The sequence below is a fragment of the Fluoribacter dumoffii NY 23 genome, from assembly GCF_000236165.1.
In the GTDB taxonomy this organism is placed as follows: domain Bacteria; phylum Pseudomonadota; class Gammaproteobacteria; order Legionellales; family Legionellaceae; genus Legionella; species Legionella dumoffii.
Genome location: NZ_CM001373.1, coordinates 3,134,054 through 3,187,193, shown reverse-complemented (window position 1 = coordinate 3,187,193; position 53,140 = coordinate 3,134,054). Strand labels below are relative to the sequence as shown.

Sequence of the window (53,140 nt, the reverse complement as noted above, 5' to 3'; positions counted from 1 at the left end):
GAGTTACTTCAGATGAACTGAATCAATACCTGGGGTAGGACACCTGCCCCGAAATAAATACAAAATAGTGTGTCCTCTTTATTTACCTCGTGCATGATTCGGGTATAATATGCCCAATTGATCATGTCAAACCAGTTTTCCTGGCGACCATAGCGGTTTGGAACCACCTGACTCCATCTCGAACTCAGAAGTGAAACGAACCCGCGCCAATGATAGTGTGAGGTCTCCTCATGTGAAAGTAGGTCATCGCCAGGGTTTTATTCTTAAAAGCGGCTCTTTAGCCGCTTTTTTTCTTTGTATAATAAACGTCAAAAATGGAACATATACTCAGCCTGGAAGAGAATCAGATTTTGCCAAAATAGTTAAATAACGTATTTATCTCCTGTCTCTTTCCCTAGGCTCGTATAATTGATTTTTATTAGACTTTAGTTTAAGTTAATTTTATTTAGGATAGGTTGTAGTTTATGTTAGTCCAACGAATTTTGGATTTTATCAAAACACTTGAAAAGGAAAGCGCACCGATTCCGTGTGATAAAGTACTCTATGAATGTCTTTCAGAGCGCTTTTCTAAAAAATCCCCTGAGCTCGAGTTGAATAGAGAAGATCTCTTCTTTCTTCTTTGGTGTTATAAATGTCGGTGGGAAGCAATATTTGATAAAGATGATGATTATACCCGTAACCCCTCCTCTATTAATCTCCAGTGGATAAATTTAGCAAGAGAGCTTGCTCCGTTAGTCGACTTGAATTACTTAAAGATATTAATTCCTACTTTAACTAACGACAAGGATTTAAACGATTTTAGCTCTCTGAATGAAACAGTGAATCTGTTTAATTTTTATTTGGGACACGGTGGTAAAACTTTATATCGCAAATGGAGTTTTTGTAAGCACCTGGAACATTGGAATTTTACTTTATCCACTTATAGAGGGGATAAAAGATTAAGTGTTGTCACAATAGATGAATTGGCTCGTTTAAAATTATGCAAAGTTACGCATCGGGAAGTGAGTGTTAATGAGGAAGTCTTTAGCAATTTCTGGGATCTTCTGCGCAAAAAAGTTTTTGTTAATTTAAGCGCCCAGGGGCGTATGCCAATAGGCTTATTGCCGCATTTACTCGAGTTGATTGAACGGTTTTATTATTTAAAAGCGAACAAATCTGATTTTTCGATTTTTAAAAATGAAATAAAAAATTTTTTCAATCGTTTGTATGGTTATGATTTAGCAGATGTAAATTATTTATATGGTTCTAAAATTGATTATAAAGATAATGAGAACTACTTGCTTGATCTTTTTATCACTCTATATACTGCAAATGATTATCAAGAACTGAATTATGAAATTGAAACATTAAGTAAATGGCTATTTCGTGTTAACCCCGATTTAGTAGCCGCATGTACAGAGTTAGAATCTGTTTATAGGGAACTGCAGACAGAAGCAGAAGAAAAGGAGGCTCCCTTTATCCAGTCCGATGCTTTTGTGAATTGTTGCAAATTACTGGTTTCATTACTCACTACTCAATTTGAATTTGCTTTTTTCTTCTCGGGACAAACCTACAGTTTATGGGATAAAAAAAATAATGTATTTCCCGAAGCCTGCGGAATTTTTACGGTTTTATTGCCGGCGATAGCGGCAAATAAGCCTAAAGCTTTGGAAAGTGCGTATGCAGATATTATAAAAAATATTGTTATTCCTGCAAAAAAAGATAAGAGTTGGTGGACGTGGTTATCACGATGTGAATCCACAACTAAGTGGTTAGAGCGTGTTGAAAATTGTAAGTTAAATGAAGTTGGTGTTTATTGGTTTGAGCCCGAGTTATTATTTGATGCACTGCTGCTTTTTGATACCAATAATCCCTCGGTAAAAAAGCAGATTAGCCTGTTTCTTGATGACATAATTCATACTTATGCCCAAAATCAAAATGATCTCATGAAGCAACTCCGGGTTAACATTTTATTTACCGAGTTTTTAAATGGCTTAAGCGAGCATCATCGCACTCATTTACTGAGATTAATTAGAATATGCAGTCCACAAGAGGCAAAATCGAAATTTCTCATTAATTGTACCTATCACATCAATGATCATATCGCCCAGTTATGTCGGAGAGCAGAAACATCTCCAATTCATTTTTTCCCGTCCGCCCATAGAATGGAGCCCCCTAAATTTAATTTGACTGAAGATATCAAGGATGTTGAAAAAATGATGGTTGAGTATAAAACTCAATTGCCCAAGCTTCAGCTTGAAGGAGCGCTGACACTGAAAATTTGCAACTACTTATTAGACATAAGCCATCCTATTTTAAGTGTAAAACAAAAAGAGACAGCTAAAACCGGAGGCAGACCTATTCTCGATTATATAGGCCAGTACTCCTAAACGATCTCCTGGTGGTTATTGCAGTTGGGAACTAGTTTATTTTGTATATTGCGCACAGAGTTTAATAAAATTTTCATATCTTTTTTCCGCGATGAGACCCTCATTTTTTGCTTTGATGATGGCACAATGCGGAGTATCTTTATGAGTACAATTACGGAACTTGCACAGCGAAAGATAGGGCTTGAACTCCGGATAGCCCTGCGCTATTTCGGAGGCATCGATATGCCATAAGCTAAACTCCCTTACTCCGGGTGAGTCAATTAGCGCCCCTCCGCTGGGTAAATGATAATAGCGAGAGTTGCTGGTAGTGTGTCTTCCTAATTCAGATATCTCCGACAGTTCATTTATGGAGATATTTTGCTCATGCGGCAAGATATTGGAGATAAGTGAAGATTTGCCAACCCCTGATTGGCCTACAAAAACACTCACTTGATGATTTAATTTCTCTTTCAGTTGTTGCAAGCTGGCAGGATTGCTTTTACTTGCCTGCAGGACTGGATAAGGAAGACTTCCGTAATCCATGAGTAATTGGGTTTTAAGGGACTCACAGGGTAAGTCAGTTTTATTGAGTAGAATGACCGCATGTAAGTGCAGCGTTTCTGCCATCACCAAATAGCTGTCGAGTAAGGGCCAGGATATTTCGGGTTTGGGTGCGATAACAATAATGAGTTGGCTGATATTGGCAGCTACAGGTTTTAATATGCCTGAACTCGTGGGTTTTGCCAAGACACTACTCCGCGGGTATAGGCTGACCACTACCCCCTGGTTTTTTCCTTCCATTTGCCAAATTACCCTGTCGCCGGCAACTAATGTTTCCAGGTTTGGCCTCATAGAACAGCGTAAGAGATGCCCTTCGTTGTCTTCAATTTCAACATGCCTGCTAAAACGGGTAATGACTAAACCCTCAGCAAGTGCATCATGATTTTTTTTACTTTCATGATAATTTTGTTGGATTTTTTCTATACGGGCAGATTGTTGCTTGCTAATACGTCTTTTACTCATAGTTCAAATCTGTAATATAATCATTCTCAAAATGTTCTTGGCCCTCTGAATGACAGAGCCAAATAATCATACAGTATGAAGGTAAATCAAATCTAATGAAAGTCTATTTGGTTGGTGGCGCGGTTCGTGATCACTTATTGCATCTCCCAGTAAAGGAGCGGGATTGGGTAGTTGTAGGTTCTACTCCCGAAAATTTACTTGCAAAAGGATTTAAAAAAGTTGGGCGTGATTTCCCTGTTTTTTTACATCCCGAGACCGGAGAAGAATATGCCTTGGCGCGCACCGAAAGGAAATCAGCTCCCGGATACTATGGTTTCGCTTGCGATTTCAGTAATACAGTAACTTTAGATGAAGATTTGGCACGTCGTGATTTAACAATTAATGCAATGGCAATGGATGAACAGGGGAGCCTTATCGATCCTTATCATGGGAAAAGTGATTTGGAAGCCAAGATACTTCGCCATGTATCCCCTGCTTTCACAGAAGATCCGGTGCGTGTATTGCGTGTTGCCCGTTTTGCTGCACGGTTTCATCACTTAGGTTTTAAGCTGGCGGATGAAACCCGTTCCTTAATGTATACCATGGTGCAGCAGGGTGAATTGACTCATTTGGTTGCTGAACGAGTATGGCAAGAATGGCAAAAAAGCCTGGAGGAAAAGAGCCCGGAACAGTTTATTATTACCTTACGTTCCTGTGATGCATTACGGGCGATTTTACCTGAGATTGACCGTTTATTTGGGGTTCCGAATCCTTATCGCTACCATCATGAAGTGGATAGCGGGGTTCATACCTTATTAGTTTTACAGGCTGCAGCGGGCTTGAGTAACGATCCAGTCATCCGTTTTGCCGCTTTGGTACATGACCTAGGTAAAGCTTTATCACCAATTCATAATTGGCCTAGTCATCATGGACATGAAGAACGCGGGGTTGCCATTATTGAGGCCTTGTGTTCCCGTTTGCGTATTCCCAATGATTATCGTGCACTGGCAACGATGACGTCACGATTTCATTTAAATATTCACCGTTTGTTTGAGTTACAAGCCAGTACGATTGTAAAACTTTTAGAACGAGCTGATGCATTTCGACGTCCTAACCTCTTTTATAATATGTTGATTGCCTGTCAATCAGATGCAGAAGGGTGCGGACGAAAGATTGATTATCGGCAAGGTAAATTATGGAGTTATTTACTTGCTGAATGTGCTAAAGTGAACAGCAAAGAGCTCATTAATGAAGGTTATAGAGGCGAAGCGATCAAAAGTGCATTGCATCAAAGACGGGTGGCTTGTGTTGAACTAATCTTAAATTCCTGGAAAAAAAAATGAAAAATAATCAAAATTTAATTTGGATAGATTTGGAAATGACAGGACTTGATCCTGAGAGAGACAGAATTATTGAGCTTGCTACTGTGGTAACTGATCCTCATTTAAATATAATTGCTGAGGGCCCCGTTTTTGCTATTTCGCAACCTAAAACTCTACTGGACTCCATGGATTCCTGGAATACAAAACAGCATGGTCAATCCGGTCTGGTTAAACGGGTTTTGGACAGTCAAACCAGTGAACAACAGGCAGAGCAGTTGACGATAAATTTTTTAAAACAGTATTTGGATAAAGGTAAGTCGCCAATGTGCGGTAATAGTGTGTGCCAGGATAGGAGATTTTTATATAAATACATGCCGGATCTGGCGGCATTTTTCCATTACCGGAATTTGGATGTAAGCACATTAAAGGAGTTAGCAATACGTTGGCGGCCTGAATTATTAAATGGAGTGGTTAAAGAATCAAAACACCTGGCTTTGGACGATATTAAAGATTCAATTGCTGAATTAGTTTATTATCGTCACCATTTTATAAATTTAGTGGATGTAAGCAAATGATAGAGAGAGAGCGATTAGAATTACCTGATGGGGCTGACAAGCTGTTACTGCATTCCTGTTGTGCACCCTGTTCTGGTGAGGTGATGGAGGCGCTTATCAGTTCAGAAATTGATTTCACCATATTTTTTTATAATCCGAACATCCATCCTGTTCAGGAATATGAAATCAGAAAAAACGAAAATATTAATTTTGCAGAAAAACACCATATACCTTTTATTGATGCGGATTATGATAAAGATAATTGGTTTGCCCGCGCTAAGGGTTTGGAATGGGAGCCTGAGCGTGGAAAGCGTTGTACAATGTGTTTCGACATGCGTTTTGAACGCACCGCCTTATATGCTCACGAACATGGGTTCCCGGTAATTAGCAGTTCCTTGGGAATTTCGCGTTGGAAGGATATGAACCAAATTAATGATTGCGGTATTCGCGCTGCAAACAAATATCCCAATCTGCAATATTGGACCTATAATTGGCGAAAAAACGGTGGTTCAGAACGGATGTATGAGATAGCCAAGCGCGAAGGATTTTATAAGCAGGAATATTGCGGTTGTGTTTATTCATTACGTGATACAAATGCCTGGCGGAAACAAAAAGAACGGAACCGTATAAAAATTGGAATTAATTATTATTCCGGAGAGCAAAAAGATGAAGGAGCGTTATGAGTATGCATTCACATGGTGATTCACCTCACCACCATGGCCACCACCATGCGGCACCAGTTACCTATGATAAAGCGTTTATCATCTCCATAATCGCTAATGGCCTTTTTGTGATCTTGCAAATTGTCTTTTCCTATTTATCCAACTCTACCAGCTTATTAGCTGATGCATTTCATAATTTAGGGGATGTTCTCGGATTGATTTTAGCTTGGATTGCCGCGGTACTGATGAAGCGTGCGCCGACCAGAAAGTCTACCTACGGGTTAAAAAAAATCTCCATTCTCTCTGCCCTGGCAAATGGAATTTTATTGGTTTTCACATGCGGAATTATTGCAACCGATGCTGTATATAAGTTGTTTTCGCCATCACCAGTTCAGGCCACATCGGTAATGATAATTGCAGGTATTGGCATAGTCATTAACTTTGCTACTGCATTTTTGTTCTCGCGGAATTCTGAGGATTTGAATATTCGCGGTGCCTATTTGCATTTATTTTATGATGCTTTAGTTTCTGTTGGGGTGGTCCTATCTGCTGCATTATTGTATTGGACTGGTTGGTTATGGATTGATCCAGTAGTCGGTTTGCTCATTTCATTAATTATTCTTAAAGGAACCTGGTCTTTATTTGCAGGAAGTTTCAGACTTATTATCGATGGGGTTCCAGAAAATATCTCCTGGACAGCAGTTAGTGAGTTTTTATTAAATAAACCGGGAGTAAAGGGATTCCATGATTTGCATATTTGGGCGCTCAGTACCCAGGAAAATGCTATGTCCGTCCATTTATACATGCCTGATGGGGAACTTTCTGATGAAATAAGAGCAGAATGGGTTGAACAATTACGTCATGAATTTAATATTCAGCATGTGACCATTCAGATAGAAAAAACCCAGACGAATTGTAATGATGCATGCCATCATCCAAAATATTTATAGAATCAATCAAAAAGTGGATGGTGCCAACGGTAAAGTACTTTTGTCTTTGCCTGCAATGAAGTTGGCGCCAACCCGAGGCAAGTAGGTTCAGCCCACCTATTAATCCTGAACGAGACTGGTGATTAACTCCAAACCTCGTTTATAGCTTATACACGCCATAGCTTCTTCTCCAAGTTTCTCATGCAGTTGTCCTTGGGTTTCGTAGGCTAGGGCAGTCGGTTCAATTTCAATTGACTTTTCAAGGTAATATTTAGCTTTTCCCCATAATTTCAGTTGATTACAGATTTGGCCTAAACAAAGATAAAGAGCGGCTGAGTGGGGATTTTTTTTCAGTAATCCTTCGGCAAAAGTAAGCTGTTTTTCATCCGCGGGAAGTAAACTATAAAGTCCAATTAATTGAGGATTAGGGTTTTTACGCAATGCCCGTCTTAATAAATCATTTGCTACGGGATAATCCGCATTTTTTATTAAGAATCGGGCATATTCCGCGATAATATTGGGCTCATCCGCCAAAGCTTTTGGCAGGGATTGAAAAAACGTAGTGATTGCTTTCGTTTGGTTTTGTTTTATCAGATCAATAAATCTCTGTAAATATGCATTATGCTGCAATAATTCGAATTCCTGCGGAGGAACGACCTGATATTTTTTTAAGTCAGGCAATATAGAAATAAGTTGGGGCCAATCCTTTACTTCCTGATAAAGTTGCATGATGAGCTTTAGAACATAAGGATGGCGTGGGGCTATGTCATGCAAATGTTTTAATGTAGCAAGAGCTTGCTCCCATTGATGATTTGCAAGTTGCAATTCCGCCTGCGTCAACTCAACCGCAATTTTGGCTTCAGGCATGGATTGCTGTGCTTCACGCAAATAATCATCGCGTAATTGATTGTCCCCCATTTTTTGGGCTGCCCGCGCGGCTGTTAAATAATTAAGTAATGGGGTATCGGTGTTAGGCAAGGCCTGAATCAAATGATTTTTTGCTTTTAACCAATATCCTTCGCTGTATTCAATTAACCCCTTGCGAGTAATGGCTTGTGCTTTTTGGGACAGACGTTTGGAGTGCCACTGGGTTAATGTCCTTGGAGTCCTGGAAATTTTCTGAAGTAAACGCAGAATAAAATACAGGGCAATAAATAAGATAATGAGGCTAAACGCAGCAACCCAAACGGTAGTTTCAACAGTCCAGTGATTGATTGCAATGAGCACGTAGCCAGGATCTTTATTGAGTTGGATCCCTAAGGCTACAGCTCCCATTAAAATTATAAAAGCAAAAAGAAGGCGGAGCATTATGGGTTTCCTCCTGGTTCACTAGTCTTGCTACTCGCGTTATCTAACGGTTGATTCGTCGAAGCACCCTTTTTGTCAATCAACTCATTAAGCAGCGGCAAAGCGGTCCCCACGGTGGGTCTTTTTTGAATTATATTCATTTGTTGTAACTCAGTCAGTTTTTTAATTAAAGCCGCAGTGTTAGGGGTATTTTCATTAAAATTCTGTTTAAGACTGTTAATTGCCTGTTTCAGAACCAGTTGATAAACGAATGGTTCATTGTTTAGAACAGCCCATTGCGCTTCCTGAATGTTCAGGTGAAGTTTCTCTTTTAGCAGGGCTTCCAATAAAGGAGACATAAGCGGTTTAATCTCTTCACTGTGACGACGAATGATTACTAGTTTTTCCAGAACATTCATACTGCTTTCTATATGCGTACGCCAGGAGGATTTATTTGGAGAGGTGGTTGGGCTTTCTGGTGAGGGTCTGTTTTCATTAACAGGCAAAGGAATGCCTAAATTGTTGATGCTGTTTTGAGCGGCATCCAGTTGACTTAGCAAGCCCGCGACATCTACGGGAGGTAATGCTTGCATTTGAGCAATATCTTTAGCTATGGCCTGCCGTATAGTGAAAACTTTAGAGTCGTTTAATTGTTTCAAGAGCTGATCTGCTTGCTCTAACAAGGCTATTGTTGAGTCAACCCCATTACTCCAGTGAGCGTTGATTTGCGCTAATTCAAGATAATATCGTGCTTTTAGAAGCAGCCAATCCTGATTTTGATAGAACTTTTGGTTCAATGCATTTTGAACCTGTTTATCGAGCTGTTCCAATTTATCTTGTAAATGGGTTTGAAATTCTTCAGTATTACTTGTTTTTGAATTTATTTGTTCTTGGGTTTGATCTTGTTTATGTGCGAATTGCTGCAATTGGGTAGTGAGCTCTGTTTGGGTTTTATTAAGTTGATTGTGCAATTGTTGGTTGAGAGCAATGGCATATGCAGCGACTCCTAAAGCGATTAAGGCAACAATAAAAGCAAATAAAGGTACTATGTAGTTATTCCGGGTAACAGCAGAATTATTTTGGGGGGGTGTTTTTTCAACTGGCGTGGCAGGAGGTACTTTTTTTGTTTTTTTTACTTGTGCTTCGCTGTCGCTTGTCATAAGTTAATCCTTGTCTACGTAGTCAAACAATGTATTCATCACCCGGCCAGGGTGGCATACCCTAATATTTTTTATACCCAATGAAAAAGCCACTTGAGCCAACCGTTCGCTAATCATTAACCATTTTTTGTTACGGAGCCAATTATGGGCTTCCTTATCAAACAACTTAAAAATATTATGAAGAGACAGTTCGCTTGTTAACAGTATAATGTCCACTAAATCATCGCGCCATAGCGATTCAACCCATTGAGGGTTAATTTGCGGAATCACGCGTTTATATACTTTCAGGACGACCAGGTTGGCTCCTTTTTGCGTCAATTGCTCCTCGATGAGTTCTCTGCCTCCCTCTCCCTTAAATAGTAGCACGTTTTGTTTTTCAGGTTGTTGAAATGTTTTTAATGCTAATAAATGTTCACTGTCAGGTATCTCAGGAATTTCACTCACTTGGATACCAAATTTCTCGATCGCAGCGGCAGTTCCTTGCCCAATGGCAATGACCTGGATGGAAGAAGGCCAATCAAGATGTTTCTGCAATAATTGGGTAAAACAAAAATGAACTGCGTTAGCACTAATAAAAATAGCTTTATCTACTGTTTTTAAATTGGGTAGTAAATGAATCCAGTCATTGGGCATCGCCTCGATTTCTATAGTCGGTAGTTCAATTACGTTTCCCCCAGCCGCGCGGATGCTTTGGCTTAGCTCGTGAGCCTGACTTTGTGGGCGAGTGTTTAAAATGCATAACCCGTTCAGTGAATCTTTCATTTTGGGACTGATGCAAGAAGACTTGCTGCACCTTGGGACAGCAAGGATTGCGCGCAATGGTCAGCCATACTTAGTGCCTGCTCTAAGGGTCCCAGTTGCATGCTCTGGATGAGTTGGGCACCATCTAGGGTTAAAATTTTTGCTCTTAGGGAAAGCTGATTGCCCTCTGTGGGGGTACAAAACACTGCCAGCGGCACATGACAATTGCCGCCAAGAAGTGCATTAACTCTTCGTTCCGCATTTACACAAATAGATGATATGGGATCATTGAGCTCTGCAAGTAGCTCCCGGATTTCCTGATCATCATTTCTGCATTCAAGTGCCAGAGCTCCTTGACCGCACGCCGGGAGCATGATTTGCTCGGATAATTGTTCGCTGATGATATCGGTAAATCCCATGCGTTCAAGGCCTGCTGCAGCAAGGATGATTGCCTGATATTCGCCGGTTTTGAGTTTTTCAAGCCGGGTATGGATATTGCCGCGTAATGACTTTACACCTAAATCGGGCCTGTAGGCCAATAGCTGAGATTGACGTCGCAAACTTGAGGTTCCAACAACAGCTTGAGCAGGTAATGCTTGCAGGTTGGGGTATTGGAAACTGACAAAAACATCGAAGGGGTTATCTCTTTTACAGATGGCAACCAATTCCAGGCCTTCGGGAAATTCAGCCGGCATGTCTTTTGAAGAGTGGACCGCAAAATCAGCCCTTTTATCTAACAAGGCCTCTTCTAATTCTTTTACAAACAGGCCCTTACCACCAATAGCCTGGAGTTTATCCCTAAGAAATTTATCTCCAGAGGTGCTCATGGGTAATAATTCAATTTGCAGATTAGGGTGTTTTTTTAATAATAAATCACGAACATGGTTTGCTTGCCACAATGCAAGTGGGCTTTGGCGTGTTGCAATACGCAGGATTCTAGATCTCATATGATACTGCATTTAGAAACGAATGCAGTATCATACTATGATCATTAGGCGGATGCACGCACAGAGAGTGCGATAAATATGTAAGTCCAGCCATTGACGATCATATCAATCGCAATGAACATTCCTATAACCCATAAACCGCTAATCGGCCATTGCATTAGAATTAATACGCCAAGGATTATGGCAGTAATTCCTGCAAATAATAACCAGCCCCATCCTTTAGCGTTTTTTAGAGAAAAAGCAAGGATGATTCGGGTGATGCCAATGATAATCAGTACCCAAGCCAACAAGGCAGTAATTATTGTGGATGCTAAAAAGGGATCATACAACACCACCCCCGCACCGATCAGGTATAAAATAGCAATGATTGTCTGCCAAAATATGCCTTTCCAATCTCTATGCTTGAAAATATCAATAAAATGAGAAATTGCAGAAATTATGAGTAACGCAGCAAAAAAATACATGCTGACCAGGGTTAAACCTATGACCATGCTCAAGCCGATGCAGCCGAGAAAGACAAGTAATATTCCTAATCCCAGGAGCCAGCCCCAGTTTTTTCTTAAAAGATTTGGAGTATAAATTTCAGTTGTTTTTGCCATATCATTTCCTTATTGTGATACATCCATAATGAATAACACTAAGTCAATATACCCTAATTTTCAAAGGGTTGTCGAATGGTGTTATCGCTTCTGACCTTCGCTCTATTGAGGTGAGGTGCCACAGTAATTTTACCTATCAACCCGGGAAAAACAGTTCTATTCATACTGCAGAGAATACTACTTACAGCTATCATAAATGGCACATGGTTTTTGTTTATAATAAGCCCAATAACGGTCTCCATAAGACCAATGCCAATATTCATGCCGATAATTCACAAAGCCAACCGCTTCCAGTGCATGACTCATTATTCTTCTATTTTGCTTTGCTTGCTCGGAAATAATGGTTGAAGCCGTTACTGAAAGAGTCCCCTCTAAATCTTCCATCCAGTCTTTAGGATGAATTCCCATTTCAATAGCTTCTCCTTGTTCATTGATTAAATAGATATCTATTGCAGCTCCTGTTGAGTGAGGAGGGATATTGGGGGAACCATCCAGATTGGTAACTGGAGAAACCATTCGCGTTGTTTCAATAAAAATCTGTTCAGAGGACCATTCAGGATGTTGTTTTTCCACTTTTGCATAACGTATATCAAAAAGAGATTTTTGTAGTGCCAGACTCCGGTAGCTTTCATACAGACAAAAACGTAATCCTTGAGGTAATAAGGATTGAGCTTGTTTCAATTTTTCAAAAACTGTTTTACGCATTTTGGTATAGTCAGTATTATTCGGTATTTCTGGAGAGGGGCCGTAGCTGAGTTCCGGATGTTCGATTAAATCAATCATCGGCTCGTGATTATCAACCACAGAAATAGCGATTATTCTCGGATCTGCAATGAGCAAAACAGGTTCCAGTTCAGGGTGGTCGGACATTTATTTATCCTTATTTTTTTTCATCGACGCAAGGGCTTGTGTCCCCTCATTATAGTTGGAAGACGGCAGCAAGAAAATAATAGCGTTTCGCAGCTCATTTGGTTTTAATCCTGCTGGAAAAAAAACTCACTTATGGGTATGATCCTAAATTATTATCATGAGGTGTACGGGCATGAGGTTGCTGTTTTTAATAGTGTTGTTTGGTTATTCTTTAGCGATGTATGCCTGTAATGAAGAGCGGCAACGAGAAATCCAATTAAGAATTCAACCCGTAGGGGAAGTTTCTGTACAAGGTCAAGCTCAAGCTGAACTAGGTAATAAAACACCAGGTGATGCAGGGGCAAAAAATGAGCCCGGAAAGGATACGTACGAACATTATTGTATTGTGTGCCATCGAGAGGGGCTTGCTGGAGCACCCAAATTCAGAGATGAGCACGATTGGAAACCACGTTTATCCGAAAGAAAATTAGATGAATTACTTGCTTCTTCAATAAAAGGATTGAATGCTATGCCTGTAAAAGGAACGTGTATTAAATGCAGTGATGAGGATCTCAAGGCTGCCATATCCTATATGTTGCCCAAATCATGAGAAAGCCTACTTATAGAAAAATTCAAACCCTTAATGCAGCATTGACGGTGTTTGTATTATTTGCCTCCTTTTATTTTCAATATGTTGTCGGGCTTGTTCCCTGTCCTTTATGCATGATGCAGCGTGTTTGTGTTTTCTTATTATTAGCTGTTATGGGGCTAAGTTTTCGGACTTTGAAAAAAGCACATATAATCAGTTTATTACAAATAATTATTGCTTGTGCGGGGTTATATTTTTCTTTACGCCAATTATGGCTGCAATCCCTACCTGCAGGAGAAGCCCCCGCGTGCATGCCGAGTTTGGATATTTTAATTCATTACTTGCCCTGGCAAACCGTAATAAAAGCTTTATTTTTGGGAACCGGCGATTGTGCAGAAATCAGTTGGCGGCTGCTGGGAATTTCCATGCCCGGATGGAGTGCGATGTATTTTTTATTCATGGCGCTCATGGGATGTTTCCTATTCTGGCATACCCGTTTAAGCACCCTTCGTGAGGAACATTGATAAGTCGTTGATAGTCGAGCGCCTGGCAATTGCAATTTTCTTTCCTGTAAAAAATGTGAATTGCAATGTTCTCGCTTTAAATTGTTTCTGAAGTATTGAACTGCTGATTCTTACTCTCGATACGCGGATCATTTTCTGTCGTTTCAAGTAATAAATGCGGATTAGGTTGATTTTTTTCCGGATGGGAAAAGCGAAGCATCTGATTTTTAAACTGAGTAATGCGGGCAGCGGATTCCAATGCATAGGGCAATGATGTTTTTTGAATGAGCTCCAATAAAACGTGGCGAGGTTGATGGCAGACGATTAACATATCACAGCCTGCTTTTAAAGCCTCTTGAGTTCGGGTCATTAAATCGCCAATATCAGCACCCGTCATACTCAAGCAATCACTTATAATTAACCCCTCAAATTTCAGTTCATGCCGTAAAATGTCTTGCAACCAAATTGTTGAAAAACCAGCAGGTTTATTTGCATCAACTGCTTTATAGGTTACATGGGCAGGCATAATTGCACTAAGTAGTCCCTTTTTATGCAGGTCAATAAATGGTTTTAAATCTTTATTTTTCAATTCTTCAAGTGGTGTAATGGAAACCGGCATGGCCTTGTGTGAATCAACACTAACTGAGCCATGGCCTGGAAAATGTTTCGCAACTGCAGGCATGCCTGCAGCATTCATGCCTTCAATAAAAGCACCTGCCAAAGCGGTGATTACATCAGGATTGTGGTGAAAAGCCCGATCCAAATGGGCAATAATAGGACTTTGAGCATGCAAATCAAGAACCGGGGCAAGGCTTAAATCAATACCGCAGGTGATTAAATCTTTGGCCATAATTTCGCCATATTGTTTTGCAAGCTGGATCCCAACTTCCGGATTTAGATCGTATACATCTCCATAAACGCGAGGTGCAGGAATGGAGCGAAATCCATGGCGCACAAAACGTTGGATGAAACCACCTTCGTGATCAGTGGTGAAAAAAATATGGGGATTGATGGCGTGGATCTCATGAATTAAATCCTCTAATTGCCGGGGATTTGTAAAATTACGGGTAAAAAGAATTATGGAACCTACATTAGGATGGTGCACAATTTCCCGTTCAATGTCCGAAAGTTCTGTACCTTCTAGGTCAATCATGAATAAATTAGAATGGGAACTGGGCATATTTTATATCCTTTTTTGGAATTTGGATGTTAGCATCCACGCGAATGCACTAAACGGTGTATCCTGCGCGCATACAAATTCAATCGTCTCCATGATTCAAGCACATCCCCGAACATTACTTCAAATGAATAGGGCCACGCTTCCATTGGTTTGCGCGCATGATAGCATAAATTGCTTCATTTTTAACATGGCTAATGCTGGTAATCTGAGTATGACTTGGCTATTATCGGCGTTTTGAATTATTTTAAGCAAATGAAAACTTTTTCTTGCAATGTGTTGCATAAGCACTCCGCTACCCAGGCACGGGTAACACGTGTCACTACAGCCCATGGTGAATTTGTTACTCCTGTATTTATGCCCGTCGGCACCCGTGCTGGGGTAAACAATATGACTCCCCCGGAGTTGCGTGATGCCCACAGTCAAATTATCTTAGGTGGAAATACTTATCATATGTTGTGTGCTCCAGGGATGGAGGTTATTGAAAAAGCGGGGGGAATGCACCCGTTTATGGGATGGCATGGACCCATGTTAACCGATAGCGGTGGCTTTCAGGTTTTTAGTCTCTCCAAGAATAAAGAAATTTGCACTATTGATGAGGAAGGGGCTCACTTCAGATTACCTGGCAGTCAGAGATTAATTCATATGACGCCAGAAATGTCTTTGGAAACCCAAAAAATTATTGGCGCCGATATTATCATGGCTTTCGATCAGTGTACCCCTGATAATTGTACTAAAGATGAAGTAAGTCATATTATGGAACGGACCCATCGGTGGTTAAAGCAATCCCTGCAATATCACCACCAGCACCCCAACTCGAGATATGGCTATCAGCAGGCGCTTTTTGGCATTATCCAGGGAGGGACTTTTAAAGATTTACGTCGGGAAAGTGCGGATTTTATTGCTTCCATGAATACTGAGGGAATTGCCATTGGGGGAGAAACAATTGGTTTTGATATGAAAACGACCGTTGAGGTGATTCGTTGGGTGCGGGATTACTTACCCGAACAGAAACCGCGCTATACCATGGGTGTAGGGATGTCTCCTCAGGATCTTCTCGATGTAGTTGCCGAAGGAATTGACATGTTCGATTGTGTTGCTCCAACGCGTAATGCACGGCATGGCTCTTTATATTGTGGTGAATTAATTCGGCAAGGAAACTGGTTACGTTTCGTGAGTGATTATGAGAATGAACGGATTCAAATCAAGAAATCCTGTTTCGCTGATGATATGTCGCCCATTATGAAACAATGTTCGTGTTATACCTGCCGGAATTATTCCCGTTCCTATTTACATCAGTTAGCCAAACAAAAAACAAATTTATTTACGGCATTGGCAAGCATACATAATGTTCATGTAATGCACGATGTTTGTGATAAAATGCGCGAGTTGATAATTAACGAGAGTTCGAACTAATGGCTTACCTTGCCATTTACTTCATTAACGAATACTGCCCTATGAAAAGGCAGCGCTTTTTTATGGGTCTCAATCAATCTTAAAAAATGACAGGAGATAAAATGGTTGTAATTAGTACATCTAAAGGTGATATTCATATACAGTTAGATACAGAAAATACTCCAGCTACAGCAGAAAATTTTCTCAATTATGTACGCAGTGGTTTTTATAATAATACAATTTTCCATCGTGTTATTGCAGGGTTTATGATTCAAGGGGGTGGTCTTGATTCAGACATGAAACAGAAATCTACTCAAGAACCCATTAAAAATGAAGCAAAAAATGCGAAACCCAATAAACGCGGTTCAATTGCAATGGCACGGACAATGGACCCACATTCTGCAACAGCGCAATTCTTTATAAATGTGGCCGATAATGCATTCCTTAATTACAGTGGGGAGCATATGCAAGGATATGGCTATTGTGTATTTGGTGAAGTCGTTGAAGGTATGGATATTGTTGATGCGATTGCCAAAGTAAAAACAGGGCAGCGAATGGGACATGCTGATGTACCCGTAGAGGAAGTGAGTATTATTGAGGTGAAAGAGATTTAAAAGGATTCCCGCCCGGGTGCTGCTCAACCCGGGATCCTTTCTTCTGTCTGGTTTCAGCAGGCTTTACCTGCTGTTTTGCATCTTACAATTTTCTTCTACGTTTTCTGAGACTTTCTGAATAGTCAAAAACGGGTATTTCAATATGGAAGAAAATTGCGATGAGTCGAACCACAAAGATACTGACAAAGGTAGCAATTACGTTAATATTTTCCGGGGTATGAAAATAGTCCAAAGCAATAAAAAGTAATGCACCGGCAAGGGCAATAACGGCATACAGTTCTTTTCTTAAGACCAGAGGGATATCATTACACAAGATATCTCGTAACATCCCTCCACAAATACCTGTGATCATGCCGCTAATAATGGCGATGCTCGGCGATAAACCATGGTTGAGGGCTTTTTGGGTGCCGATAATCACAAAGGTAGATAAGCCAAGGGCATCAAGAATTAAAAAAAGTTTCAAAATCCGAATCAATGAGTGGGCAAAAAATATCGTCAGGAATGCGCAAAAGGAGGTATACAGCAGATATTCAGGATGAGTAACCCAGGTAAGCGGATAAGTATTAAATAAAGTATCCCTTACAGTCCCTCCACCTAATGCAGCAATACTTGCAATCAGCATGACCCCAAAAAAATCCATTTTTTTGCGGCCAGCTGCTAAGGCGCCGGTGACCGCTTCCACACAAATGCCTATGATGAAAAGATAATGGAGCAGCATATAAACTCAGAGTGTTTTTTTAAAATGCAATGATATCACTATTAAGACAAATGAAGAAATAGATTGAAGTGATGATGAGAGAAGATAAACCTGAATCAATAATACTAATTCCTGTAATACTTAATTTTGAGCTTGGCTAAAATGTTTCACGGAAGCTAAAGCCAAATCAACAATTTTTTTAGATTGTTCATCATCAGCATTAATGAGGGTCACATCATTGATTAATTCCATTAAAAAATCAGGTAGTTCCTGTTTCAAATGCGTGCTGTTATAAAGATCCGGGGTTTTTGTGAACAGATAGTGCAGCAAATTTTTACTCACCGATATTTTTCCTCGGGCAACATCTTGAGTATAGTGAGAGCCTCCAAATAATAGCCATCCTGGGGAAACCTGCAGTTTTACGGCGATTTCCATTAACTTGGCTGGCTCGGGGATAGCCTCTCCACGAAGATATTTGCGGCATATCTGCACAGAATATCCCGTAATTTCAGAGAGCTTGTGGATACAAACTCCTGATGTTGAACGTTGGGAGTCAAACCCTGCCGCAAGCATGGCATCGCGTAGGCGCTCAGCAAATTGTTTTGCCAAATTAACTTTTTCCATATGATGCAGTTTCAAGTTTTTTCGAGAAATGAAGTATAACAAAACGCAAGCCACTGTTCAAAAATAATTAATTATAGGAAACCAATAGTTTCCATTAGAAATTAAAAGTTGACATATAACACTGAAAAAGTATAATCCACCTGAAACCTATGGAAGAGGTTTCTCAATGTCCAGCCATGACGTGATAGAAGATGGAACAATATCACAGCAGTCCAACTGAAGAAAAAGTGGATAACTCATAGCAGTTAACCTCGCAAAATTATGGCTTGAATGGTTCCCCTCCATTTGAGCCTTTCTATGCTTTAGCTGCAGTTTTCGCTGAGTATATTAAAAATAAGAGAAATACAGAGAGAATTAGAGCATTTATTGATACATAAACATTGCTTTGTATTGCCACCTTATTATATACTTCACTCCAATATTAAATGCAGGTCTTTTTATAGGCACGTAGCTCAGTGGTAGAGCACCACCTTGACATGGTGGTGGTCGGTGGTTCGATCCCACTCGTGCCTACCATGCAACTTAATCGTATTCCAGGAGCGCCCACTTTCATTTGGGAATAATGCTTGAGTTTGACTCCTCTTATAAAGGTTTAAGCCCTGCCATGCAGGGTTTTTTTTTGAAAAGAAGTGCTTACGGATAAAATTATGCCAAACATTAAATTACCTGATGGAAGTATAAAACATTTTGAAGCGCCTTTGACTGTCTATGATGTGGCTTATAATATAAGCCCTGGTTTAGCTAAAGCTGCTTTGGCAGGTCGTGTTGACGATCGCCTGGTCGATACTTCTTTTCTCATTGAAGATGATTGTGCATTGGTTATCCTGACCGAAAAGCAGGAAGAAAGCCTCGAGGTAATCCGTCATTCAACAGCACATTTGTTAGCGCAAGCAGTCAAAAGCCTTTTCCCAACAGCTCAAGTCACTATAGGTCCGGTAATTAAAGACGGTTTCTATTATGATTTTGCCTTTCAAAGACCATTCACTCCTGAAGATCTGGAATTAATTGAAGCAAAAATGGTGGATTTAGCCAAGGCAAATTATCCTGTGAGTCGCAGGGAATTGCCCCGTGATGAGGCTATCAAGTATTTCAAAGATATTGGGGAAGAATATAAAGCGAAAATTATTGCCGATATCCCTGAAGGTGAAGTGTTGTCTTTATACAGGCAAGGTGATTTTGAAGATTTGTGCCGTGGTCCTCATGTCCCTTCCACTGGATTTTTGAAAGCATTCAAACTGACCAAATTGGCAGGTGCTTATTGGCGAGGCGATTCCAATAATGAAATGTTGCAACGTATTTATGGTACCGCCTGGGCAGATAAAAAATCTTTAGCGGATTATCTATTCCGTCTGGAAGAAGCCGAGAAACGTGACCATCGTAAATTAGGTAAGGATTTGGAGCTGTTTCATTTTCAGGACATTGCTCCTGGAATGGTCTTTTGGCATCCCAAAGGCTGGACAATTTATCAGGAACTCGAGCGTTACATGCGCCACCGCCTGGTTGATTTTGGCTATCAGGAAATCCGAACCCCGCAATTAGTCGATCGGGTACTGTGGGAAAAATCAGGACATTGGGCTAACTTCAGAGATGAAATGTTTGTCACCGAGACAGAAAATCGTCACTATGCAGTGAAGCCAATGAATTGTCCATGTCATGTCCAGGTATTTAATCAAGGCTTAAAAAGCTATAGAGACTTGCCGCTAAGATTCTCAGAATTTGGTAATTGTCATCGCTGCGAGCCCTCGGGGGCGTTACACGGTCTGATGCGTGTTCGCAACATGGTGCAAGACGATGCGCATATCTTCTGCACAGAAGATCAAATTCAGTCAGAAGTGGCCATGATGTTAGAGCTGGTTCAGTCTGTATATACTGACTTTGGATTTAATGAAATTAAATATCGTTTGGCACTACGTCCTGAAAAACGGGTTGGCAGTGATGAGGTATGGGATAAAGCTGAAGGTGCCTTAAAGCAGGCAATGCAAGATAGAGGTATTGAATGGGTTGATGCGCCAGGAGAAGGTGCTTTCTATGGACCGAAAATTGAATGCTCTCTATCCGATTGTTTAGGCAGAATTTGGCAGTGCGGAACCATCCAAGTAGACTTCTCAATGCCTGGCCGGTTGGATGCTTCCTATGTAGCTGAAGACGGCAGTAAACAAATACCGGTGATGTTGCATCGCGCGATTTTAGGGTCTTTCGAACGTTTTATGGGTATTCTGTTAGAACATTATGCAGGAAAGCTGCCTTTATGGTTATCCCCAGTGCAAGCAATGGTATTAACAATTAGTGAAAAACAAAATGAGTACGCCAAAAAAGTTACGCAAATTTTGCAAAAAAAAGGTATTCGTGCCATCTATGACTTGAGAAATGAGAAAATTGGTTTTAAAATTCGCGAACATACATTACAAAAAGTACCCTATCTCTTGGTGATAGGTGATAAAGAAGTTGAATCAAACCAGGTGGCAGTGCGTTCTCGTGAAGGAGCCGATCTGGGTGTGATGACAATAGATACAATTTGTGATACCTTGACGCAAGAAATTGCTCGTAAAGGATCAATTAGTAATTAACAAGCAGGGGGGATTAAACCATTAGTGCACCAACTAAGCGTGAAAATGATCGCGCACGAATTAATGAACAGATCAATGTACCTGAGGTACGCTTAATTGATGTCGATGGTAATCAGGCAGGAATAGTCCCCACAAGGGAGGCCTTGCGTGCAGCGGAAGAAGGTGGATTGGATCTGGTGGAAATATCCCCTTCAGCCAAACCTCCTGTATGCCGCATCATGGATTATGGCAAGTTTCTCTTTGAATTGAGTAAAAAACAAGCTGAAGCAAAGAAAAAGCAGAAGCAAATTCAAGTCAAAGAATTAAAATTCCGTCCTACGACGGAAGATGGGGATTATCAGGTCAAGCTACGCAACCTGATACGTTTCCTAAATCACGGTGATAAAGTCAAAATTACGCTGCGTTTTCGTGGGCGTGAGATGGCTCATCAAGAACTTGGTATGAAGATTCTTGAGCGTTTACAGCAAGATACCGCTGAATTTGCAGTGGTAGAACAGCATGCGAAACGCGAAGGAAGGCAATTACTGATGGTCTTGGCACCTAAAAAAAGTAAGTAGCTGAACAAATGCGGAGTATATTGTTATGCCGAAGTTAAAGTCACATCGCGGAGCATCTAAACGCTTCCGTAAGACAGCAAGTGGCGCGATTAAACGTCGCGGTGCTTATAGAAATCATATCCTTACCAAAAAGTCTACCAAGGCAAAACGCCATTTGCGCGTGGAAGCTGGTACTTTAAAACGATGCGATGCGCGTTTAGCAGAACGCATGTTGCACGGTAGTTAATGGGGGGAATGAAAAATGCCAAGAGTTAAACGTGGTGTGACAGCGAAAGCACGTCACAAGAAGGTTTTAGACCAAGCAAAAGGTTATTACGGAGCCCGTAGCCGAACCTATCGCATGGCGAAACAAGCAGTAATTAAAGCAGGTCAATACGCATATCGTGACCGACGCCAGAAAAAACGTCAATTCCGTGCATTATGGATTACACGTATTAATGCGCAAGCTCGTGAGTGCGGTTTATCATACAGTCGCTTGATTGATGGGTTGAAAAAAGCATCAATTGACCTGGATAGAAAAGTATTGGCTGATTTGGCTGTTCATGACAAAGTAGCATTTGCTGCAATAGCGGAACAAGCTAAGGCTGCATTAGCAAAATAATCTTTTACAGTGTTTAAGGTTCTAATTGCGGCCCGGGCTGCAACGAATTAAGAACACTGAATGAGATAAAATTTATTTAAGGAGGCTGCGGCCTCCTTTTTACTTGTGGGTATAATTATGCAGGATATCATCACCATACAAGAGCAAGCTTCTGAAGCAATTAAGAACGCGCAAGATATAGCTGGATTGGAAGCAATTCGTGTTGATTTTTTAGGCAAAAAAGGCAAGTTAACTGAAATTTTAAAGAGTCTTGCCCATCTATCGGCCGAAGAAAAACCCAAAATAGGCCAACTGGTAAATCAGGCAAAACGTGAAATCAGTGAACTGATTGAAAGCAAAATGCTTGAACTCAAAGAAAAGCAATTACTGGAAAAACTTTCCGCGGAACGGGTCGATGTAACGCTTCCAGGGCGTAAAAAAGATAGTGGCTCATTACATCCGGTAACGCAAGTGAAACATCGTATTAATGAATTTTTTAGCCGAATGGGGTTCGATATAATTGATGGACCTGAAATAGAAACAGAATTTTATAATTTTGAAGCATTAAATATCCCAGGACATCATCCCGCACGTGCGATGCATGATACATTTTATTTCGGCGATGGACGCCTATTAAGAACACACACCTCGCCAGTACAAATTCGTGCTATGGAACAACGAAAGCCCCCATTTCGCCTGATTGCCCCCGGGCGTGTTTATCGTTGTGACTCCGATCTGACCCATACGCCGATGTTTCATCAAGTAGAAGGGTTATTAATTGACCAGCAAGCTACTTTAGCCAGCTTGAAAGGATTACTTGAGGATCTGTTTGCCCATTTTTTTGGCCGCAAACTAGCCTTACGGTTTAGACCTTCTTATTTTCCTTTTACGGAACCCTCTGCAGAAGTGGATATTGAGTGCACGCAATGCAGCGGTAAAGGATGTCGGTCTTGTAAGTTTACCGGTTGGCTTGAGGTTTTAGGCTGCGGTATGGTGCATCCCAATGTGCTTAAGGCAGTAAATATTTCCCCAGATGAATACCAGGGTTGGGCATTTGGTATGGGTTTAGATAGATTGGCGATGCTTTATTATGGAATCGATGACTTGCGTATGATGTTTGAAAATGATCTTACTTTTCTAAGTCAGTTTTGAAAAACACACATTGAATAGGTAAGTAATAATATTAAGTATTAAAGCCCAATAGATAGACGATGATAGAGATGCCTACTCGGCTTAATAAAAAGTTTAATCAGGTGGTAAGGACTTATAAATGAAATTAAGTAAATTATGGCTACGTGAATGGGTGAACTTCTCATTAACTGAACAAGAATTAGCACATCAATTGACTATGGCTGGCCTGGAAGTGGATGCAGTGAGTCCGGTGGCAGGGGAGTTTACTCAGGTTATTGTAGCCGAAGTTCTTAGTACCAAACCTCATCCTAATGCAGATAAACTGACTCTATGTGAAGTGAATGCCAATACAGGAAAACCCCTGCAAATTGTTTGTGGTGCTTCTAACGTCAGGGCTGGATTAAAGGTGGCATTGGCAATGGTAGGAGCGCGCTTGCCAGGCGGCTTTAATATTAAAGAGTCTAAATTAAGGGGTGAATTATCCCAGGGAATGCTTTGCTCTGTGAGTGAATTGGGGATGGCCGAGCACTCTGAAGGCATCCTGGAGCTGGAAAAGGATGCTCCTGTTGGTATGGATCTACGTGAATATCTAACTCTTGATGATCATATTTTCGATGTCGATCTCACCCCTAATCGTGCCGATTGTTTTAGTGTCCTGGGAATTGCCCGCGAGGTTGCTGTATTAAATAAATTACCCCTGCTGCAACCATCCATTGAGGAGGTTACCCCAAGTATTGATGATGTACTATCAATACAATTGAAGAATCCCGAAGCCTGTCCTCGCTATTGTGGTCGAGTAATTCGCAACATTAACTCCAAAGCAACAACTCCTTTATGGATGGGTGAGCGTTTACGCCGGGGCGGCATTCGCACCTTGCATCCTGTTGTAGATGTAATGAATTATGTCATGCTTGAATTGGGTCAACCCATGCATGCTTTTGATCTGGAAACAATCAAGGACGAGATTAATGTGCGCTTTAGCAACAGCCAAGAACAGTTGCAGTTACTTGATGGTCAGGAGCTGACTTTAAATGATAAAGTATTAGTTATCGCCGACCAGGAAAAACCTTTGGCCTTGGCGGGTATTATGGGTGGGGAAGCCAGCTCTGTTCAAGCCCATACCCGAAACGTATTTTTGGAAAGTGCTTATTTTAATCCTGTTGTTATTGCTGGAGTTGCGCGAAAATTTGGCTTGTTCAGTGACTCATCACAACGATTTGAACGAGGAGTCGATCCCTGCTTGCAGATGCAAGCCCTAGAAAGAGCTACTGCCTTAATTTTATCAATTGCAGGGGGAGAAGCTGGGCCGGTTATCGAGTCTTATGAGCAAGCCCATTTGCCCGAAATAGTAAGCTTTACTTTTGATACTGATAAAGTTAAGAAATTGACGGGTCTCGAAATTTCATTGCAAGAAATGAAAAATTTATTAGGTGGACTTGGGATTGTAGTAAGCAAAGAACACCATAATTTTCTTGATGTAATCATTCCTTCGCATCGTTTTGATATTCAACAGGATGTCGATTTGGTTGAAGAAATTATTCGCTTGTATGGTTATGATAATTTACACGCACAACCTGCGACCACATTTGTACAATCTGGAACAACCTGCGGGAATGAAGAAATAGCGGCCAAACTATCCCGTTGGTTCAGTAACCGAGGATATCATGAAACAATCAGTTACAGTTTTGTTGATCCTGAATTACAACATGAACTGTATCCGCAAAAAGAATTCATGCAGTTACTTAATCCAATTTCTTCCGAGCTATCGCAAATGCGCGCCGGGATGTGGCCTGGCCTGATTGCTTCCATGATTTATAATGTCCATCGTCAGCAAAATGCGGTTAAATTTTTTGAAATTGGTGTCGTTTTCGATGTGAATAAAGGACAACTTATTGAACGTCCTTGTGTTGCGGGTTTGTTAATGGGAGAACAAGGAGGCGTTAATTGGTGTGAGTCCACACGCGCTTTTGACTTTTTTGATCTTAAAGGAGATCTCCAGTCCTTATTTGCTTCTCTCAAGTTAAAACACGTTGAATTTGTAGCTGCCGCACATGATGCCTTACACCCGGGGCAATCAGCACAAATAAAAATTAATGGTGTGCCTGCGGGATGGATGGGGATGTTGCACCCACGTTTAACCGATGCCCTGGATTTGCAAGATGACGTCCTGATATTTGAAATTAATTTAGCAGCCTTGCTTGGACAAGAGGCGCCACGGTATAAAACCATTTCCAAATACCCTCAAATCCGTCGGGATTTATCTTTCCTAGTTGATTCTGATGTGAGTGTGATGCAAATTGAGGCCGTTGTTCGGACAATAATTAAAGAGAACTGGTTAAAATCTTTTGATGTATTTGATGTTTATACAGGCGAGGGGGTGCCTAAAGGAAAGAAAAGCCTGGCTGTTGCTATGACGTTGCAAGATGAAAGTCGCACTTTGGTTGATGCAGAGATTAATTCTCTAATTAGTGCTATAATCAATACGTTAGAAAATGAATTTTCAATCATATTGAGGGAATAACCGTGAATGCACTAAGCAAAGCAATAATAGCAGAAACCTTGAGTGATGAACTTAAACTGTCCAAACCTGCATCAAAAGAATTGGTCGAAAATTTTTTTGAAGAATTGCGGCATGCTCTGGAACATGGACATCATGTAAAGTTATCCGGGTTTGGTAATTTTACCCTAAGGGATAAACCCCAAAGACCGGGTAGAAATCCCAAAACAGGAGAAGAGATTCCTGTAGTGGCTCGAAGAGTGGTTACTTTTAAACCCGGATTAAAATTAAAAACAAAAATTGAATCTATAGGAAAGTAATTCATTGGGCTACTACGAAAAACATGTTCTTATATGCACTAACCAAAAGGCTGCGGGCAAGCAATGCTGTGCCAATACTGGTGGTGAACCTTTTTTTGACCATATGAAGTCGCGCCTCCTAGAATTGGAAATGCATGGTCCAGGTAAAATTCGCGTGAGCAAATCAGGTTGTCTTGGGCGTTGCAGCTCCGGCCCATGTATTGTGATTTATCCTGAAGGTGTGTGGTATACTTATTCATCTTTTGCGGATATTGATGAAATAATAGAAAAGCATCTGGTTGCCGGCAGGATTGTCGAACAATTATTAATCGATCAAGAATGATCCGCTGCCAGAAAGGGCACTTGTAGAATCATTATATTTTTTCCCGGGTTTAGCTTACCAGCCTAATTCTGATCCAATAAAAAATCATTGTGATTCTTGTATGAAATTTGTTATATTTACACGGATTTAATTAATTGTTTATAAATTTTTATCCTTTTTACTTGTAGGATGTTTCTGTTTTGGTTAAAATCGCCCGTCCATGATAGAAGATTACCAATTTAGGCGGTTCGGAGTTCATTTAATGAAGACATTTAGTGCCAAAAGCCATGAAGTCAAACGTGACTGGTTAGTGGTTGATGCCAGCGATAAAGTTTTAGGTCGCTTAGCAAGTGAGATTGCCCGTCGGTTACGTGGCAAGCATAAAGCTGAGTACACCCCCCATGTTGATACAGGCGATTACATCGTTGTTACAAATGCGGAAAAAGTTATTGTGACTGGCCGTAAATTTACAAACAAGATGTACTATCGTCACACTGGATATCCTGGTGGAATAAAATCAGATAGTTTTGAAAAATTACAGGCTAGAAATCCTGTTAGAATTATCGAACTTGCTGTTAAAGGCATGTTACCCAAAAACCCTTTAGGTAGAGAGATGTATCGTAAGCTGAAAGTATATGCTGGTAACGAACATCCACATACTGCACAGCAACCCAAGCAACTTGAGATTGAGGAATAAGTATTATGGCTGAAATGAAGCAATACTATGGCACTGGCCGTAGAAAAAGTTCAACAGCTCGTGTGTTTTTACGTCCAGGAAAAGGCGACATCAAAGTAAACGGTCGCACTTTACAAGAATATTTCTGCCGTGAAACCTCTTGCATGGTTGTTATGCAGCCATTAGAAACCGTTGACCTTGTTAATAAATTTGATGTTTATGTGACAGTAACTGGTGGCGGAATTTCCGGTCAAGCAGGTGCTGTACGTTTGGGTATCGCCCGAGCACTAGTTGCATATGACGAAAAAGGATTGGCAGAAGATGCTGAACCGAATCCAAACTCTGTTCGTAGAAAACTGCGTGCACGTGGTTTGCTAACTCGTGATTCACGTCGTGTTGAAAGAAAGAAAGTGGGCTTGCACAAAGCACGTCGTGCAACTCAATACTCAAAACGTTAATCGTTTTTTGGTTAATAGACCCCGCAGAAGCGGGGTTTTTTATTTCTATTTGGTAACTCTGGGTGCAGCGATGCGGAATCCGGAAAATTTATTTTATAAATCGCAATCGCTGCAACCGTATAGTTTGAACAACATCAGCAGACGATATGGTGAATCAAATTAGTGATCCTGATCAGGAAAAAAACGATCTAGTAGATGAAGATCGCCGCCGATTTTTGCTAAAGACCACCTGTGTTTTGGGAGGAATAGGGGCTTTATGCGCAGTTACCCCTTTAATCTCTTCCTGGTTTCCCAGTGCGAAAGTCCAAGCGGAGGGCGCACCTGTGCAGGTGGATTTAAGTAATTTAGAACCAGGCGAACAAGCGGTAGTGGAGTGGCGTGGTAAACCCGTATGGATTATCAGACGTACCAAGGAAATGCTGCAACGGTTAACTACACATTCTTCAAGATTACGCGATCCCCATTCGCGAACCCGTCAGCAACCGTCCTATGCGACCAACGCACATCGCTCAATTAATCCGGAATATCTGGTGCTCATAGGAATTTGTACGCACCTTGGGTGTTCTCCCAAATACAAACCGAATCTTGGAGATTTGGGGCCTGATTGGCCCGGTGGTTTTTTTTGCCCCTGCCATGGTTCTGCGTTCGATCTTTCAGGCAGAGTTTTTAAAGATGTTCCTGCCCCGATTAATATGGAAGTACCACCCTATTATTTTATCGATGAACATACTCTGGTCATAGGCGAAGATAAGGCATAGATTCCATGTCTGCACCCAGGCTACAATTACAATTGCTACTAGAAAGGGCTGGATTTAATGAATAGACTTCTTAATTGGCTCGACGAGCGTTTTCCGCTGAAGAGCACTTTGAAAAATTATTTCAGTGCTTATTATCTTCCCAAAAATTTAAATTTTTTTTACTTTTTTGGATCACTGGCATTGGTGGTTTTGTTAAATCAATTCGTTAGCGGCTTGTGGTTAACCATGTTTTATACCCCAAGTGCTGAGCAGGCATTCTCTTCCGTAGAATACATCATGCGGGATGTAAATTTTGGTTGGTTATTCCGTTACCTGCATTCGACTGGAGCTTCCGCTTTTTTTATTGTTATCTATCTGCACATGTTTCGTGGCTTATTGTATGGCTCATACCAAAAACCCAGAGAATTGGTGTGGCTTTTGGGAATGTTTCTCTATGTCTTGTTGCTGGCGGGGGCCTTTTTTGGTTATTTATTGCCGTGGGGACAAATGTCTTACTGGGGAGCTGAAGTAATTACTTCGTTACTCAGTGCAATTCCTTATATCGGCAAAAGCTTGGTTGTTTGGTTAAGAGGCGATTACACGGTGGGCAATGCGACATTGCAACGTTTTTTTGCTTTGCATGTGATTGCATTCCCTTTCTTACTCTTTTTGCTGGTCTATTTGCACGTTGTTGCCTTGCATAAAGTGGGGTCAAATAATCCCGAGGGGATCGACATAAAAAATGAAGTGGATGCCAATGGTAAGCCCATAGATAAAATTCCCTTCCATCCCTATTACATAATTAAAGATTTAGTGATGGTAGTAGCTTTCCTCATCCTGTTTTTTGCCGTGGTATTTTTCGCTCCTGAAATGGGAGGGTACTTTTTGGAACATAATAACTTTGCTCCAGCAAATCCTTTAATCACGCCGGATCATATTGCGCCCATGTGGTATATGTCGCCATTTTATGCCATTTTGCGGGCCATCCCGGATAAATTAATGGGTGTAATGTGTATGGGAATGGCTATAGTAGTGCTTTTCTTTTTACCTTGGCTTGATCGCAGTCCAGTTCGTTCGATGCGCTATAAAGGTAACTATTCCCGAATGATGTTATTTTTAGGTGTGGGTGCGTTTATTTTGTTAGGCTATTTGGGAACCATCCCTGTAACTCCTACACGTTTATTTATGGCCCGCGTCAGCACCGGATTATATTTTGCCTATTTCTTATTGATGCCTTTTTATACGCGTTTTGAATCAACCCATATCTTGCCTGCACGTATTGGAGGGCAATAATGCCTAGGAAAACATGTATTGTTTACGTGTTGGCATTGATGGCGGCTTTGCTTATCAATTCAATTGTTCTGGCGCATCCTTTAAAGGACAACATCCAAGATAGGGAAAGTTTGCAAAGAGGCGCCAAACTATTTATGAATTATTGTTCTGGCTGCCATTCTTTAAAATATTTACGCTATAATCAAATGGCCAAAGGTTTGGGGTTGACTCAGTTTGATGGGCGAATAAATGAAGATTTGTTAAAAAATAATTTAATTTTTACTCAAGCAACAATAAATGATCCCATTCGCATTGCTTTGCCCCCCGAAGATGCAAAACAATGGTTTGGAATTGTGCCCCCGGATTTATCTCTCGTTGCTCGGGAAAAAGGAACTCAATGGCTTTACAGTTACTTAAATGGGTTTTATAGGGATGATGCCAGACCCTTTGGAACGAATAACCGGCTGGTTCCTGATGTGGCTATGCCTAATATTCTTGAAACCTTGAGTCATGAACTGCCCCAGGGAAAATTTGAGACCCATTTACACGATCTGGTAGCTTTTCTTGCATATGTTAGTGAACCAGAGCAGCCCCTACGTCTGCATATGGGATTTTTTGTAGTTGGTTTTTTATTGGTTTTGTTTTTTCTTGTTCTGGGTTTAAAAACGGTTTATTGGCGAAAAATCGGCGGAAAGTAACCCAAAAAGGCAAAAATGTGGTAAAGTGCGGGTTTTGTTTGTGAACTTTACCTTTTAGAAGGTTTTGATGAATTAAATAGGAGTTGCTCATGGCAATTGTTGCGAAGCGCACTATAATGTCTTTATTTTCGGATACAGATGATGTCTACAGCCACCAGGTTCGAATTGTGTTGGCTGAAAAAGGGGTGAATGTAGAAATTCTTGCTGCCAGACAGGCTGAGCCAAGCGCTGATCTTTTATCAGTGAACCCCTATGGAACTGTTCCCACTTTAATTGATAGAGAATTGGTGCTTTATGAGCCACGTATTATCATGGAATATTTAGATGAGCGTTTTCCTCATCCCCCCTTATTACCTGTATATCCTGTTGCCCGTGCCGAGACACGAAAAATGATGCACAGGATAGAACATGATTGGTATTATTTAATGAATCGGATTTTAAGGGATGATAATGCAGAGCAGGCCAGAGCAAATTTATTTGAAAGCTTAACAGCGCTTGATCCCGTATTTGCAGATAAGCCCTATTTTTTAAGTGATGAATTTTCTCTATTGGATTGTGCATTAGCACCTTTATTGTGGCGCTTGCCCCGATTGGGAATTGAAATTACCCCAGAGTTTAAAGGAATAATCGCTTACATGCAGCGTTTGTTTAAACGTGATTCGTTTCAAGCAAGTTTGACTGATGCTGAGCGCCAACTGAGAGCGGCATAAATATTATGACAATGACATCGAATAAACCTTATCTAATTCGTGCTGCCTACGATTGGATTGTAGATAACGAATTAACACCTTATATCTTGGTTAATGCTGCATATTCGGGTGTCCAGGTTCCGACAGAGCATGTTAACCAGGAGCGTATTGTATTAAACATTTCTCCTGCAGCAACTCGCGGCCTCCTATTGGAAAACGACAGGATTATTTTTACTGCTCGTTTTTCAGGGAAAACGGAACAAATTTTTGTTCCCCCAGCGGCTGTATTAGAAATTTATGCGAAAGAAAATGGAAGAGGTATTGCTTTTGCCATAGAAGATGAAGAAGAGCCACCTCCAGCATCTTCTGGTAGTGGGTCGGAATCGGATGGTCCTGCGGCTTCCAAAAGCAAGCCTTCTTTAAAATTAGTCAAGTAAATGGAAGTAGGCTGGGTGAAGGTGAGCCGCAACCCGGGGGCTTTTTAGCCCCGGTTTTGTTTTCCTGGATCCGGTCTACATAAGAAAAGTGTTCGAAATAGCAGATTTGGAGCACAAGGTGACTATGTCAGCACATTCCCTGTATCGTTGTGAACAAATTAGAGCATGTGAACAACAAGCAGCCTCTTTGTATCAATTAGATGAAAATGAACTCATGTCGAGAGCGGGTTCTGAGGCTTTTTCTCTTATTTTAAAACTGTATCCGCATATTCGATATCTCGCTGTCTATTGTGGCGCAGGGAATAATGCTGGAGATGGATATGTCGTGGCGCGTCTTGCCCATGAGCATGGCTTATTCGTTACCATTTATCAGTGCAAAGCAGTCTCTGACCTTCCCTTGGCAGCGCAGCATGCCGCCTTAATGGCGATAAATGCTGGAGTTGAGTGCCAAGCGGCCGATGAACCTTTAGACAGTGAAGCAGAATTAATTATTGACGCCCTTTTAGGGATTGGTCTGAAAGGACCAGTGCACGGAGTTATTGCCTCGGCAATCCATCAGATAAATGCGAGTGGTCTACCGGTTGTTGCTTTGGACATTCCCTCGGGTCTTAATGCCGATACCGGGGAGGTGCAAAATTTTTGTGTTAAAGCCAATACCACACTAACCTTCATCGCACAGAAGGCGGGTATGTATACCGCTGACGGTCCTGATTATTGTGGCACCATCCATTGTTGTTCGTTACAACTTGATGCATGTGTCTCCGCGCTTACTCCTGCAGCATGCCTTTTAAGCCCGGCAGCTTTATCCTTACCGCTTGCTCGGCGTAAAAAAAATTCACACAAAGGAAACTATGGTCATGTTCTGGTAATTGGAGGCGGTCCAGGCATGCCGGGAGCCGTCAGTTTGGCGGCAAAAGCTGCAATGCGGGCAGGAGCGGGTGCAGTAACTGTTGCAACTTGGCCTGAACATGCAAAGAGCGCCTTATCATTAGTTCCAGAGGCTATGGTGAGCGGAGTAAAAAATGCTAAGGATTTAATGCCTTTCCTGGCACGGGCTACAGTTTGTATAATTGGCCCAGGACTTGGGGAAAGCGACTGGGCAGTTAGTCTATTTTTCGCGGCGATAACCTCGCAATTACCCATGGTTATTGATGCCTCAGCATTAAGATTATTGTCAGCGCACGCCCAATTGGATGATAACTGGATTTTAACTCCGCATCCTGGAGAAGCGGCATGTCTTCTCTCTTGCTCCACTGATCTGATTCAGAAAGATAGATATAAAGCAGCTGCAAATATTCAACAGCAATATGGTGGAGTTGTGGTGATGAAAGGTGCAGGGACGGTGATTCAAACCCCCGAACACGATACCTTTGTGTGCTCTCGAGGCAATCCGGCTATGGCTAGTGCTGGCATGGGGGATGTATTAAGCGGTATTATTGCAGGACTTTGTGCCCAAGGCTTTTCTTTAGCTGATGCGGCGCAATGCGGTGTTTGGGCACATGCGGTTGCTGGAGATCAAATCGCGGAAAAACTGGGGGGCGCTGGATTATTAGCCAGTGACCTATTAGACGTGTTACCTCATATATTAAATTATCCTGAATGATGATAAAGAGCCAATCACAGCAGACAGTACTCACTCTAGATTTAGCCGATGAGGCAGCAAGCGAACAATTCGCCACTCTATTGGCTGCGTGTCTTCATCCTTCCCTGGTCATTACTTTGAGTGGTGATTTGGGCGCAGGGAAAACTACGCTTATTCGTGCCATGCTTAGAGCGCTGGGTGTCCAATCTGCTATTAAAAGCCCTACGTTTTCACTGGTAGAAAGTTATACCTGCAACCATCTAACAATACATCATTTCGATCTCTACCGCATACATCATGAAGAAGAACTGGAATACCTTGGATTCCGGGATTATTTTACCCAGGAGAGCATTTGTTGTATTGAATGGCCTGAAAATGCAGGTAAAACATTGCCGAATGTAGATATAAGTTTTAAGTTAAGTATTAAAGGGGCTGGACGTGAAATGCAAATTACGGCATTGAGTGCAGCGGGTAACAGAATTTTGGCTCGCCTGGCAGGTAAAACATGATGGTTCGCTTATGCTGTTTTATTGTAATGTGTTTCTGCTCCATTGCATCGTATAGTGCTCAGTTGAATTCTATTGTAGTAAAACAACAAGGAAATCAAATCTCACTCTTTTTCACCCTTAATGGGCCATTCACCCATAAGGTATTTTTTTTGAGTAATCCTGAACGAGTGGTACTGGACTTAAAAGAAACACAATTGGCTGTTGATTTAAACCAATTAGGACTAATTAATGGATTAATAAAACAAGTTCGCAGTGGACATTCTGAGCCAAGAACATTGAGACTGGTTTTCGAGGTCAACCAAAAAGTACAATTAAGATCGTCTCCCTGGAAACCCAATGGGGCGTTTGGAGGGGTGCGTGTTGATTTGCTGCATAATGGGCTTGTGCCACCCGCAGCAGCATCTATTTCACCAAAACCGGTGCCATTAGCAGCAAAAAAATTCAATACCCCCACAATAAAGAAATCCCAACAAATGGTGCCGGTAAAAGTCGAGGCAAAACAGGCAACACGCCCTATTTTAGCCCATCAACAACCCGTTAAAATTAGCAATAAACCTTCGAACTTGCGTGATGTTATTGTTGTTCTGGATGCAGGCCATGGAGGTAAAGATCCTGGTGCCCGCGGTCCAAGAAACAGTCGCGAAAAAGATGTGGTATTGGCAATTACCTTAAAGCTGAAACAATTAATTGACAGGCAGCCGGGGATGCGAGCGGTATTAACCCGCTCCGGAGATTATTATGTGGGTCTGAGACAACGCCTGGATATTGCTCGAAAATACAATGGGGATGTTTTTGTGGCCATCCATGCGGATGCATTTAATAATCCTCATTCCAATGGGGCGTCAGTTTTTGCTTTATCACAACGTGGTGCAACTAGTGAAGCGGCGCGTTGGCTTGCGGAAAAAGAAAACTATTCCGAATTAGGTGGTGTTAATTTAGGCGATTTGGATGATCAGAATGGAGTTGTGCGTTCGGTTCTTATTGATTTGTCCCAAACGGCTACGATTAACTCCGGATTGCAAATGGGGGGACGGGTACTCAATCAACTCGGAAACTTTACCAATTTACATAATAACAAAGTGGAGCAAGCCGGATTTGTAGTTTTGAAATCTGCCGATATTCCCTCAATTTTGGTGGAAACTGGTTTTATTTCCAATCCTGTAGAAGAGCGAAATTTAACCAACCCTGCTTATCAGTCCCGCTTGAGCCAGGCAATTTTTCAGGGCATTAAAGGGTATTTCTGGGAGAATCCCCCTCATGGGTCACGTATCGAGGCCATGACTACCAATAATATACATTACGTGCGAGCTGGGGAAACACTGCCTGCTATAGCTGCCCGCTATCGTGTTTCAGTTGCAGCACTCCAATCCACGAATCATTTACGCGGCATTACCCGGCTTAAGCCGGGACAAAAATTGGTGATACCTCCGGCATGGGCATAAGAATTCATCAATTACCGCCTCTTATTGCAAATCAAATTGCTGCGGGCGAAGTAATAGAGCGACCGGCATCAGTAGTTAAAGAACTATTGGAAAATTCTTTTGATGCAGGCGCTGATACGATTACGATTGAAATCGGTTATGGTGGTCTGAATCAAATTAAAGTCATTGATAATGGAATAGGGATCGTGGCCGAAGATCTGCCTTTAGCAATTGCCGCACATGCCACCAGTAAAATTACTAGGCTTGAAGATTTATATGCAATTGACAGCATGGGTTTTCGTGGGGAAGCGTTGGCGAGTATTGCTTCGGTAGCAAAAGTTGCGATTAGTTCGAAGACGGAACACCAGGAGACGGCAATGATGCTGCGGGTGCAGGGAACGGAACGTTCGGTTTCTCCCTGTGCTCGTAGTGTGGGGACAACAGTGGATGTTGTTGATTTATTTTTTAATGCCCCGGTCCGAAAACGGTTTCTAAAAAGTGAAAAACTTGAATTTCAAGCAATAGAAACGGTAGTGAAACGTTTTGCTTTAAGCGCTCCTGGGATTGCCCTGACTCTAAAACATAATGGCAAACAGGTTTTATCATTACCTGCAGTAACCAGCGAACAAACCCGCTTAACTCGAATAACTCGAATCTTAGGAAGCGCTTTTGTTAAAGAGGCCATTTATCTTGACGTGGAACATGAGGCAATGACACTTTGTGGATGGATAAGTGGTTCTAATTTTCAACGCAGCCAAAATGATCGATTATGGGTATATATCAACCAGCGCATGGTAAAAGATAAGTTGATTAACCAGGCATTGAAGCAGGCTTATGATGGCTTGCTACACCCTGGGCGTTTTCCTGCTTGTGTGTTGTACTTGACAATGAACCCTGCAGAAGTGGATGTAAATGTGCATCCCACCAAACATGAGGTACGTTTTCAGCAACCGCGATTGGTTTTTAACTTTTTTACTTCTCAATTGCTTTCTGCACTAAAATCAAAAAATAATGTGTCGGAAGAAGTATCCTATAAGTTATTTGAGCAGCCAAGTCAAAATATAGCCCCAGATATTTACGAGCCTTACCCCCACCAACTCGCTGAGATAAGCAAAGGTATTGATAACCAGAAAAGCAATCTATCCTGGGTTATTTTAAACAATCGATATGTTTTGGTATTCATCTTGCAAGAACCATGTGTTGTGGACCTGGTTGCTCTCTACCAATATTGGATCAGGGAACAACTCGGCCAAGCGAGTTTACCTTTGGCAAGCAGACCTTTATTAGTTCCAATTCGTTATTCTTTACCGCCTAAACTCCAAGACAATGCGAGCAAGTTACAGCACTGGCTTATGCTATTAGGAATTAATCTTGAGTGGGTAGGGGAACATGAAGCATTTATTCATAGTATCCCTCTGTGTCTGCCATATTTGAACTTACGATTATTTTTGAATTCTATTGCTGATTGTGAAGTAGTCCAGCAGCATCAATTACTCGAGTTACTGAATCAATCACAAACTTTTGATCTTCACCATTTAAATATTGAGGAGAAAGTGGAATTAAATGAGTTATTGCTTAGACTATATAAAGAAAAGAATAGGCACACCGGATTACTTAAAGAATTAACTAATGAAGAATGCAGGAAATTACTACATGCCTGAGAAAAAGCTATTGTCAGGCCTTCGCGTGCGTTTTTTAAATTGAGATGATGAATGGGTAAATTAATTTTTTGTTTGATGGGACCTACTGCCTCAGGGAAAACGGCTTTGGCTTGTGAATTGGTGACACGTTATCCTTTTGAAATAATCAGTGTTGATTCGGCAATGATTTATAAAGATATGGATATTGGGACTGCCAAACCAACCCTCCAGGAATTGCATAGAGCCCCCCATCATTTAATTGATATCAAAAATCCTGTTGAATCTTACTCCGCAGCTCAATTTTGCACTGATGCATTATCCTTATGTGATGAGATAAGCAAAAAAGGCAAGGTCCCACTTCTTGTCGGGGGAACGATGATGTATTTTAATGCTCTGCAAAAAGGGTTATCTACTTTGCCAGAGGCGGATCCCATGATACGTCAGCAAATAGAAGAAGAAGCTTCTTTATATGGTTGGCCTGCCCTCCATCAAAAATTGCAAGATATTGATCCTGTCTCTGCCGGGCGTATTCATGCTCATGATGCACAACGAATTCAAAGAGCATTAGAAATCTATTATTTGACGGGAAAAACCCGCACCTCTTTTCTTGTTCAAGAAAATAAAAAAAGTGATTATCATTTTATAAATTTTATTCTTTTTCCGGAACACAGAGCTTGGTTGCATGAACGAATTGCCCAACGTTTTGATCATATGTTGGCTGCAGGTTTTATTGAAGAAGTGAACCGTTTACAGCAAAAATGGGATTTAACCATGAACCTGCCGGCAATGCGTTGTGTAGGGTATAGACAGGCACTTGAGTATTTACATGGTGATTTGGATTATTCCCTAATGCGTGACAAAGGGGTTGCTGCGACCCGGCAATTGGCAAAACGTCAATTAACCTGGCTTAGACATTGGGAGGATGCTTATTATTATGATCCACAAAATGAGGGTTTTCGTGATGAGATTATAGCGAAAATCGGGGAAATATTAGATAATCCTAGCAAACACGTTTTAAAGGAGCATCATGTTAGAAGCTAAAAAAGAACCAGCATGTACAGACAAAAATTATGTAGTCCATCGTAACGAATTACCTTTGAGTTGTCCAACAAAGGATATGGTATTATGGAATGCACATCCCAAGGTATATTTGCCTATTGAAAAAACCGGGATAGAAGTTTGTCCTTATTGCGGCGCGCGGTTTGTTTTACAGAATGATTAAATCGATTTGTATTGTTCGTTTATCTGCTTTAGGTGATGTGCTCATGGCTGTACCGCTCATTAGAACGTTACAAGCCAGTCTTCCACAAGCCAGATTGACCTGGATCATTTCCAAACCTGCCTTTGATTTGGTGGAGGGAATGGAAGGAGTTGAGTTCATTCTCATCGATAAACCGAACAACGTTGCAGACTATTGGCGCTTTAAAAAGCAAATGAAAGGGCGCAGTTTTGATGTATTGCTAGCGCCTCAGGCAAGTCTAAGGACTAATTTTCTCTATCCGTTTATCAAGGCAAAGCGAAAGATAGGCTACGATGAACATCGTGCGAACGATGCCCATGGTTACTTTGTTAATGAGCGCATTACCCCCGGTTTGGAACATACCTTGGATGGTTTTTTAAAATTTGCGCAGGCTTTGGGAATAAAGGAGCGGGTCATTCGCTGGGATTTACCCATTTCTCCTGCAGATTATGAATGGGCCGAACAGCAATTACCAAAACAAGGTCCCATTTTGGTAATTAATCCTGCAGCCAGCAAGCCTGAAAGGAGTTGGCCTGTTGAGCGGTATATCGAAGTCTTGCAACGAGCCCAAGAAAAATGGAATGTGCAAGTTGTTATTACTGGGGGCCCTATTGCTTTTGACCAGTATTTGGCCGAACAAATTACCAAGGTTATTCCCGCGGTTAATCTTGTTGGCAGGAGCAAACCCAAGCAGTTATTGGCACTCATTAGTAAAGCAACCGTAGTCCTTTGTCCTGACACAGGTCCCTCTCATATGTCGACTGCTGTAAACACACCGGTAATTGCCCTGCATGCTGTGACTAATCCCCTTATTTCTGGTCCTTATCTTTTTCAACATCTGGTAGTAAATCGTTATCCTGAAGCAGTAGAAAAAATTCTCGGCAGTAAACGAATTGAAGATGTTTGGGGACAGCATGTCCATGGTGAAGAGCCTATGCGATTAATATCTGTTGATGAGGTAATGGAAAAATTGTCCCTGGTTTTGGATAAGAAGCCCACAGAACAAATTTTGTAGCCGGAAAGAACGTTCCATTCCGGCCTCTTTGATTATAATCCCGCTCTATTTATATACTGGCTCACTGAGATTGGTTTGGCGGGGACCAAGTTCTACGTCATTATTTTCCTTACCAAAGCAACTATCCCAAAAGGAGTAGGCTGACTTGTTTGGCCGCGGTTTAGGATGAATAGGAGGACTTTGATCAAAGGAGTAGTCCTCCTGGCATGCCGGGGTAAGTTTATGAATTTTGGAATGTGATGATTCTGACGGGGAGCTTGCCTCGTGATATTGCTTGGTGGCTTCCTCCAAATGTTCCAGAGGTTGCTCTTTAAAACGGTAAACATTCATCAAAATCATACATGCTTGGAGAATCATCAATGAAACACCAACTACTGGATTAATGGTCACGCCCAAAGCAACGAGTAAGCCACCCGAAACCAGAATGGAACTGAGGTTGTAAAGCAAACTCATGGTCAGATTTTGATTGATGTTGGATACAGTTTGTTTCGAGATCGCAAAAGCTGATGCAACTGGCAATAATGTTCCAGTATGAATCACAATACCTGCTGCCTCCCGAGTGACTTCATCACTGCCATAAGACTCTACCGCAATGCCTAAATCGCTTAACTTTATTGCCGGGGTATCATTTCCAGCATCACCTATCATGGCTACTTTATGACCTTTTTTCCGTAAATCGAGAATACGGGCAGTTTTTGATTGTTTTCCTTCCATAGAGCTGGGTACACAGCCGGCATAAACTTGCTCAATACCAAGTGCCTGAGCATAGCGTTGAGCGGTTTCTTCATCTGCTCCGGTACATAAACAGATTTTTTTCCCCATGTCCTTTAATGCGCGAATAGTGCACGCCGCATCTTCACGAAGAGGATCCGTCATGACCATAAATCCAATCACTATATTATTGCGAGCGACATAAACTATCTGATCCCCTGCCTCCAGGGTGGGTTGTTGGAGCCTGGGGGGTATGAATATCCTTTTTTCTCTCATCAAAGTCATACTGCCAATGACATAATCATTATCCTGGATGCGGCCGGAAATTCCAGAGTGATGAGACTCGTCGAGTTCGGTAATTTCAAAAATTTGTTCATTATACTGATTGGCGAAAGAATAGATGGCTTGGCCTATGGGATGGGCTGCATTTTTCTCAAGGGCGCTGCAATAAGAGAGGAACTCTAACTCCGAAAGATTACTTTCGTCAAAAATATACAGCCTTTTAACACTGGGGATTCCTGTGGTCAGGGTACCATTCAAATCAAAAACAACGGTGTCCATTTGTTCTGCGAGTTGTAATGTTTTGGCACTATTAAATTGCACCCCGTTTTCTGCAGCTTTATGCATCCCTGTTTTAACCGCCAAAGGGGTAATTAAACCCAAAGTACAAGGGCAGGCGCTTACCAAAACAGATACTGCACACTGGATAGCTATCGCAGCAGGATAAAAGAGGCCAATAACTATTCCTGAGGCAATGGCTAATGCAATTACGGCGGGGATGAAGTAGGTTAACAATTTGCCTGTTTTTATTTCAATGGGAGCTTTTTCCAGCGCTGATGCTTCTATAGCGGAATCAAGGCGCGCAAGATAAGAGTCTTTTTGAGTTTTCGTGACCCGAATAGCTAATGGAGTTGCATTACTGGCCAGGCGCATGCCAGCCAAAACTTTTGCTTGGGGAGGAAAATTAAAGGGGAGAGTAGCCCCTGTGATGATGGTATTGTAAATGATACTATCATTTTCGCATATTCCATCAAGAGGAATTATTTCTCCAGCATGTACAATAATTACATCATTTTCATTGATAAGTGCTAAATTAATTTCATCAACACCGGTTGCACTTTTTTTTCTGACTACTTTAGGCGCTCTGTCCTGAAATTTTGCTGTACCAATTTTTTCTTTTATGGTGTTCTCTATCGCGATACCTATATGCCTAAAGCCATAAATAAGTAAACCTGCTTCAAACATCATGGGAAGCCAAGGCACAAATAAAGAAGCAATCGAAAAGACAAGGATGGAGGCGGTACTGAGCGCGAATAAACTATCCATGGTCAAGATCTTGCTCTTGGTCAGTTTTATCCAGGCCTCATAATAGGAGTTTGCTCCTAGCACCAAGGTTAATAAAGTACTAAATACAGCAAGAGAAGCCATGAAGGCCAGTGATAATCCGCTTGTACTGAGGCAAATGATGAGTACGGCCAATCCTGATACACAACCTAGCCCACCAAGAAACCAGTGTGAGCTGACGATTTTTTTGCTTTTATTGAATATTTTTTGTAAGAAGATTGGATGCTCCGCTTGCAAGGGAGCTTCGCTTTTTTTATCGGGTTGATAGTCATGCTCTCTGCATGTAAAGCCGACTTCCTCTATATTTTCCTTGATTTCCAACCAAATTTCCTTGTCGGTTCGGGTATCCTCATCAACCTTAAGAATTACTGTTGTCTTTTTGGGATCTGCTGTTGTGACGTCAGCATGGAAATGTATCAATCTATCGGAGAATTGTTTTTTTAAGAATTGTTCAATAGTTCCACTACAATTGGCACAGTGCATCCCATCGACATAAAAAATATAGTTTTTGGATTTAGGCATATTGGCTCGTCAACTAAGGGTTAATTTAATAAGATTTGACAGTTTTCTTAGAATTGTTGGGTCATTGTTTTTTAAACTTACCTCATATGTTTTCTGTGCCTGCTTGTCCTCATGAAAGAAACGGTGAAATAGTTTTCTCTTAAAAACAGGAAGTTACAATGTGCATGAAATCATATCATATGTAACATTTTTTGCACCATTTATTTTAATAATATTAAGAAAGCCTGTGGTAAGAGAAGGGGAGTTTTTAGCAAAGGGTTATAGGAGATGGGTAAAATTAATATTGAATCCAGGATGAAAGTGTTTCTTTCATCCTGGAGAAGTTTAGGTTATTGAGTTGTAAAATCAGTAGAGGGAGCGCCTGTACGAACACTTTGTAGCAATAAGATACTGTTTGTCATGAGTAGACGTTCGTGAACCTGACGATCTAAATAAAGTTGATAGTTAATCTCCGCGAGTAAAATAGCAATTTCTTTTTCTACGGTAGCAGGGGCTGCATTGTTAATTTTATTAATCCATTGACTCCCGCCGCTACTGCTTGTGCCCGTATTGCTGGGAGTACCTGAAGTAGAAGATCCTTCGGCATTTTCAGTAGCAGGAGTATATAGCCTCCAGGTAGCCATATTAAACTCACTTAATGCTTGACTCATTGGAGTCGCATTTTCAGAACCACCAGTACCTCCTTGGCCCCCGGTACCTCCACCAGTTTGATTTTTTGAGGTCTGCGGCATTCTTTTTGACATGATGTAATAAAGGTTACCTAATCCCACAGAACTTTGTGCTGCGTAAGTACGCAAGCTTGCAAGATATCGACCCAGTGTTTGCTGCGCTTGCAATTGTTGGGTTTTGTCTTTGCTTGTAGTTTTTTGGAACATCTGATCGTAATCATATTTTCTTGGTAATTTTATAGGAACCGCAGCACCTGAAACATAACGGATAAAGTTAGCAGCGAGTTGTTCTTGATTTTGAGCGGTGAGTCCATTGTTTGAAGATCCTCCTCCAAGGCTCTGGGTGGAATACATCAATGGGCCAGTTAAGGCGTTGCTATTAAGTTGATTTAAAAATTGGGTAATGTAATCAGGTGAAAAAAAAGTCATTGCATTAGGAATTTCTCCCACGACATTCGTAGAAACTAAAGTTTCATAATTATACCCACACCCGTCAATGAACTTGGTGGGAACCTGATTATAATCCATACAATAGGTGTAATCCGGTGTTCCTAAAATATTTAACACCGCTTGGGATACAGGATCTTGCTGATAAAAAGTTTTGGAACTTTGAGGGTTAGACCCTTGAGTAACAACTTTTCCCTGATCGATTAAAGGATTCACGGTGACTTGAGCTGCGGTAGCCCCAGAACTAGAGGCGCCGTTATAGCCTTGAAAGGTATTGTTAACCTGTCCATTAATAACCGATGCAGTAGGAATATCATTAGGCACTAGCTGATCATAGGGGTTAGCGGTACCCGAGCTATCGCCGCCGGCAAAAGTATTTACGGGTATTGCTCCCAGATAAGTGTAAAACAAGGCGGTTTGTGCCAGTTGGGCGACTGGTAAGTTGACAAGGTTATAATTAAAAGTATAGGTTTGTGGATTTGAAGGAGGTTGAGTTACATCAAAACCGAGATAAGTACCAAAATTTTGGAAATATTCTACTAGTTTTTGGGTGTTGGTTGATAATTGTTGTTGATTATAGATGCTGGTAGAATTGTCTGCTACAACAGGAAAAGCAGTAAAAAAAAACAAATTAAGCAATACAACTTTAGACGGTAATTTCATTTATTCTTCCCCTTCAAGTGCACGTAAAACTAGTTTTAGACGGTACTGACAAAAAACTCGGGACAACAACCTCAGACGTTCAAAAACAATGTTTCGTTTAAGAAACACTCCGGCTGGATCATGGCTTCCAGTGCTTGTTTCCTCGGCATGAATTAAAACACGTGAGGCACTCCCTGGATGAACTGTATCAATCGCTTGCAGTAAACGCAGTCCCCGACCTGATTTTATATTTCCAACAATGCGTATAAATTTCTCTTCTTCGGCTAAGAGTCCCATGTCAACCTTTTCTATGTCATCAAGTTCTTTGCCTAATTGTTCCATGGCCTGTTCAAATTCTGGATTTCCATCGAGAGTCCAGTCTTCGACACTTTCCATAAAAGTGATCACTCTGTAGATCATCGGATCAACATATTCAAACCAATATTGTGCGGATGCTTTATGACTAAGATCTGGCATTTTTTACTCTTTCTTTACTTTAAATTAGCGGATGGACGAAACCACTACTTACTACTATAGTATATTATGAAAGGTAAAAGAAAGAAGTAAAAAATATGAAAAAGCAGTCGAGAATAGTTAAACTATTTGCAACAATAATTAATGTGCGTAGGTGGTTCGATTGGGAGCGAATGAAAGCTTTCACCTTGTATTTGGGAAATGGCTTTAAACGTTTATTCATACCACAGAAAGCAACTCAAAATGAGTCATTTAACGAAGCTGTGAAACTGCTAAATCTTACTGATGAAAATATAATTTCCAAACAAAAAGCGTTGTTTCGCTTAAGTATTATCATGTTGTTAGCCGCTATTGTAATTTTGGGATACGCTGGGTATCAGCTTTTTTATGGCTCGATAAGGGCGTTTCTTGTGAGTCTTATCGTCACTATGATTGCACTTGTTTTAGCCTTCCGTTACCACTTCTGGTATTTTCAAATGAAAAATCGAAAATTAGGGTGTACCTTTAATGAATGGTATAGGCAAGGGTTGTTAGGAGAAAAGAAATGAAAAGGTTGTTAGGTACTCTACTTCTCCTTTTATTTCCTGGTTTGGTCCTGGCTGATAGCTCTTTGAGTTTTGCGCCTCCTGCCAGCGATTATTCAGTAGTATTTCTTGGCAATTTATTTGGTGTTGTTGATGGGGTTTTAAGTGGCACCGGCAGCCAAATCATGGGCAGTATGTTTGCGGTTTTTAACGCTGCTGTTTTGGCATTGGGCGGCATCATTATCATGTATACTCTCATGGTAGCAACCATGAATACTGCTCACGAAGGGCAGATGCTTGGACAAAAATGGTCTTCAATCTGGATCCCCATCCGTTCTACTGTAGGTTTGGCATTATTGATCCCTAAAACTTCCGGCTATTGCCTGATGCAGGTTTTTGTGATGTGGGTTGTTGTCCAGGGAGTAGGAGCCGCAGATAAAGTATGGGATGCGGCTTTAAGCTATTTGAACCGTGGGGGTGTTATTATTCAGGCGCAACAGATAAATCCTGCCTCCGAACTGACGAATAATTCCTCAGGCTCAGGGGTCGGGGGTGTTGCAACCGGTGCTATAAACATACTTGCTGGCCAAGTTTGTATGTTGGGCTTGCAAACTCAACTGACGAATCAAAGACAAGCCCTTCTTGATGCACAAGCAAAACAAACAGGAGCTTGTTATTCAGCGACTGAAGGTTCTTCCATGCAGCAATTTTGTAACACCGTAGTTCCAGACTTCTTGAGTTCGGTCAATGCTATTGCTATTCAAGATGCCTCTCCATATGATAGTTCCTGGAAGGCACCAATGCCTAATTTACCTTCTTCTTCTCCGTACAGTTTTTTAAATGGTATTTGTGGCACCATCACCTGGAAAAGCATTTCTAGCCTAAATTCAAATTTTGGTACGCTTCCTGCCAAACCCACTTCAGGAAATAATGTTAAAGTTGGAAATAATACCTTAACGCCTTCTGAAATTTTAGCAACGCAACTTTCCCGGGCGGTGGCAATTCAGCAAATGTATACCGACTTGAGTACAGTAGCTCGAAGCATGATAAGTAATGACCCGCAAATGTCCACTGCAACGACTAATAATAGCACTTCGACACCTTATTCGGCTGTTGCAAATGAGCAATTTGGGGTTCCTTACAAACAAAATGGTACAGTTTGTCAAAGCTATAACAGTGGCACTGCAGAAAAAGATAGATGTATTATTTGGGGACCTGTACAAGGGACTGCAATTGGTGGAACCTTATTTAACGGTACAGAATTGATCAATGCGATCAACAGTTACAACGGCATCATGATGCCAACAGTGAATCTCTCACGCCTGATTAATTCAGCTTCCAACGATAATAAATCTACCGAGTTTATCAACAAGGCCATGACGCAGGGATGGATTATGGCTGGAGCGTATTTCTTTAATCTGGTGCAAATTCAGGGCACATCTTCAATCACCAATGCCGGTCAGACAGATTCCAACACCGGCTTGGATGGAAGTACGTTTGATCCCACTGCATTAACAAGTCCCTTTGTTGTGGGTAATGACAATAAAATCGTCTGTGGCCCAGGAAACATGACTGATCAAGGCAAGGATTTTACAAAGTTATGTACTTGGTTTAATCAGGATAATACTGCTGTAAACCAAATACAGGCTTTGATTACGACAACCTCACCTCCTAAAAAACCAGCCTGGTCATCCAGTATGACTTTAGTTGATAGTGCGCCTTCATCTACTGTATATGGTTTCCTCAATAATGCACTGATGATGCAAACCCCTGGCCAACCTGGTGTTAAACCACTCACCTTTGCTAACAGTATCAATTTCAGTGTGAATACTTCGTTGTACCGGTTGGAGCGCCAAAACTTTTCTTGTGGTGAAGTAAAACCGTTCTTCTCAATATGTTTGGGGCAAATACTCGGAAACATCTTCTATAACATCATTTTGGTAACCATTTATAACCTGTTCCTCGATATCTTTGGTCAAATTATCAATAGCGTGGTTATGGCTTTCTTGATGATTCCCTTACAAGGGATGGCAACTATCTTTCAACAGGGACTGCAAATTATCGCCCAGCCTGGGGTGAACCCTGTAGTTGCGTTAGCTAACATGGGAAATGAATACATCAATTTTGCGGGTAACTTATGGATGCTCTTGTTGAATATGGCAGTATCCAGTGCGCTGATCCCGGTATTTGGAATCTTTATCTTTGCGATGATGTCCCTGGCCATGCCTTTGGTAATCGCCTGGGTGGGGGTAATGGTCAGTGTAGGTTTTACTACCGCCTATTACATCCCTATTTTACCTTATATGATTTTTACCTTTGGTGCATTGGGTTGGTTAATCTCGGTAATCGAAGCGATGGTTGCTGCCCCTATTGTTGCCTTAGGTGTGACCCACCCTGAAGGGCATGATGCCTTTGGTAAGGGTGAGGCAGCGATTATGATCCTCGTTAATGTGTTCCTAAGACCTTCCATGATGATAATTGGCTATATTTCTGCGATCGCCTTATCTTATGTGGGCGTGTGGGTTTTGAATGCGGGTTATGATCAGGCAATTGCGTTTATACAACAGGAAAATACTAATAGCGCTACCCTCTTAGGGGGAGTCTGGGCGGCTGGCGGCACCGATTCACCTTCTGGTACCGGCGGATATACAGACTGGGCTGGAATTTATGCCTTCTTCTTCTCGATATTAACTTATACTACCTTGTACCTGGTAATCATCCAAAAAGCTTTTACCTTAATCTCCTATTTACCTGATAAGGTTTTGCGCTGGATTGGAGGTACCCCGGAAAGCTTGGGTCAAGAAACCGCACAATGGGGTGAAGAAGTAAAAGGTAAAGTGGGTGAAGGCGCTAAAGAAACCACAACCGCACAAGGACAAATTGATAAGACGCTGGGTGGTTATGGTGTGAAAGGCGTTGGTATGGCTAAAGGCATGATCGGTAAAGCTGGCGGCGGCGGCGATGTTTCTGCTCAAGGTAATTCGACCCCGAGCCAGCCTGAAGGCAATGATAATAAATCAGGTTCACCTAAGACATCCGGTGGCCAGGACTTAGGGGGTGCGGATAACGTATCTCCGATAACCAAGTAGAATTGGTCGTGTTAAAATAATTTCATTTAGTGTCAAGGTTGGAAACCTGTTTTCCAACCTAATTTAAACGGGATGCGTATGACTGAATTATCAGCCCCAAAAAGTACTGTGATGAGCAATACAGACTTGGCTCAAGATAAGCTAAAAGGTTTGCAAAAAGAAAAAATAGACCAGGAACGCTTTATCCAGGAACTTTTTTTGTTTTTTCAGCAGATGCTTGCTTCGATTCTAAAAAATCAACTTGATCCTAAAGCCGAACTCAATGACCTTGCTAAGGATTGTGGCTATCAAGACCTGCCAACAGCTTTAAATTCTGCAAAAAATGCACGTGGTCAGTCACCTCTGGTGCAAGCGCTGCAAAATCAAGATTTCGCACTGGCGCAAACCTTACTTAATTCAGGTGCACAATATGATGTGCAAGCACTGGATGAATACGATATTGCGATACGCAGCCAGCGAGGACAAGAGGCTCTTCAACAAAAAACGATCACTCCTCCTGAAGGGGGTTATGCATCACGCCCAGATAGCCTGCATCCGGTTAAAGAATTTGGCTTGGTTTTAGGCATAGTAATGGAGAGTAGTATTGATAAAACCTCTTCTCAGCGTGCCCATATCGGGCCTACGTATCAATTGATGAGTGAGTCCGTAAAGGAATATAGCCAGGATTGCAAGAGTCAGCCTGCAAAGAAAGACTTCGGGCAAATTGCAGATGCATTTGCTTTTGCCAATAAGGAAGCAAATTTTCAGTTCAGTACCCCGGAAGGCAGTCCTAAAGCAGGTGAAGCTCTTTCTGAACGCATCCAATCAGGGAAAGTAACCTCTGTCCCTATTAGTTGTAAGGGGCATGCAATGGGTTTATCTTTTGTACCCGTCGAAGGAAATCCTGACAAAACGTATTTAGTGTTTACCAATCGCGGCATAGGGTCTTCAGGAAAGCCTGGTACCCAAATTTATGAGGTAAATACAAAGGATGTGACTCCAGGCTTTGTAAACGATATGCTAAACGGCCATAATAATGGACAATCCCATGCGCAGATCACGGAAAAAATCCAGGGGGTCACCAAAGGCCAAGATCCTATATATGTTCTCGATCAAAAAGGGCAAAAATATGATAATTGCACGGTAGCAAATACCCGTGCAAATATCCATGGAATCCTTCTATGTCAGGAAGCCAACCGCAAGGGAGGTTTTGAGAACGTAACCCAAGAGGTAAAAGACGAGGTAAAAGGACGCTATAAAGAATATACTGGGGACATGAGAGACAAAAAAATTCAAAAACTGGAAAGAGCACTCCAGGAACAACCTGACAACCCGGATTTAAAAGCCTTGGCAAAAGGATATATGGAAAAACCCAATCATAAACATTCAGATATATTACAATCTGCAGCTAACGAAGAATATAATGAACCCATACCCATGAAATAAAAGCCATTCTTAAATTTTTATTTTAATAATGAATTAAAGATTAGGAGCAACTTGCAGACTGATGCATTTGTTTAATTTTGGAGAATTAGATACCGTATTTAAATTATAGAACCACGCTGTTACTGCTGATATTCTTTAGCACCGGCAATAATTAGTTTGTAGACACGCTCACTGATAATTCCCTGCTCAAATTTTGCTTTTGCATCCCAGGTCATCAGTTGACCTTTTTGACGTACTAATTTACGGGTGGCAGAGGTTACATCATTAGGATCGCTTTCAAGTAAAATATCTCGAACTTCTTCATCAAATACCAGATACTCTCTTAAAGCAACCCGTTTTTCATCTACGGTGGGCACCAGCTTTTGCCAAATACATAATCTAATTGTTTCAAGAATATCAATAGTTCTTCCCAAGCGCTCCTCACCAGAAAATGAGGTTACAAGACGGCGCATGGTTTCTGCAACCCCGGAGGTATGCAGGGTGGTATATACAGGGTGTCCAGTAAGCGCAGCTTCCAAGGCCGCACTGATGGTTTCGGCATCACGGCACTCACCCACCATAATTAAACGCGGTTTACGACGTAAGGCGTTCCTTACCCCATCAGCAAAACTTGGCAAGTGGCGAGGAATTTCTGATTGGCTCACTACTGCCGATATGGTTTCAATTTCATCATAGACAAATTCGATTGGAGACTCATAGGTCAATACTTTGCGGTTTGAATCTTCTGTTTCAATCAGATTGCGAATAATAGAAGCCAATAAGGTTGATTTACCTGAACCCGTTGCTCCTGTAATAAATACAATACCTTCTTGAGGAGCGATTGCCTCCAAGACATTATCAGGCAGATTCATGGTCTCAAGTCTGGGGGGGGTCGTAGGAATGGTTCTTAGGGTAATCTGAATTGCATCATGACCTTCGACGAGACATGCAGTTGCATTTACCCGGTAGCGGTATCTTACACCACGGTTGGGACGGAATTCATAATGAGTGTCGATATCCTTACCTGAAAGAAGTTGTGTAGTAGCATTAGGGCCATATATTGCATTAATTAGATCACCAAGTTCTGTATTCGATAAGCGGCGATTCGTAATCCGCAAGAGTTTCCCATAAACTTCCGCATAAATTGGCTCGCCTGTTTGAATGGTAATATCAGAAGCATTTAAACGTTCTGTATGCTCCAGCATTTTATCCATGAAAAGCGGAGTAAATCGTGTGGGTTCATCAGGCATTAAATAAGTTTTATCGTTCATACATATTATTGGTGAAGATTGTTGTTATCATTAACTGGGGCTATTGTCGGCTGCCAGGACTTATCTGTTATTATAATTTTAGAACGATTTGCCAATTTTTCCATGTTTTTAAATTGTTCAAGAGCATTTTCATCTTTAGAAACCGCAGCTCTCCATTGTTCGCTATTCACATTCAATGCAGGAAGTGCAGTAATTCTTAGTACTCTGTCGTCAATATGCATTTCAGAGGAATCCCCAGTGATGCCGAGGTCTGTATGAGAGACAAAGGGTGGGGTAACCATGTTCATGGCTAATAATTTTCTGTAGAGGATCATGCCTACAAAATCTTCTTTAATTCGGGCAATATTTTCTTCAAGGATAGTATTTGCCTGATCAATACCGTTTTTCCAGCCTTTTGCCGTGTAGATACACCATATTTTCTTCTCTATCTTGGTCTTGGGGAGCAAGGTATAGTGAGGGTATTCGGGTTTTACATAATCAAGCCATAAATATTGACGCCAATTTGGGGGGGTAGTCACAAAACGCGCTTGTTTTGCTACTTTATAGGTGCGATCTGAAATACGGATAGTTTGCGCATCAGCAAGATTAAGTGTATTTCTACCTTCCAGGAGTACAGGAGGCATAATATTATGTTCAAGGATTAGGGAGTTAAAGTCATAAATAGCATCCAGTCTGCGGCTTTGCCTGATGAGATGCTCATCAATTATCTTTGCACGCCATGCTAAACCTGCTTGTGCGCCAAGACTTAAGGCAGTTTCCTTGAGAGCAATTTGTCGAATTTTGCCGCTTTGTTTCTTGTTTCTTTGCTTGACGTTTACATTGGCCATCGCCTGTAAACCAGCTAACGAACCAGTATCACCCATGTATTTTGATGAGTGGCAAGCAAGTAATGAAGCAGATAATACAACTATTAAACTAGGAATAAATTTTCGCATAGCGCAATTCAACAACCTGACTGTTAGGGTATACGTGAATGTCGGCTTTTTTGCCGGCTTGATAATCAATATCACGCAGGATTTCAGCTAAACTTTGATCTTTAACATTTAGGCTTATCAAAATCGGGAGTGAAGGAGCATTTCCCAAAACACGTAGCCTGAAATGGGCTGACTTGGCGATACGAGCTGCCAGTTCTTCAATAGGTCCAGACCAGTCCACGCTTGCGCGGGCTTGTAAATTATAGGCATTAGGAATGGTCAATGTATTGTCTATAGGCGGTGGGAGAATTACTTTCTCGACTCTCGCCATTTCATGCATTGAATCGCTTACAGATACTGCTGCCTCTGCTAATTTAATTGTAGCATCATCACTTGGATTGTTGACTGGTGGTTTTTTAAAAAGTACGCCACCATGTTTACAACCTACAAGCAAAATTGAGGCAATAAATAGCATGACAAGCTTGTTGTTCATTCAATATCTTTTATGTCTGGAATTATTCATTTGATTGAAACAGGAGCTAGGCTGCTTGTCAAGCATATAAATGAGGAATTGTATGATTTAAAATAAATAATCGCCCCCAAGCGTTTTGGCTTTGGTCATTGTGATTAGTGGCATGCAGGCATGAGAATAAACCAAAGGGTTGCGTGTTATTTCGGATTTGCTGTTAGATTATGATCAGGAAATATCATAATTTTTCAAACAAGGCATAGATCACTTGTCCTGCTTGTTTCATTTTTATTTGTTTCCATTTTTTTTCATCCATGGAAATTAGCGCAGGGGATTCCAGGTAAACAAGACCTCCCGATTTGAGAATATTGCCTTGCGTGATATGGGAAAGACATTGAGGGAGATAATTTTTAGCAAAAGGCGGATCCAGAAAAATAATATCAAATTCTTTCGAATTGCTCTGTAGGTATTTTAGGGCATCCGTTTGCAACAACTGGAGTTTGGGGCTATTAAATGTGGAAATTATTTTTTGTAAACTGGCATGGGCTTTGGGCGATTGCTCAAGAAAAACAACCTGTTTCGCTCCACGGGAAAATGCCTCCAAGCCCAAAGCGCCGCTGCCTGCAAAAGCATCCAGGCAGCGAGCATCCCTTATCTCGTGCATAAGCCAGTTGAATAAAGTTTCACGTACCCGATCCGGGGTAGGACGGAGTCCTTCTATATCGGGGAAATGTATTTTTTTCCCTCGGTATACTCCTCCTATGATACGAATGATCTGTTTCACGATTTACCTACAGTAACCAATAATAATTTATCAGGATCGAGCTGTTGTTTGAATGCCTGTCTCACTTGCTGACTGGTGACCGCATTAACACGTGCAGTATAGGTATCGAGAAAATCTTCTGGCAAATGATAAAAGTTCATCCGTAACAAAATATTAGCAATACTGCGGTTACCTGATAAAGAAAGCGGGAAACTTCCTGTGAGGTATTTTTTCGCAGCATCCAACTCTTCATCAGTCGGTCCCTTATCAAGGTAATTCCCTAAAACAGTCTTAATCACCTCCAATGCTTCCCCGGTTTGTTTGTTCCTTGTTGATAAGCTGATGAGAAAAGGTCCATTTCCTGACATGGGAACAAAGAGACTGTCTATTCCATAGGCTAAACCGCGTTTTTCTCTGACCTCTACGCCAAGCTGGGAAACTAAAGACCCCCCGCCCAAAACATAATTGCCTACTACAAGAGGGAAATTATTGGGATTGTGATGGTCGATACCGATTTGACCCAGGCGTATCATCGTCTGGGATGATGGGAATGGAATGTTCACAGTTTGAGATTGAGGGAGTTGAGGTGCTTTAGGGATAGCAGGGGCGGCTTGTCCTTCTGGGAGCTCCTGTGTCAACTGGTCAGCCAATTGATGTGCCGTTTTGCTATTAATTGCTCCTACCATAACTAAAATGGAGTTTTTTGCAACATAATACCGTTGTTTAAATTCAATGAGCTGGTTTTTGTTAATTGCATTAACGCGTTCCATTGTCCCATTAACGGGATGTCCATAAGGATGATTTGGATATAAATCCTGGAAAAAATTAAGCTGGGCTACGTCTTCGGGGGATTCTTGAGCCTGCTCAATAGCCATTAATTGTTGTTTTTTTACTCGATAAAAAGCCGGATCAGGAAAATCAGGGTGATTAAGGATTTGGGCAAATACAGAACTGGCTTTGCTCATCTCCTCCGCTGCAACTAAAGTTCTCAGGCTAAAAACCACCATATCCCGATTAATTTCAACTTTATACTGTGCTCCTACATCAGCTAAAGTTTCGGCGATGACGCTGGCGCTCTTACCCCCATTTCCCTGATTCATCATGCTGCTGGTTAGGGCGCTAAGTCCATACTGGTTATCGTCATAGGCGGAACCTGCTGCAAAAGCGATACTGACATCAAGCATCGGGACTTCCATGGCAGGATAAAAAACAACTTGGACTCCATTTTTAGTTACCCATTTTTCTGTTTTGAATGTACTCGCTGTCGCTGGATGTGACAGTCCAATCGTTAATGCCAAAATACATGCGCTAAAAATTCTCATGGCGTCACCTTTTGAGTCTGAGGTTCGAGGATTGCTGTGGTCATATTATTTTTTTGAAAATAACGTTGGGCGGTTTGCTGGATTTGTTGTGGAGTAATCGCATTAATTGCGCGGGTATAATCCTCACTTTTTTTCCAACCCACTCCGATTGTTTCTAAAAGGCCCAATTCTGATGCCTGTCCGAAAATTGAATCCTTTTCGAATGTTTTTTGGGCGATGATTTGATTTTTAATTCGTTGCAATTCGATAT

The 53,140-nt window shown here is 41.4% G+C and carries 53 protein-coding genes, 1 tRNA gene and 1 rRNA gene (1 of these 55 only partly in view); 36 read left to right on the top strand and 19 right to left on the bottom strand.

What is annotated here, in order from left to right; all coding sequences use genetic code 11:
* Window positions 1-139 precede the first annotated feature (139 nt).
* Both rrf and KYQ_RS14505 read left to right on the top strand, forming a co-directional pair.
* Window positions 140-255: ribosomal RNA gene (gene rrf / locus KYQ_RS14510) — 5S ribosomal RNA — on the top strand.
* A gap of 209 nt (window positions 256-464) precedes the next feature.
* Window positions 465-2,369, top strand: coding sequence for a hypothetical protein (locus KYQ_RS14505; protein ID WP_019350209.1), 1,905 nt, complete (start codon window positions 465-467; stop codon window positions 2,367-2,369).
* Between the two features lie 36 nt (window positions 2,370-2,405).
* Here KYQ_RS14505 and rsgA read toward each other — a convergent pair whose 3' ends face one another.
* Window positions 2,406-3,371: a small ribosomal subunit biogenesis GTPase RsgA gene (gene rsgA / locus KYQ_RS14500; protein ID WP_010652421.1), complete on the bottom strand. Its 966-nt coding sequence runs from the start codon at window positions 3,369-3,371 to the stop codon at window positions 2,406-2,408.
* A gap of 95 nt (window positions 3,372-3,466) precedes the next feature.
* Here rsgA and KYQ_RS14495 point away from each other — a divergent pair, with 95 nt between their 5' ends.
* The 4 genes from KYQ_RS14495 to KYQ_RS14480 are packed head-to-tail and all read left to right on the top strand — an operon-like array spanning window position 3,467 to window position 6,838.
* A complete protein-coding gene (locus KYQ_RS14495) occupies window positions 3,467-4,693 on the top strand; it encodes a multifunctional CCA addition/repair protein (protein WP_010652422.1) in 1,227 nt (408 codons plus the stop codon).
* Complete coding sequence (gene orn / locus KYQ_RS14490) at window positions 4,690-5,247, top strand: oligoribonuclease (protein ID WP_010652423.1); 558 nt, start codon at window positions 4,690-4,692, stop codon at window positions 5,245-5,247. The genes KYQ_RS14495 and orn overlap by 4 nt, the downstream gene beginning before the upstream one ends.
* A complete protein-coding gene (locus KYQ_RS14485; RefSeq protein WP_010652424.1) occupies window positions 5,244-5,909 on the top strand; it encodes an epoxyqueuosine reductase QueH in 666 nt (221 codons plus the stop codon). The genes orn and KYQ_RS14485 overlap by 4 nt, the downstream gene beginning before the upstream one ends.
* Window positions 5,906-6,838 (top strand): cation diffusion facilitator family transporter, encoded by a 933-nt coding sequence (locus KYQ_RS14480; protein WP_010652425.1) that lies wholly within the window; start codon window positions 5,906-5,908, stop codon window positions 6,836-6,838. Before KYQ_RS14485 ends, KYQ_RS14480 begins: the two co-directional genes overlap by 4 nt.
* A gap of 99 nt (window positions 6,839-6,937) precedes the next feature.
* On the opposite strand, the gene KYQ_RS14475 is transcribed toward KYQ_RS14480, so the two are convergent.
* From KYQ_RS14475 to KYQ_RS14450, 6 genes are all read right to left on the bottom strand, one after another.
* Window positions 6,938-8,125 (bottom strand): heme biosynthesis HemY N-terminal domain-containing protein, encoded by a 1,188-nt coding sequence (locus KYQ_RS14475; RefSeq protein ID WP_010652426.1) that lies wholly within the window; start codon window positions 8,123-8,125, stop codon window positions 6,938-6,940.
* The gene (locus tag KYQ_RS14470) at window positions 8,125-9,264 is read right to left on the bottom strand and encodes a uroporphyrinogen-III C-methyltransferase (RefSeq protein WP_019350208.1); all 1,140 of its coding nucleotides are present in this window, start codon (window positions 9,262-9,264) and stop codon (window positions 8,125-8,127) included. The genes KYQ_RS14475 and KYQ_RS14470 overlap by 1 nt, the downstream gene beginning before the upstream one ends.
* A 3-nt stretch (window positions 9,265-9,267) precedes the next feature.
* Window positions 9,268-10,026 (bottom strand): uroporphyrinogen-III synthase, encoded by a 759-nt coding sequence (locus tag KYQ_RS14465; protein WP_010652428.1) that lies wholly within the window; start codon window positions 10,024-10,026, stop codon window positions 9,268-9,270.
* Window positions 10,023-10,952 (bottom strand): hydroxymethylbilane synthase, encoded by a 930-nt coding sequence (gene hemC, locus KYQ_RS14460; RefSeq protein ID WP_010652429.1) that lies wholly within the window; start codon window positions 10,950-10,952, stop codon window positions 10,023-10,025. Before hemC ends, KYQ_RS14465 begins: the two co-directional genes overlap by 4 nt.
* Window positions 10,953-10,996: 44 nt before the next feature.
* Complete coding sequence (locus KYQ_RS14455; protein ID WP_010652430.1) at window positions 10,997-11,551, bottom strand: HdeD family acid-resistance protein; 555 nt, start codon at window positions 11,549-11,551, stop codon at window positions 10,997-10,999.
* A gap of 177 nt (window positions 11,552-11,728) precedes the next feature.
* Window positions 11,729-12,421 carry a M15 family metallopeptidase gene (locus KYQ_RS14450; protein ID WP_010652431.1) on the bottom strand — a complete coding sequence of 231 codons (693 nt, stop codon included), beginning with the start codon at window positions 12,419-12,421 and terminating at the stop codon, window positions 11,729-11,731.
* 172 nt (window positions 12,422-12,593) lie between these two features.
* Between KYQ_RS14450 and KYQ_RS14445 the strand changes: the two genes are divergently transcribed.
* A complete protein-coding gene (locus KYQ_RS14445; RefSeq protein ID WP_010652432.1) occupies window positions 12,594-13,010 on the top strand; it encodes a c-type cytochrome in 417 nt (138 codons plus the stop codon).
* On the top strand, window positions 13,007-13,513 hold the full coding sequence (locus tag KYQ_RS14440; protein ID WP_010652433.1) for a disulfide bond formation protein B: 507 nt from the start codon (window positions 13,007-13,009) through the stop codon (window positions 13,511-13,513). Before KYQ_RS14445 ends, KYQ_RS14440 begins: the two co-directional genes overlap by 4 nt.
* Window positions 13,514-13,589: 76 nt before the next feature.
* Here KYQ_RS14440 and nagZ read toward each other — a convergent pair whose 3' ends face one another.
* Window positions 13,590-14,672: a beta-N-acetylhexosaminidase gene (gene nagZ / locus KYQ_RS14435; protein ID WP_010652434.1), complete on the bottom strand. Its 1,083-nt coding sequence runs from the start codon at window positions 14,670-14,672 to the stop codon at window positions 13,590-13,592.
* 252 nt (window positions 14,673-14,924) lie between these two features.
* Here nagZ and tgt point away from each other — a divergent pair, with 252 nt between their 5' ends.
* The gene (tgt, locus tag KYQ_RS14430) at window positions 14,925-16,085 is read left to right on the top strand and encodes a tRNA guanosine(34) transglycosylase Tgt (RefSeq protein ID WP_029489066.1); all 1,161 of its coding nucleotides are present in this window, start codon (window positions 14,925-14,927) and stop codon (window positions 16,083-16,085) included.
* A gap of 101 nt (window positions 16,086-16,186) precedes the next feature.
* Window positions 16,187-16,678 carry a peptidylprolyl isomerase gene (locus tag KYQ_RS14425; RefSeq protein ID WP_019350205.1) on the top strand — a complete coding sequence of 164 codons (492 nt, stop codon included), beginning with the start codon at window positions 16,187-16,189 and terminating at the stop codon, window positions 16,676-16,678.
* 82 nt (window positions 16,679-16,760) lie between these two features.
* On the opposite strand, the gene KYQ_RS14420 is transcribed toward KYQ_RS14425, so the two are convergent.
* Window positions 16,761-17,396: a trimeric intracellular cation channel family protein gene (locus KYQ_RS14420; protein ID WP_010652437.1), complete on the bottom strand. Its 636-nt coding sequence runs from the start codon at window positions 17,394-17,396 to the stop codon at window positions 16,761-16,763.
* 120 nt (window positions 17,397-17,516) lie between these two features.
* On the bottom strand, window positions 17,517-17,999 hold the full coding sequence (locus tag KYQ_RS14415; protein ID WP_010652438.1) for a helix-turn-helix domain-containing protein: 483 nt from the start codon (window positions 17,997-17,999) through the stop codon (window positions 17,517-17,519).
* 441 nt (window positions 18,000-18,440) lie between these two features.
* On the opposite strand from KYQ_RS14415, the gene KYQ_RS14410 reads away from it, so the two are divergent.
* From KYQ_RS14410 to KYQ_RS14295, 23 genes are all read left to right on the top strand, one after another.
* Window positions 18,441-18,515: transfer RNA gene (locus KYQ_RS14410), tRNA-Val, on the top strand.
* A gap of 131 nt (window positions 18,516-18,646) precedes the next feature.
* Window positions 18,647-20,566 carry a threonine--tRNA ligase gene (gene thrS / locus KYQ_RS14400; RefSeq protein ID WP_010652439.1) on the top strand — a complete coding sequence of 640 codons (1,920 nt, stop codon included), beginning with the start codon at window positions 18,647-18,649 and terminating at the stop codon, window positions 20,564-20,566.
* A 20-nt stretch (window positions 20,567-20,586) separates the two neighbouring features.
* Window positions 20,587-21,123, top strand: a complete 537-nt coding sequence (gene infC / locus KYQ_RS18395; protein ID WP_035718296.1) for a translation initiation factor IF-3 — start codon at window positions 20,587-20,589, stop codon at window positions 21,121-21,123.
* A gap of 25 nt (window positions 21,124-21,148) precedes the next feature.
* Window positions 21,149-21,349 (top strand): 50S ribosomal protein L35, encoded by a 201-nt coding sequence (gene rpmI, locus KYQ_RS14390; protein ID WP_010652441.1) that lies wholly within the window; start codon window positions 21,149-21,151, stop codon window positions 21,347-21,349.
* A 15-nt stretch (window positions 21,350-21,364) separates the two neighbouring features.
* Complete coding sequence (gene rplT, locus KYQ_RS14385; protein WP_010652442.1) at window positions 21,365-21,724, top strand: 50S ribosomal protein L20; 360 nt, start codon at window positions 21,365-21,367, stop codon at window positions 21,722-21,724.
* Between the two features lie 117 nt (window positions 21,725-21,841).
* Window positions 21,842-22,855 (top strand): phenylalanine--tRNA ligase subunit alpha, encoded by a 1,014-nt coding sequence (pheS, locus tag KYQ_RS14380; protein ID WP_010652443.1) that lies wholly within the window; start codon window positions 21,842-21,844, stop codon window positions 22,853-22,855.
* Window positions 22,856-22,973: 118 nt separating this feature from the next.
* Window positions 22,974-25,355 (top strand): phenylalanine--tRNA ligase subunit beta, encoded by a 2,382-nt coding sequence (pheT, locus tag KYQ_RS14375; protein WP_019350203.1) that lies wholly within the window; start codon window positions 22,974-22,976, stop codon window positions 25,353-25,355.
* A 2-nt stretch (window positions 25,356-25,357) separates the two neighbouring features.
* Window positions 25,358-25,651: an integration host factor subunit alpha gene (locus KYQ_RS14370; RefSeq protein WP_010652445.1), complete on the top strand. Its 294-nt coding sequence runs from the start codon at window positions 25,358-25,360 to the stop codon at window positions 25,649-25,651.
* Between the two features lie 4 nt (window positions 25,652-25,655).
* On the top strand, window positions 25,656-25,973 hold the full coding sequence (locus KYQ_RS14365) for a (2Fe-2S) ferredoxin domain-containing protein (protein WP_010652446.1): 318 nt from the start codon (window positions 25,656-25,658) through the stop codon (window positions 25,971-25,973).
* A gap of 241 nt (window positions 25,974-26,214) precedes the next feature.
* On the top strand, window positions 26,215-26,649 hold the full coding sequence (rplM, locus tag KYQ_RS14360; RefSeq protein WP_010652447.1) for a 50S ribosomal protein L13: 435 nt from the start codon (window positions 26,215-26,217) through the stop codon (window positions 26,647-26,649).
* 5 nt (window positions 26,650-26,654) lie between these two features.
* A complete protein-coding gene (gene rpsI / locus KYQ_RS14355) occupies window positions 26,655-27,086 on the top strand; it encodes a 30S ribosomal protein S9 (RefSeq protein ID WP_010652448.1) in 432 nt (143 codons plus the stop codon).
* 146 nt (window positions 27,087-27,232) lie between these two features.
* Window positions 27,233-27,844, top strand: a complete 612-nt coding sequence (petA, locus tag KYQ_RS14350) for a ubiquinol-cytochrome c reductase iron-sulfur subunit (RefSeq protein WP_010652449.1) — start codon at window positions 27,233-27,235, stop codon at window positions 27,842-27,844.
* A 57-nt stretch (window positions 27,845-27,901) separates the two neighbouring features.
* On the top strand, window positions 27,902-29,116 hold the full coding sequence (locus KYQ_RS14345) for a cytochrome b (RefSeq protein ID WP_010652450.1): 1,215 nt from the start codon (window positions 27,902-27,904) through the stop codon (window positions 29,114-29,116).
* A complete protein-coding gene (locus tag KYQ_RS14340; RefSeq protein ID WP_010652451.1) occupies window positions 29,116-29,793 on the top strand; it encodes a cytochrome c1 in 678 nt (225 codons plus the stop codon). The genes KYQ_RS14345 and KYQ_RS14340 overlap by 1 nt, the downstream gene beginning before the upstream one ends.
* A gap of 89 nt (window positions 29,794-29,882) precedes the next feature.
* Window positions 29,883-30,503 carry a stringent starvation protein SspA gene (gene sspA, locus KYQ_RS14335; protein WP_010652452.1) on the top strand — a complete coding sequence of 207 codons (621 nt, stop codon included), beginning with the start codon at window positions 29,883-29,885 and terminating at the stop codon, window positions 30,501-30,503.
* Window positions 30,504-30,508: 5 nt separating this feature from the next.
* Complete coding sequence (locus KYQ_RS14330; protein ID WP_010652453.1) at window positions 30,509-30,919, top strand: ClpXP protease specificity-enhancing factor; 411 nt, start codon at window positions 30,509-30,511, stop codon at window positions 30,917-30,919.
* Window positions 30,920-31,043: 124 nt separating this feature from the next.
* Window positions 31,044-32,522: a bifunctional ADP-dependent NAD(P)H-hydrate dehydratase/NAD(P)H-hydrate epimerase gene (locus KYQ_RS14325; protein ID WP_010652454.1), complete on the top strand. Its 1,479-nt coding sequence runs from the start codon at window positions 31,044-31,046 to the stop codon at window positions 32,520-32,522.
* The gene (gene tsaE, locus KYQ_RS14320; RefSeq protein ID WP_010652455.1) at window positions 32,519-33,010 is read left to right on the top strand and encodes a tRNA (adenosine(37)-N6)-threonylcarbamoyltransferase complex ATPase subunit type 1 TsaE; all 492 of its coding nucleotides are present in this window, start codon (window positions 32,519-32,521) and stop codon (window positions 33,008-33,010) included. The genes KYQ_RS14325 and tsaE overlap by 4 nt, the downstream gene beginning before the upstream one ends.
* A complete protein-coding gene (locus KYQ_RS14315) occupies window positions 33,007-34,452 on the top strand; it encodes an N-acetylmuramoyl-L-alanine amidase (RefSeq protein ID WP_029489065.1) in 1,446 nt (481 codons plus the stop codon). Before tsaE ends, KYQ_RS14315 begins: the two co-directional genes overlap by 4 nt.
* On the top strand, window positions 34,443-36,092 hold the full coding sequence (gene mutL, locus KYQ_RS14310) for a DNA mismatch repair endonuclease MutL (RefSeq protein ID WP_010652457.1): 1,650 nt from the start codon (window positions 34,443-34,445) through the stop codon (window positions 36,090-36,092). The genes KYQ_RS14315 and mutL overlap by 10 nt, the downstream gene beginning before the upstream one ends.
* Window positions 36,093-36,143: 51 nt before the next feature.
* On the top strand, window positions 36,144-37,112 hold the full coding sequence (miaA, locus tag KYQ_RS14305; protein ID WP_010652458.1) for a tRNA (adenosine(37)-N6)-dimethylallyltransferase MiaA: 969 nt from the start codon (window positions 36,144-36,146) through the stop codon (window positions 37,110-37,112).
* Complete coding sequence (locus KYQ_RS14300; protein WP_010652459.1) at window positions 37,099-37,293, top strand: zinc-finger domain-containing protein; 195 nt, start codon at window positions 37,099-37,101, stop codon at window positions 37,291-37,293. The genes miaA and KYQ_RS14300 overlap by 14 nt, the downstream gene beginning before the upstream one ends.
* Entirely contained in the window at window positions 37,286-38,326 is a 1,041-nt protein-coding gene (locus KYQ_RS14295; RefSeq protein ID WP_010652460.1) for a glycosyltransferase family 9 protein, read from the top strand. Before KYQ_RS14300 ends, KYQ_RS14295 begins: the two co-directional genes overlap by 8 nt.
* Before the next feature lie 45 nt (window positions 38,327-38,371).
* Here the strand turns inward: KYQ_RS14295 and KYQ_RS14290 are convergent, their stop codons facing one another.
* The 3 genes from KYQ_RS14290 to icmW all read right to left on the bottom strand — a co-directional run bounded on the left by KYQ_RS14290 (window position 38,372) and on the right by icmW (window position 43,137).
* Complete coding sequence (locus KYQ_RS14290) at window positions 38,372-40,903, bottom strand: heavy metal translocating P-type ATPase (RefSeq protein ID WP_010652461.1); 2,532 nt, start codon at window positions 40,901-40,903, stop codon at window positions 38,372-38,374.
* Between the two features lie 329 nt (window positions 40,904-41,232).
* Window positions 41,233-42,681 (bottom strand): type IVB secretion system protein IcmX, encoded by a 1,449-nt coding sequence (gene icmX, locus KYQ_RS14285; RefSeq protein WP_010652462.1) that lies wholly within the window; start codon window positions 42,679-42,681, stop codon window positions 41,233-41,235.
* Window positions 42,682-43,137: a type IVB secretion system protein IcmW gene (gene icmW, locus KYQ_RS14280; protein ID WP_010652463.1), complete on the bottom strand. Its 456-nt coding sequence runs from the start codon at window positions 43,135-43,137 to the stop codon at window positions 42,682-42,684.
* A 95-nt stretch (window positions 43,138-43,232) separates the two neighbouring features.
* On the opposite strand from icmW, the gene icmV reads away from it, so the two are divergent.
* The 3 genes from icmV (at window position 43,233) to ankD (ending at window position 48,172) form a co-directional block, all read left to right on the top strand.
* A complete protein-coding gene (gene icmV, locus KYQ_RS14275; protein WP_010652464.1) occupies window positions 43,233-43,682 on the top strand; it encodes a type IVB secretion system protein IcmV in 450 nt (149 codons plus the stop codon).
* On the top strand, window positions 43,679-46,747 hold the full coding sequence (gene dotA, locus KYQ_RS14270; protein ID WP_010652465.1) for a type IVB secretion system protein DotA: 3,069 nt from the start codon (window positions 43,679-43,681) through the stop codon (window positions 46,745-46,747). The genes icmV and dotA overlap by 4 nt, the downstream gene beginning before the upstream one ends.
* A 78-nt stretch (window positions 46,748-46,825) precedes the next feature.
* Window positions 46,826-48,172 carry a Dot/Icm T4SS effector AnkD/LegA15 gene (gene ankD, locus KYQ_RS14265; protein ID WP_010652466.1) on the top strand — a complete coding sequence of 449 codons (1,347 nt, stop codon included), beginning with the start codon at window positions 46,826-46,828 and terminating at the stop codon, window positions 48,170-48,172.
* Window positions 48,173-48,291: 119 nt separating this feature from the next.
* On the opposite strand, the gene dotB is transcribed toward ankD, so the two are convergent.
* The 6 genes from dotB to KYQ_RS14235 all read right to left on the bottom strand — a co-directional run.
* Complete coding sequence (gene dotB, locus KYQ_RS14260; RefSeq protein WP_019350200.1) at window positions 48,292-49,422, bottom strand: Dot/Icm type IV secretion system ATPase DotB; 1,131 nt, start codon at window positions 49,420-49,422, stop codon at window positions 48,292-48,294.
* 5 nt (window positions 49,423-49,427) lie between these two features.
* Window positions 49,428-50,357 carry a type IV secretion system DotC family protein gene (locus tag KYQ_RS14255; protein ID WP_010652468.1) on the bottom strand — a complete coding sequence of 310 codons (930 nt, stop codon included), beginning with the start codon at window positions 50,355-50,357 and terminating at the stop codon, window positions 49,428-49,430.
* Window positions 50,338-50,829: a type IVB secretion system lipoprotein DotD gene (dotD, locus tag KYQ_RS14250; RefSeq protein WP_010652469.1), complete on the bottom strand. Its 492-nt coding sequence runs from the start codon at window positions 50,827-50,829 to the stop codon at window positions 50,338-50,340. Before dotD ends, KYQ_RS14255 begins: the two co-directional genes overlap by 20 nt.
* Window positions 50,830-51,043: 214 nt before the next feature.
* Window positions 51,044-51,589 carry a 16S rRNA (guanine(966)-N(2))-methyltransferase RsmD gene (gene rsmD, locus KYQ_RS14245; protein WP_010652470.1) on the bottom strand — a complete coding sequence of 182 codons (546 nt, stop codon included), beginning with the start codon at window positions 51,587-51,589 and terminating at the stop codon, window positions 51,044-51,046.
* Window positions 51,586-52,890, bottom strand: coding sequence for a M16 family metallopeptidase (locus KYQ_RS14240; RefSeq protein ID WP_010652471.1), 1,305 nt, complete (start codon window positions 52,888-52,890; stop codon window positions 51,586-51,588). Before KYQ_RS14240 ends, rsmD begins: the two co-directional genes overlap by 4 nt.
* Window positions 52,887-53,140, bottom strand: partial view of a M16 family metallopeptidase gene (locus KYQ_RS14235; protein WP_010652472.1) — the 3' portion only. It continues 1,069 nt past the right edge of the window; the window shows 254 of its 1,323 coding nt (coding positions 1,070-1,323); its start codon lies off the right edge, out of view; it ends in the stop codon at window positions 52,887-52,889. The genes KYQ_RS14240 and KYQ_RS14235 overlap by 4 nt, the downstream gene beginning before the upstream one ends.

Excerpts from the sequence above, each read along its gene's own strand:
- orn (WP_010652423.1), top strand. The coding sequence starts at position 4,690 with ATGAAAAATAATCAAAATTTAATTTGGATAGATTTGGAAATGACAGGA.
- KYQ_RS14450 (WP_010652431.1), bottom strand. The coding sequence starts at position 12,421 with ATGTCCGACCACCCTGAACTGGAACCTGTTTTGCTCATTGCAGATCCG.
- miaA (WP_010652458.1), top strand. The coding sequence starts at position 36,144 with ATGGGTAAATTAATTTTTTGTTTGATGGGACCTACTGCCTCAGGGAAA.
- KYQ_RS14495 (WP_010652422.1), top strand. The coding sequence starts at position 3,467 with ATGAAAGTCTATTTGGTTGGTGGCGCGGTTCGTGATCACTTATTGCAT.
- mutL (WP_010652457.1), top strand. The coding sequence starts at position 34,443 with ATGGGCATAAGAATTCATCAATTACCGCCTCTTATTGCAAATCAAATT.
- KYQ_RS14340 (WP_010652451.1), top strand. The coding sequence starts at position 29,116 with ATGCCTAGGAAAACATGTATTGTTTACGTGTTGGCATTGATGGCGGCT.
- KYQ_RS14475 (WP_010652426.1), bottom strand. The coding sequence starts at position 8,125 with ATGCTCCGCCTTCTTTTTGCTTTTATAATTTTAATGGGAGCTGTAGCC.
- icmX (WP_010652462.1), bottom strand. The coding sequence starts at position 42,681 with ATGAAATTACCGTCTAAAGTTGTATTGCTTAATTTGTTTTTTTTTACT.
- tsaE (WP_010652455.1), top strand. The coding sequence starts at position 32,519 with ATGATGATAAAGAGCCAATCACAGCAGACAGTACTCACTCTAGATTTA.
- icmW (WP_010652463.1), bottom strand. The coding sequence starts at position 43,137 with ATGCCAGATCTTAGTCATAAAGCATCCGCACAATATTGGTTTGAATAT.
- rsgA (WP_010652421.1), bottom strand. The coding sequence starts at position 3,371 with ATGAGTAAAAGACGTATTAGCAAGCAACAATCTGCCCGTATAGAAAAA.
- dotA (WP_010652465.1), top strand. The coding sequence starts at position 43,679 with ATGAAAAGGTTGTTAGGTACTCTACTTCTCCTTTTATTTCCTGGTTTG.
- pheS (WP_010652443.1), top strand. The coding sequence starts at position 21,842 with ATGCAGGATATCATCACCATACAAGAGCAAGCTTCTGAAGCAATTAAG.
- KYQ_RS14300 (WP_010652459.1), top strand. The coding sequence starts at position 37,099 with ATGTTAGAAGCTAAAAAAGAACCAGCATGTACAGACAAAAATTATGTA.
- rpmI (WP_010652441.1), top strand. The coding sequence starts at position 21,149 with ATGCCGAAGTTAAAGTCACATCGCGGAGCATCTAAACGCTTCCGTAAG.
- sspA (WP_010652452.1), top strand. The coding sequence starts at position 29,883 with ATGGCAATTGTTGCGAAGCGCACTATAATGTCTTTATTTTCGGATACA.
- KYQ_RS14345 (WP_010652450.1), top strand. The coding sequence starts at position 27,902 with ATGAATAGACTTCTTAATTGGCTCGACGAGCGTTTTCCGCTGAAGAGC.
- KYQ_RS14240 (WP_010652471.1), bottom strand. The coding sequence starts at position 52,890 with ATGAGAATTTTTAGCGCATGTATTTTGGCATTAACGATTGGACTGTCA.
- KYQ_RS14480 (WP_010652425.1), top strand. The coding sequence starts at position 5,906 with ATGAGTATGCATTCACATGGTGATTCACCTCACCACCATGGCCACCAC.
- tgt (WP_029489066.1), top strand. The coding sequence starts at position 14,925 with ATGAAAACTTTTTCTTGCAATGTGTTGCATAAGCACTCCGCTACCCAG.
- KYQ_RS14445 (WP_010652432.1), top strand. The coding sequence starts at position 12,594 with ATGAGGTTGCTGTTTTTAATAGTGTTGTTTGGTTATTCTTTAGCGATG.
- dotB (WP_019350200.1), bottom strand. The coding sequence starts at position 49,422 with ATGAACGATAAAACTTATTTAATGCCTGATGAACCCACACGATTTACT.
- dotD (WP_010652469.1), bottom strand. The coding sequence starts at position 50,829 with ATGAACAACAAGCTTGTCATGCTATTTATTGCCTCAATTTTGCTTGTA.
- KYQ_RS14420 (WP_010652437.1), bottom strand. The coding sequence starts at position 17,396 with ATGCTGCTCCATTATCTTTTCATCATAGGCATTTGTGTGGAAGCGGTC.
- rplT (WP_010652442.1), top strand. The coding sequence starts at position 21,365 with ATGCCAAGAGTTAAACGTGGTGTGACAGCGAAAGCACGTCACAAGAAG.
- petA (WP_010652449.1), top strand. The coding sequence starts at position 27,233 with ATGGTGAATCAAATTAGTGATCCTGATCAGGAAAAAAACGATCTAGTA.
- KYQ_RS14295 (WP_010652460.1), top strand. The coding sequence starts at position 37,286 with ATGATTAAATCGATTTGTATTGTTCGTTTATCTGCTTTAGGTGATGTG.
- KYQ_RS14505 (WP_019350209.1), top strand. The coding sequence starts at position 465 with ATGTTAGTCCAACGAATTTTGGATTTTATCAAAACACTTGAAAAGGAA.
- nagZ (WP_010652434.1), bottom strand. The coding sequence starts at position 14,672 with ATGCCCAGTTCCCATTCTAATTTATTCATGATTGACCTAGAAGGTACA.
- KYQ_RS14470 (WP_019350208.1), bottom strand. The coding sequence starts at position 9,264 with ATGACAAGCGACAGCGAAGCACAAGTAAAAAAAACAAAAAAAGTACCT.
- KYQ_RS14330 (WP_010652453.1), top strand. The coding sequence starts at position 30,509 with ATGACAATGACATCGAATAAACCTTATCTAATTCGTGCTGCCTACGAT.
- icmV (WP_010652464.1), top strand. The coding sequence starts at position 43,233 with ATGAAAAAGCAGTCGAGAATAGTTAAACTATTTGCAACAATAATTAAT.
- KYQ_RS14290 (WP_010652461.1), bottom strand. The coding sequence starts at position 40,903 with ATGCCTAAATCCAAAAACTATATTTTTTATGTCGATGGGATGCACTGT.
- KYQ_RS14485 (WP_010652424.1), top strand. The coding sequence starts at position 5,244 with ATGATAGAGAGAGAGCGATTAGAATTACCTGATGGGGCTGACAAGCTG.
- thrS (WP_010652439.1), top strand. The coding sequence starts at position 18,647 with ATGCCAAACATTAAATTACCTGATGGAAGTATAAAACATTTTGAAGCG.
- ankD (WP_010652466.1), top strand. The coding sequence starts at position 46,826 with ATGACTGAATTATCAGCCCCAAAAAGTACTGTGATGAGCAATACAGAC.
- hemC (WP_010652429.1), bottom strand. The coding sequence starts at position 10,952 with ATGAGATCTAGAATCCTGCGTATTGCAACACGCCAAAGCCCACTTGCA.
- rplM (WP_010652447.1), top strand. The coding sequence starts at position 26,215 with ATGAAGACATTTAGTGCCAAAAGCCATGAAGTCAAACGTGACTGGTTA.
- KYQ_RS14325 (WP_010652454.1), top strand. The coding sequence starts at position 31,044 with ATGTCAGCACATTCCCTGTATCGTTGTGAACAAATTAGAGCATGTGAA.
- KYQ_RS14465 (WP_010652428.1), bottom strand. The coding sequence starts at position 10,026 with ATGAAAGATTCACTGAACGGGTTATGCATTTTAAACACTCGCCCACAA.
- KYQ_RS14455 (WP_010652430.1), bottom strand. The coding sequence starts at position 11,551 with ATGGCAAAAACAACTGAAATTTATACTCCAAATCTTTTAAGAAAAAAC.
- KYQ_RS14315 (WP_029489065.1), top strand. The coding sequence starts at position 33,007 with ATGATGGTTCGCTTATGCTGTTTTATTGTAATGTGTTTCTGCTCCATT.
- pheT (WP_019350203.1), top strand. The coding sequence starts at position 22,974 with ATGAAATTAAGTAAATTATGGCTACGTGAATGGGTGAACTTCTCATTA.
- KYQ_RS14255 (WP_010652468.1), bottom strand. The coding sequence starts at position 50,357 with ATGCGAAAATTTATTCCTAGTTTAATAGTTGTATTATCTGCTTCATTA.
- KYQ_RS14425 (WP_019350205.1), top strand. The coding sequence starts at position 16,187 with ATGGTTGTAATTAGTACATCTAAAGGTGATATTCATATACAGTTAGAT.
- rpsI (WP_010652448.1), top strand. The coding sequence starts at position 26,655 with ATGGCTGAAATGAAGCAATACTATGGCACTGGCCGTAGAAAAAGTTCA.
- KYQ_RS14415 (WP_010652438.1), bottom strand. The coding sequence starts at position 17,999 with ATGGAAAAAGTTAATTTGGCAAAACAATTTGCTGAGCGCCTACGCGAT.
- KYQ_RS14440 (WP_010652433.1), top strand. The coding sequence starts at position 13,007 with ATGAGAAAGCCTACTTATAGAAAAATTCAAACCCTTAATGCAGCATTG.